Annotated in this window: 50 protein-coding genes and 4 pseudogenes (1 of these 54 only partly in view); 24 read left to right on the top strand and 30 right to left on the bottom strand. The window is 69.6% G+C overall.

All coding sequences use genetic code 11. The features are described 5' to 3' along the window. Positions 1–52: 52 nt before the first annotated feature. From ABT041_RS31775 to ABT041_RS31755, 5 genes are all read right to left on the bottom strand, one after another. Positions 53–199 (bottom strand): hypothetical protein, encoded by a 147-nt coding sequence (locus tag ABT041_RS31775; RefSeq protein ID WP_351190977.1) that lies wholly within the window; start codon positions 197–199, stop codon positions 53–55. A gap of 409 nt (positions 200–608) precedes the next feature. Beyond that, entirely contained in the window at positions 609–863 is a 255-nt protein-coding gene (locus tag ABT041_RS31770) for a hypothetical protein (protein WP_351190975.1), read from the bottom strand. Positions 864–1,001: 138 nt separating this feature from the next. Then, entirely contained in the window at positions 1,002–1,478 is a 477-nt protein-coding gene (locus tag ABT041_RS31765) for a hypothetical protein (protein WP_351190973.1), read from the bottom strand. A 122-nt stretch (positions 1,479–1,600) separates the two neighbouring features. Further along, entirely contained in the window at positions 1,601–2,083 is a 483-nt protein-coding gene (locus ABT041_RS31760; protein WP_351190971.1) for a hypothetical protein, read from the bottom strand. A gap of 139 nt (positions 2,084–2,222) precedes the next feature. After that, complete coding sequence (locus ABT041_RS31755; RefSeq protein ID WP_351190969.1) at positions 2,223–4,790, bottom strand: efflux RND transporter periplasmic adaptor subunit; 2,568 nt, start codon at positions 4,788–4,790, stop codon at positions 2,223–2,225. Between the two features lie 1,391 nt (positions 4,791–6,181). Here ABT041_RS31755 and ABT041_RS31750 point away from each other — a divergent pair. Further along, entirely contained in the window at positions 6,182–6,730 is a 549-nt protein-coding gene (locus ABT041_RS31750; RefSeq protein WP_351190967.1) for a hypothetical protein, read from the top strand. Between the two features lie 152 nt (positions 6,731–6,882). Here ABT041_RS31750 and ABT041_RS31745 read toward each other — a convergent pair whose 3' ends face one another. Both ABT041_RS31745 and ABT041_RS31740 read right to left on the bottom strand, forming a co-directional pair. Further along, positions 6,883–7,188: a putative quinol monooxygenase gene (locus tag ABT041_RS31745; RefSeq protein WP_351190965.1), complete on the bottom strand. Its 306-nt coding sequence runs from the start codon at positions 7,186–7,188 to the stop codon at positions 6,883–6,885. 23 nt (positions 7,189–7,211) lie between these two features. Then, positions 7,212–7,598 carry a VOC family protein gene (locus ABT041_RS31740; RefSeq protein WP_351190964.1) on the bottom strand — a complete coding sequence of 129 codons (387 nt, stop codon included), beginning with the start codon at positions 7,596–7,598 and terminating at the stop codon, positions 7,212–7,214. A 63-nt stretch (positions 7,599–7,661) separates the two neighbouring features. Between ABT041_RS31740 and ABT041_RS31735 the strand changes: the two genes are divergently transcribed. Then, complete coding sequence (locus ABT041_RS31735) at positions 7,662–8,627, top strand: helix-turn-helix transcriptional regulator (RefSeq protein WP_351190963.1); 966 nt, start codon at positions 7,662–7,664, stop codon at positions 8,625–8,627. 100 nt (positions 8,628–8,727) lie between these two features. Here the strand turns inward: ABT041_RS31735 and ABT041_RS31730 are convergent. The 5 genes and pseudogenes from ABT041_RS31730 to ABT041_RS31710 form a co-directional block, all read right to left on the bottom strand. After that, a pseudogene (locus ABT041_RS31730) lies at positions 8,728–9,279 on the bottom strand (GNAT family N-acetyltransferase); the annotation flags it as partial. 171 nt (positions 9,280–9,450) lie between these two features. Then, positions 9,451–9,984 (bottom strand): annotated as a pseudogene (locus ABT041_RS31725) (flavoprotein); the annotation flags it as partial. 291 nt (positions 9,985–10,275) lie between these two features. Beyond that, positions 10,276–10,782, bottom strand: coding sequence for a hypothetical protein (locus tag ABT041_RS31720; RefSeq protein ID WP_351190962.1), 507 nt, complete (start codon positions 10,780–10,782; stop codon positions 10,276–10,278). Between the two features lie 119 nt (positions 10,783–10,901). Beyond that, positions 10,902–11,271, bottom strand: a pseudogene (locus ABT041_RS31715) (mycothiol transferase). A 61-nt stretch (positions 11,272–11,332) separates the two neighbouring features. Beyond that, positions 11,333–11,920 (bottom strand): ArsR/SmtB family transcription factor, encoded by a 588-nt coding sequence (locus ABT041_RS31710; protein WP_351190961.1) that lies wholly within the window; start codon positions 11,918–11,920, stop codon positions 11,333–11,335. Between the two features lie 57 nt (positions 11,921–11,977). On the opposite strand from ABT041_RS31710, the gene ABT041_RS31705 reads away from it, so the two are divergent. From ABT041_RS31705 to ABT041_RS31695, 3 genes are all read left to right on the top strand, one after another. Further along, entirely contained in the window at positions 11,978–12,883 is a 906-nt protein-coding gene (locus ABT041_RS31705) for a S41 family peptidase (RefSeq protein WP_351190960.1), read from the top strand. A 240-nt stretch (positions 12,884–13,123) separates the two neighbouring features. Beyond that, positions 13,124–13,717 (top strand): TetR/AcrR family transcriptional regulator, encoded by a 594-nt coding sequence (locus tag ABT041_RS31700; protein WP_351190958.1) that lies wholly within the window; start codon positions 13,124–13,126, stop codon positions 13,715–13,717. After that, on the top strand, positions 13,714–15,483 hold the full coding sequence (locus tag ABT041_RS31695) for an alpha/beta fold hydrolase (protein ID WP_351190956.1): 1,770 nt from the start codon (positions 13,714–13,716) through the stop codon (positions 15,481–15,483). Before ABT041_RS31700 ends, ABT041_RS31695 begins: the two co-directional genes overlap by 4 nt. Positions 15,484–15,649: 166 nt before the next feature. Here ABT041_RS31695 and ABT041_RS31690 read toward each other — a convergent pair whose 3' ends face one another. Then, complete coding sequence (locus ABT041_RS31690) at positions 15,650–16,084, bottom strand: MarR family winged helix-turn-helix transcriptional regulator (RefSeq protein ID WP_351190954.1); 435 nt, start codon at positions 16,082–16,084, stop codon at positions 15,650–15,652. 117 nt (positions 16,085–16,201) lie between these two features. On the opposite strand from ABT041_RS31690, the gene ABT041_RS31685 reads away from it, so the two are divergent. Further along, positions 16,202–17,329 carry an NADH:flavin oxidoreductase gene (locus ABT041_RS31685; RefSeq protein ID WP_351190952.1) on the top strand — a complete coding sequence of 376 codons (1,128 nt, stop codon included), beginning with the start codon at positions 16,202–16,204 and terminating at the stop codon, positions 17,327–17,329. A gap of 247 nt (positions 17,330–17,576) precedes the next feature. Here the strand turns inward: ABT041_RS31685 and ABT041_RS31680 are convergent, their stop codons facing one another. After that, complete coding sequence (locus ABT041_RS31680) at positions 17,577–18,356, bottom strand: oxygenase MpaB family protein (protein ID WP_351190950.1); 780 nt, start codon at positions 18,354–18,356, stop codon at positions 17,577–17,579. A gap of 466 nt (positions 18,357–18,822) precedes the next feature. Between ABT041_RS31680 and ABT041_RS31675 the strand changes: the two genes are divergently transcribed. Next, the gene (locus tag ABT041_RS31675; RefSeq protein WP_351190948.1) at positions 18,823–19,218 is read left to right on the top strand and encodes a hypothetical protein; all 396 of its coding nucleotides are present in this window, start codon (positions 18,823–18,825) and stop codon (positions 19,216–19,218) included. A 176-nt stretch (positions 19,219–19,394) separates the two neighbouring features. Further along, a complete protein-coding gene (locus tag ABT041_RS31670) occupies positions 19,395–20,873 on the top strand; it encodes a glutamate-cysteine ligase family protein (RefSeq protein ID WP_351190946.1) in 1,479 nt (492 codons plus the stop codon). Between the two features lie 63 nt (positions 20,874–20,936). Here the strand turns inward: ABT041_RS31670 and ABT041_RS31665 are convergent, their stop codons facing one another. The 3 genes from ABT041_RS31665 to ABT041_RS31655 all read right to left on the bottom strand — a co-directional run bounded on the left by ABT041_RS31665 (position 20,937) and on the right by ABT041_RS31655 (position 23,612). Next, a complete protein-coding gene (locus tag ABT041_RS31665; protein ID WP_351190944.1) occupies positions 20,937–21,356 on the bottom strand; it encodes a hypothetical protein in 420 nt (139 codons plus the stop codon). An 88-nt stretch (positions 21,357–21,444) separates the two neighbouring features. Beyond that, entirely contained in the window at positions 21,445–22,662 is a 1,218-nt protein-coding gene (locus tag ABT041_RS31660; protein ID WP_351190942.1) for an alpha/beta hydrolase family protein, read from the bottom strand. 161 nt (positions 22,663–22,823) lie between these two features. Next, on the bottom strand, positions 22,824–23,612 hold the full coding sequence (locus ABT041_RS31655) for an alpha/beta fold hydrolase (protein WP_351190940.1): 789 nt from the start codon (positions 23,610–23,612) through the stop codon (positions 22,824–22,826). Positions 23,613–23,951: 339 nt separating this feature from the next. On the opposite strand from ABT041_RS31655, the gene dnaK reads away from it, so the two are divergent. The 5 genes from dnaK (at position 23,952) to ABT041_RS31630 (ending at position 32,138) form a co-directional block, all read left to right on the top strand. Next, complete coding sequence (gene dnaK / locus ABT041_RS31650; protein ID WP_351190938.1) at positions 23,952–25,811, top strand: molecular chaperone DnaK; 1,860 nt, start codon at positions 23,952–23,954, stop codon at positions 25,809–25,811. A 169-nt stretch (positions 25,812–25,980) separates the two neighbouring features. Next, positions 25,981–26,937 (top strand): NmrA/HSCARG family protein, encoded by a 957-nt coding sequence (locus ABT041_RS31645; protein ID WP_351190936.1) that lies wholly within the window; start codon positions 25,981–25,983, stop codon positions 26,935–26,937. Positions 26,938–27,731: 794 nt separating this feature from the next. Beyond that, a complete protein-coding gene (locus tag ABT041_RS31640) occupies positions 27,732–28,745 on the top strand; it encodes a zinc-dependent alcohol dehydrogenase family protein (RefSeq protein ID WP_351190985.1) in 1,014 nt (337 codons plus the stop codon). Positions 28,746–29,088: 343 nt separating this feature from the next. Further along, positions 29,089–30,981 (top strand): ATP-binding cassette domain-containing protein, encoded by a 1,893-nt coding sequence (locus ABT041_RS31635; protein WP_351190934.1) that lies wholly within the window; start codon positions 29,089–29,091, stop codon positions 30,979–30,981. Between the two features lie 110 nt (positions 30,982–31,091). Continuing rightward, positions 31,092–32,138, top strand: coding sequence for a phosphotransferase (locus tag ABT041_RS31630; protein WP_351190932.1), 1,047 nt, complete (start codon positions 31,092–31,094; stop codon positions 32,136–32,138). A gap of 627 nt (positions 32,139–32,765) precedes the next feature. Here the strand turns inward: ABT041_RS31630 and ABT041_RS31625 are convergent. Continuing rightward, positions 32,766–33,491, bottom strand: a complete 726-nt coding sequence (locus ABT041_RS31625) for an SDR family oxidoreductase (protein WP_351190930.1) — start codon at positions 33,489–33,491, stop codon at positions 32,766–32,768. A gap of 105 nt (positions 33,492–33,596) precedes the next feature. Here ABT041_RS31625 and ABT041_RS31620 point away from each other — a divergent pair, with 105 nt between their 5' ends. Both ABT041_RS31620 and ABT041_RS31615 read left to right on the top strand, forming a co-directional pair. Further along, positions 33,597–34,436, top strand: a complete 840-nt coding sequence (locus tag ABT041_RS31620; RefSeq protein WP_351190928.1) for a LysR family transcriptional regulator — start codon at positions 33,597–33,599, stop codon at positions 34,434–34,436. A gap of 118 nt (positions 34,437–34,554) precedes the next feature. Next, on the top strand, positions 34,555–35,340 hold the full coding sequence (locus tag ABT041_RS31615; protein ID WP_351190926.1) for a GNAT family N-acetyltransferase: 786 nt from the start codon (positions 34,555–34,557) through the stop codon (positions 35,338–35,340). Between the two features lie 222 nt (positions 35,341–35,562). Here the strand turns inward: ABT041_RS31615 and ABT041_RS31610 are convergent, their stop codons facing one another. Further along, a complete protein-coding gene (locus tag ABT041_RS31610; RefSeq protein ID WP_351190924.1) occupies positions 35,563–36,894 on the bottom strand; it encodes an RCC1-like domain-containing protein in 1,332 nt (443 codons plus the stop codon). Between the two features lie 302 nt (positions 36,895–37,196). Continuing rightward, on the bottom strand, positions 37,197–38,204 hold the full coding sequence (locus tag ABT041_RS31605) for a GlxA family transcriptional regulator (protein ID WP_351190922.1): 1,008 nt from the start codon (positions 38,202–38,204) through the stop codon (positions 37,197–37,199). Between the two features lie 96 nt (positions 38,205–38,300). Here ABT041_RS31605 and ABT041_RS31600 point away from each other — a divergent pair, with 96 nt between their 5' ends. Then, positions 38,301–39,125, top strand: a complete 825-nt coding sequence (locus ABT041_RS31600; RefSeq protein WP_351190920.1) for a dienelactone hydrolase family protein — start codon at positions 38,301–38,303, stop codon at positions 39,123–39,125. A gap of 57 nt (positions 39,126–39,182) precedes the next feature. On the opposite strand, the gene ABT041_RS31595 is transcribed toward ABT041_RS31600, so the two are convergent. The 3 genes from ABT041_RS31595 to ABT041_RS31585 form a co-directional block, all read right to left on the bottom strand. Then, the gene (locus ABT041_RS31595; RefSeq protein WP_351190918.1) at positions 39,183–41,117 is read right to left on the bottom strand and encodes a helix-turn-helix domain-containing protein; all 1,935 of its coding nucleotides are present in this window, start codon (positions 41,115–41,117) and stop codon (positions 39,183–39,185) included. A gap of 235 nt (positions 41,118–41,352) precedes the next feature. Continuing rightward, positions 41,353–42,717 (bottom strand): MFS transporter, encoded by a 1,365-nt coding sequence (locus ABT041_RS31590; RefSeq protein WP_351190916.1) that lies wholly within the window; start codon positions 42,715–42,717, stop codon positions 41,353–41,355. Between the two features lie 133 nt (positions 42,718–42,850). Beyond that, on the bottom strand, positions 42,851–43,645 hold the full coding sequence (locus ABT041_RS31585) for a 3-hydroxybutyrate dehydrogenase (RefSeq protein WP_351190914.1): 795 nt from the start codon (positions 43,643–43,645) through the stop codon (positions 42,851–42,853). A 427-nt stretch (positions 43,646–44,072) separates the two neighbouring features. Between ABT041_RS31585 and ABT041_RS31580 the strand changes: the two genes are divergently transcribed. The 5 genes from ABT041_RS31580 (at position 44,073) to ABT041_RS31560 (ending at position 48,476) form a co-directional block, all read left to right on the top strand. Continuing rightward, entirely contained in the window at positions 44,073–45,572 is a 1,500-nt protein-coding gene (locus ABT041_RS31580) for an extracellular catalytic domain type 1 short-chain-length polyhydroxyalkanoate depolymerase (RefSeq protein WP_351190912.1), read from the top strand. 170 nt (positions 45,573–45,742) lie between these two features. Continuing rightward, entirely contained in the window at positions 45,743–46,519 is a 777-nt protein-coding gene (locus ABT041_RS31575; protein ID WP_351190910.1) for a CoA transferase subunit A, read from the top strand. Next, a complete protein-coding gene (locus ABT041_RS31570; RefSeq protein ID WP_351190908.1) occupies positions 46,519–47,172 on the top strand; it encodes a 3-oxoacid CoA-transferase subunit B in 654 nt (217 codons plus the stop codon). The genes ABT041_RS31575 and ABT041_RS31570 overlap by 1 nt, the downstream gene beginning before the upstream one ends. A 369-nt stretch (positions 47,173–47,541) precedes the next feature. Then, complete coding sequence (locus ABT041_RS31565) at positions 47,542–48,135, top strand: hypothetical protein (protein ID WP_351190906.1); 594 nt, start codon at positions 47,542–47,544, stop codon at positions 48,133–48,135. 74 nt (positions 48,136–48,209) lie between these two features. Continuing rightward, positions 48,210–48,476, top strand: a complete 267-nt coding sequence (locus ABT041_RS31560; RefSeq protein WP_351190904.1) for a YxzC family protein — start codon at positions 48,210–48,212, stop codon at positions 48,474–48,476. Positions 48,477–48,618: 142 nt separating this feature from the next. On the opposite strand, the gene ABT041_RS31555 is transcribed toward ABT041_RS31560, so the two are convergent. From ABT041_RS31555 to ABT041_RS31545, 3 genes are all read right to left on the bottom strand, one after another. After that, positions 48,619–48,915 carry a DUF6225 family protein gene (locus tag ABT041_RS31555; RefSeq protein WP_351190902.1) on the bottom strand — a complete coding sequence of 99 codons (297 nt, stop codon included), beginning with the start codon at positions 48,913–48,915 and terminating at the stop codon, positions 48,619–48,621. A gap of 246 nt (positions 48,916–49,161) precedes the next feature. Then, the gene (locus ABT041_RS31550; RefSeq protein WP_351190900.1) at positions 49,162–49,479 is read right to left on the bottom strand and encodes a hypothetical protein; all 318 of its coding nucleotides are present in this window, start codon (positions 49,477–49,479) and stop codon (positions 49,162–49,164) included. A gap of 175 nt (positions 49,480–49,654) precedes the next feature. Continuing rightward, entirely contained in the window at positions 49,655–49,978 is a 324-nt protein-coding gene (locus ABT041_RS31545; RefSeq protein WP_351190898.1) for a hypothetical protein, read from the bottom strand. A gap of 463 nt (positions 49,979–50,441) precedes the next feature. Here ABT041_RS31545 and ABT041_RS31540 point away from each other — a divergent pair. The 3 genes from ABT041_RS31540 (at position 50,442) to ABT041_RS31530 (ending at position 52,601) form a co-directional block, all read left to right on the top strand. Then, positions 50,442–51,259 (top strand): IS5 family transposase gene (locus ABT041_RS31540; RefSeq protein ID WP_502976628.1). Its coding sequence is split into 2 segments (ribosomal slippage): positions 50,442–50,799 and positions 50,799–51,259, totalling 819 coding nucleotides; the frame shifts between segments, so codons are not numbered across the junction. A 39-nt stretch (positions 51,260–51,298) separates the two neighbouring features. Next, entirely contained in the window at positions 51,299–51,730 is a 432-nt protein-coding gene (locus tag ABT041_RS31535; protein ID WP_351190894.1) for a DUF4240 domain-containing protein, read from the top strand. 208 nt (positions 51,731–51,938) lie between these two features. Next, positions 51,939–52,601 (top strand): hypothetical protein, encoded by a 663-nt coding sequence (locus ABT041_RS31530; protein WP_351190983.1) that lies wholly within the window; start codon positions 51,939–51,941, stop codon positions 52,599–52,601. Between the two features lie 50 nt (positions 52,602–52,651). Here ABT041_RS31530 and ABT041_RS31525 read toward each other — a convergent pair. From ABT041_RS31525 to ABT041_RS31510, 4 genes and pseudogenes are all read right to left on the bottom strand, one after another. Further along, positions 52,652–53,360, bottom strand: a pseudogene (locus ABT041_RS31525) (transposase). A gap of 70 nt (positions 53,361–53,430) precedes the next feature. Next, a complete protein-coding gene (locus tag ABT041_RS31520) occupies positions 53,431–53,898 on the bottom strand; it encodes an HIT family protein (RefSeq protein WP_351190892.1) in 468 nt (155 codons plus the stop codon). Positions 53,899–54,215: 317 nt separating this feature from the next. Further along, complete coding sequence (locus ABT041_RS31515; RefSeq protein WP_351190890.1) at positions 54,216–54,449, bottom strand: hypothetical protein; 234 nt, start codon at positions 54,447–54,449, stop codon at positions 54,216–54,218. A gap of 264 nt (positions 54,450–54,713) precedes the next feature. Further along, positions 54,714–55,494 carry the 3' portion of an ABC-2 membrane transporter-related protein gene (locus tag ABT041_RS31510; protein ID WP_351190888.1) on the bottom strand. Its footprint extends 110 nt past the window's final position, so only the last 781 of its 891 coding nucleotides appear in the window; the start codon falls outside the window, past its right edge; it ends in the stop codon at positions 54,714–54,716.

Genomic DNA, 55,494 nt, shown 5'->3' with positions numbered 1-55,494 from the left:
GGACACGGTTCTCTTGGTCGAAAACCCATCTACCAGGGGCTTCGCCACGCTGTCAGCCCAACTGCCGGACCAGATAATCAGGTTGGAAAGGGCTCAGTGCCTCCACCGAGGCGGAGAAGTCCATCACACCGCCGCCGTCCGCCCCGCAGGTGGAGTAGGCGAGCGCGTATATCGAGGCGGTGGAGACACAGCTCCGCATGGGTTGCGTGCCCGCCTCCAGCCGTTCCAGGACCGGCCCCTTATGTCAGAGGTGGCTCGTACGCTCACACAGTGAACCCTGACACGACGATGCGAGTCATTGCGATCCACGCGGAGTCGAGCCGTTGGGGCGGCCCTGAAGCTGACAGGGAACCGTATGAGCCTTGGGGGACCGTTCGGAGAGAGCCTGAGCGACCTGCTGCTGATTCGAAGTGGGGCATGTGCCGGGCCGGGTACGGCTCTCCCGGGCACACGCCCGGGAGAGCCACGTTGGCCCCGTCGATCAGGTAGAAGCAGGTAGGACCGCGTGGTCGATGTGGTGTGCACGACGTCGACGCCGCACCTGCCGCGCCACGCGGCGCTCACCTGGCTGTCTACTCCTCAATGCGGACTGTGCGGAGGACGCTTGCTCAGGGGGTGATGGCGACGCCGAGGGTGGTCGCGCGCCGTACTCCGGCCTCACTCATCAGTTCCGACAAAGCACTGTTGAAATTGTTCATTGCATCGGCTTCGGATCCGTCGGCTGCCAGCCCGGCGACGATCTCGTTCGGATAGAGCTGACGGGCCACCACCTTGCAGTTGTTCAGGCTGCGATGTGTCAGGCGATCGAGAACGTCGGCGGCACCGGACTCGACCTCAAACAAGACGTAGGCACGTACAAGCACCGGGAACCACCTCATGCGGTTTGAGCAGTGACCTCTCGGTTCCTACAGGTCGTTCGTCGCACCGGGTGCGGCATCGTCGACCACGGTCCCTTCCGGAGTCCGGCTCAGGACCGAGGCCGGCCGCCGCGGGGATGGATGTCAGTCCACCCTGTATGTGACATAGAACGCGGACCCCTGCGCCTCGTTCTTGGCGAGCTTTGTGACACTCCCTTGCCCCTGATCCGATTCATCGATCTGGATCGATCCCAGGTGCTCGTGACCAGAGAGATCTTCATCCCACAGAGAGACGTTCTGGGGGAACTCGACATCGATCTGCCAGTTCACGGGCTGGGAAGCTCCGGTCTGCACCTGAACCGTCTCCCTGTCCGGCGGCCAGAAGGAGTAGTCCAAGCCGCTGTAGGGAGTTTTCGTGAAGTAGAGGTCGTCCGGGTACTCGCCCGCGGTGTCGATCGCTGCAGCGACAGCGGGGAGTGATTTGATCGACTCATCGAGCTGGAAAACGTCCGGGACGATCGAGGCGGCCAGATTTGCCAGCGCCGTCAGAACGTCAAGGTCTGTTCCACTTGATGGCCGCACACAGAATACGTTCTCGATCGTTGCCTTGGCCATGACCATGCACCTCCGCTCCTCATTGACATGGCCGAAATAGGGTTTCGTCTCTTGATAGCCGACATGGATTGACCGGCGCATGAGACTGGGTGATTTGCCGTGCGTCATGCTTCTCGCCGGCTCGATCACTATTCTTCGGGAGGGAACTCTCCGCTGCCGTTGGCGCGTATCGTACCTCGGTATATTACCGTCGCACCTCCGCCGACGGGGTTGTAATCGACAGTTATCGTGAAGGGTATTTCGTAGGCTTCAAGGTTGAAGTCGTAGAGTTCCGGGTGGTGGAATTGGATCTTGATGTCCAAGTCCACGGTCGGGTCGAGACTCAGCTTCTTCGGTATGATTTCGACCCCGAATATGTACTGTTCCGCTGCCGAGTATTTCCAGCTCATGATGAACTGGATCTCTGCCGCGACCGCCCCGAGGAACGTTTCCCGGTAGAAGACCTGCCTGAGCTCTGCCCTCTTCCAAGGTCCGTAGGTGTCGACGACCGTATCCTCGGATCCTCTGGGAATCGCATAGGCCATACCGAGGCTGTTTGACGAGACACTCAGTGCTGTACTTCCCTTGAATATCTCATGGGTTGCTTCGAGAATGTCGGCCAAGTCGCCCATAATTGACTCCTGTCGCCTGGCTCAACCGGTTCGTCCGGCGCCTGGCTTATTTTCAGACCGCTCCGCCACCACTTGCCGGAACAGGCACCCCCTCAATTGAACTTTTGCCTACATCGGTGCTTGACCGGCGGGGCGTCGGTCAGCCGTGGAGGAACTGATATCCAATCCACACTTGGATTTGTGTCAGCCCGTTCAGATTCAGTCCTGTGTCGAACTGGTGCTGCGGGATTGTCACCTGCCAGTTTCCGCCTACGCCTCGCCCCCAGAATGCCAGGGATTTGGGTGCGTCGAGGGGTGGGTCATCACCGAATCCTTCATCAGGCAGCAGCGGCGTCGTCTTGGCTCCACGAGTGCTGACCTTGGGCAACAGCCATTGGGTCGTCACACTGTTGTCGGCGCGGCGCTGTTGATGCTTCCCGTCGTGACGAACCTGGCATGAGATCTCACCTTCGGGGTGAGTCGCTCCGATGAGGGCCAGCCGGATACTCTTGATCTTTGCGTCGAAGCGGTCGGCTGGCACGTCGGCAACTGGATCGACCGTAAAGGTGAACCGGTGCAGTGATTTCAGGTCCGCCACCTGCGGATCGGAGGGCTTGAACGATCGTCTGATCCAGTCCTGATCGAGCGGCTGGTCGAAGTACTCGATGTAGTCGGCCTGCATGTCGACCAGGTCCAGTATGTGCCCCCATGACGAGGTGAGCTCAGTTGAGAGCTTGATTTCGTCGATCTCCTGCTCGTAGTAATCCGTCCAGATGTCGGGGTGCAGCCGGCCGGCATCAAGGGGGAAGTGAGCGTCCTCGCTCTTCAGCGTGTAGATTTCGACCGATCGCTTTGCCCGAAACGCGAGGCCCAGCAGTGCATCGGCCTTCGATTGAGCGGTGGAGACCGCCAACAGTCCGGCTTGCTTGATCGCCTCTGCATCGAGTTTTTGTCTGTGCTGCAGTGCGTCTGCTTGTGCGGCAACGGCTTCCGCGCGGGCCAATCGAGCGGTTCCTGCGTCGACGCGTTGGCGGGCGAGCACTGCACGGTTGCGAGCGAGGAGCAGTTCGTGAGTCAGTTCGGTGCCACGCTTGATCAGAGCCACATGCGGTGAGTTCTGGGCTGTTGTGACCTGAGCGAGTCGCTGTGCGACCGTGGTGAAATTGACGACGGTGCGGGCGTTGCTGATGGCTGTGGAGGCGTCCTGGCCAACAGTGTTGTAGACCTCCCTGATCTTCGCCAGATCGGCGTCCTCGCCGCGTAGGAGAGCTTGGGCGATCGGTTCTGCGTTGTCGAAGACGGTGTCGGCAAGCGTCATGAGGCTCGGTGCCATAGCGACCAGGCTTGCTCCGCCGGTAGGTATAGCGGCCGCCACGCCCAGGACTGCGCCGCCCACCTCGGCGACCGTCGCAACGATGTCGCCGAAGGAAATGCTGGGTGGGTCGTGGTGTTGCTGGGCCTCGACGATCGCCCGGTTGATGGCGGTGGTCGCTTGGTCCAGCTGGGCTTGTGCGTAGGCGACATCGCTGTCGGCCTGTGTCTGCTCTGTCTTGGCGATGCCCAGGGAGCGGTCGGCGTCCTCACGCGCGGCGACCGCCTGCTGTGCCAGCTGGCCGGCGATATCGGCCAGATTGGCGATCGTCTTCGTCCACAGGATCTTTTCGACGCCGAGTGAGAGAAAATCGAGAACTGGCGTCAGGAAACGCGTGAATGCCTCGATGTATTTGTCGAAGTTGGGCACCACGTCCATGTCGGGCGGCAGCCCCAGCGCGTTGGCGCCTCCCCCCACCCATGCGGCGCCGGGTGTGGGAGCATAGCCGACGAGCTGGCGGTGTAGGCGGATCGCGTCGGCGTTGTTGGGTTGGAGTTCCAGCGCTCGCTCGAACTCGATCGCCGCAAGTGCTCCGTACTTGACAAGGTTCGGTACACCCGGGTTGTACAGATGGTAATAGTACTCGCCTGTGACGATGCGGTAGGGGGCCCAGTAGTTCGTGTAGACGGGGCCGGTGCTGTTGAGCAGGGGTTGAAGACCGGCGACGTAGGCGCTTTCGTCGAGGTTGGTGAAGTTGATCTGGCCATCGGCGCCCTCGGGGCCATACTCTCCGGGTTCCCCTTCCATTGATCCTTCGCTGTATGGGCCTTGCGCGGCTGGCCCGCCAGGGCCACCTGGTCCGCCCCAACCGCCGGCGGCCGAGAGATCCGGTGGCGTCTCGTCTTCAATGCTGGTGAAGGTGATTGACCCGCCCTTGCCGCCTGGACCACCTGGGCCACCCGGCGTGCCATTGGTGGGATCGGCGCCGGGGATGTCCACCTCGTCGTGCCATACCTCGTGGGTGGTCCCGTCCGGGTCCGTGACGGTCTCGTAGTAGCCGTCACTGTGGTAGTTGGCTGTTCCAGGTGAGCCGGCTGTCCCGGCTGTCCCGGCGGTCCCGCCTCCGCCAGAAGCGTTTACCCGGGCGTTGATCGACCGCCGGCACATCACCGTGACGGTGCCGCCGAGGCCGCCTCTGTCCGTAGCGCTGGCGTCGATCACTCCATTCGTTCCGTCGTAGACGTCGGCGACGATAAAGACTCGGTTTCCGGTTACCCGCAGATTACACCCGGGCGCATGCTGCACTACGCGGCCGATTAGGAAGACTGGTCCGATGCTGGGTCGCGTACAGAATTCGTTCAGATGCTCCGTGATGGTTACAGTGTCGCGTATATAGGGATAGTAGTCGGGCAGCATACGGAACACTCCTCACCAGTAGGTTCGTTGGAGATGGATTCGGAGTTAGCCCTCTGGGTGGGTGAGGCGGTCCAAGCTTGCGAGGCTGGAGCGGCAACGGCTTGCGAGATGGCAAGACATGCGAGGGCCGCGGGGAGCATTTTTTCCCCCGCCTAAGACGCTGGTTGCCATGCTTGAGGCAGCAACGGATCACGCTCTGCTCGTGAGCCAAGCGTGCGTTGCATGATGTCGCCCGGCTTGACGAGCGCAAGCGCCCCAACTCAGCCCGAAAGGGCTGAAGTTCGATGGGCGGCCGTTGCCGTCGAAAACAACCACCCGGCTCACAATTTTACTGTCGCCCATCAACCACATCTGGGTCCCGTTCGAAGCACCGGCGTCCCAGAGGATTTCCGACTTACCGTTCCCTCAGATTTTACGGACGCCAATGATCTGCCACGGGAGACCGCCGAAAAAACAGTCACCCGCTCTCAACAACCGCGACGCTACTGGCCCGGTAGCTGTGGGCATCCTCCAGATTCTGGTGTCATGCAGCGCGCTGATAAGAAGTCAGTAGGCTTCCTGTGGGTGCTGCAATACAGTTCCCCGGCCAGTCCATGCGCGTCTCTACTTGCCGCTTACCCTGTTGCACTTCCAGTGTGTGCCTCCGCGACCGAGCCTTCCACTTGGGCCTCTGCTGAGCACCCTCTGTAGCTGTTGAAGGGGGATCCAAGTGATGCTGAGGCGCCCGCTGCCACCTGATGTGGGCTGTAACACCGGCCCAGGCAGGGGCCGTTCTCTTCCCCGAGGAGACCTGCACCTACTCGATGGCAACGCCTTCACGAAAGGGCACCTCACGCTGTGAAGCCGTCAAGCGAAGGCCTGCCGCTCACGAGAAGCGACCGCCCGCGGCCATGACTCAGGACTGGGAACGGCTGCAGCAGCACCCCCGGCTGGCGATCCTCCGCTGGGGTCCTCAACAACGACTCCCTGCCCCTGTGGGAACGGGTCGCCGCCGCCTCTCCGGCACCACCGGGCGTCGGTCTCCCGGAACTGCGGACGGGGAACTGGCTGGCGTGTACGGCATCAGAGCCGGGATCACCGTCGAGCTGTCGAGGATCTGCGGACCTTTGCCGCCGGGCAGGGACACAGCGAGCGGAATGCCCTGCCCGTCGACGAGGGCGTGGTGGCTGCGCGGCCGTCCTGGGTCGACCGGGTCGGATTCTCTTTTGGAGCCCGCCGAGCGGCCCTGACACGACTGGAGTCGGTCACCGCCCGCCACCCCAAGGGCCGTCCTTCCACTGGATCCCCACCGACCGCATCTCGTGAGCGGCTCGGGCGGCACCTAGCAGTCCGCTGGTCCGTGATGGGCATGATGGCCGAAGCCAAGTCCGAGGTGTCTCCGGAGGATGACCGTGGCGTTCGAGACCGTCGTCGGCAAACGGGGCGCGTGGTCCTATTCGCCGGCTGTAGGCGTCGGACCGCTCAGGTTCGGAATGACCGTCAGCGACGTCGTCGAGGCGGCTGCGAGCCTCGGCCGGACGAAGGTCAGCGGCTGTGCACGGGAGCACGCGATCTTCTCACCGACCTGGAAGGTCGAAGTCCACGGTAGCCCGCCTGCCGTCACCGCCTATGTGAGCCAGGCCGTCGGGCTGTTCTGCGTCGCTGTCGACGCCGTGCGTGGTCCCCAGGTCGCGTATGACGGACTCCTGTTGGTCGGGAGAGACCTGTCAGCGCTGGAGAGCGACGCCATCGCGTACGCCGAGGCCGCGGGCGGGCACCTTCGCTACACGCCCGAGGGTTACGCGGGACCAGATGATCCCGGCGTCATCATGCGCTGCCAACAAGTCGGGCAGTTTGTCCGCTCGCGTCCGTTGTTCATGGTGACGCGCGACGGCGCGCATACCGAATGGGACTCGATGCCCTCCGAGGAGCACCGCCTCAACGGCCAGGCCACGGCCTGACGTGCTGTTACCCAAGTCAAGGGGCGGAGAAGGCACACCCGAAACACGCGAGCTGACCAGTCGAGCGTCTCGTTTCCGAGCCCGCGTACATGCACGCCGCGGCCGCAGGAAATGACATCCGAGGGGGACGTTCCGGCGGCCGCGGGCGTGCGTCAGGGGCGGCCGTCGGCCGTCGGGAGGCCCACTCCGCCCAGGACCGTGAGGTCCGTCCGGTGGGGTGGGGACGACAGCAGCGCGAGGACGTCCGCCGGATCGGGACCGCCTGCGCGCGACGAAGCGGCGAGGGCGGCCTGTGCACTGGCCTCGTCCTGCCAGACCTCGGTGACGTGCACCGTGTCCGGGTCTCCTGCGTCCTGGCTGATCAGGTAGATCTCGCAGCCGGGGAAGCCGCGCAGCCCCTCCGCGACCCTCAGCAGGACGGCAGCGAGTTCACCGCCTCCGCCCGGGTGCGCGGTCACGGTCATCAGTCTGCCGATCACGGTCAGACCAGGGTGGTGATGCAGAAGGGGTGGCCTGCGGGGTCCAGCAGGACCCACCAGCGGTCGGGCTGTGGCTGGGTCGGGGGCTCGACAGCACCCAGGGCCAGCAGGTGGGCACGCGCGGCCTCCAGGTCGTCGACGCCCAGTTCGATGTGTGCCTGCTTTTCCTGGGACGGATCCGGCCAGGTGGGGCGCCTGTAGTCGGTCAGCCGGTTGAACCCCAGTCCGGCCGAGCCCTCCTGGCCGAGCAGGACGAAGTCGTCGCTGGAGTAGGCCACGGGCAGGCCGAGGGCCTCTCCGTAGAAGCGGGCCATTTCGGCGGGGTCCGGGCAGTCGAACGTGACGGCCGAGTAGCGGATCGCGGGTGCGGACGTGTTTCCGGTGCTCATGGGGAGGACGCTATGCCGGGACCAGGACAGATTCGGTCCTGGTCATGCGGGACACTTCACGATGTGATCAGTACATCCGCCCGTCTGCTCCGACTGGTCTCCCTGCTGTCCGCTCGGCCGTCGTGGACGTGCGGCGAGCTGGCCGACCACATGGCGGTCACCGAACGCACGGTGCGGCGGGACGTCGCGAGGCTCCGGGAGCTCGGTTACGGAGTCGAGTCCGATCCCGGGCCATGGGGCGGTTACCGCCTCCGCGCCGGAGCCCGGGTGCCGCCCCTGATCCTCGATGACGAGGAGGCACTCGCCGTGGCCGTCGGACTGCGCGAGGCGGCGCTCAGCGGCGTTCTCGGCGGCGACCAGGCCGCGCTGTCCGCGCTGCTGAAACTGCGCCAGGTCCTGCCCGGCAGAATCGCGGACCGGTTGGGCGAGATGGACGCCGCCTTCGTTCACACCGCGAGGCTCGACGCGCCGCAGATCGCGCCCGGCATGCTGCTGGAACTGGCCAGCGCGTGTCGCCGGGCGGAGCGTTGCCGCCTGACCTACCGAGACCGGGAGGGGAAGGCCACGGTCCGGGATGTCGACCCGTACCGTCTGGTGCACACGGGACGCCGCTGGTACTTCGTCGCCCGAGACGTCACACGGGACGAGTGGCGCACCTTCCGGGCCGACAGGGTTGGCCGGATACAGCCGGCAGGGCGTCCGGTGGAGCTCATCGATCCACCCGACCCGGCTCTGCTCGTCTCCCGCTCCATCGCGACCGGCGCCTACCCGCTCTACGTGACGATCCGCCTCCCGCTGCCCATCGACCAGGCGCTGCGGCTGATCCCGCCGACGGTCGGCAGCCATCGCCCGGAGGGGAGTGACGCCACCGTCGTCGACATCGGCGGTCCCGACGCGGACGGGCTCGCCAAGTACCTCCTCAGCCTGGCCACACCCCTGCGGGTCCTGTCACCGGACGACGTACGAGAAGCTCTGCTGCGCCGCACCCGGGAGCTGCTCGAGGACAACGTGACCGATCAGCCCCGGTAGAGAGACCCTGCGCGGGGGCACGAACACACTGTCTGGTCGCCGAGGCAGTCACGGACCCGTTGTCCGGCAACGTACGACGAACGGCCTTCTGGTCGTGCCTTCAGCCCCGGGGGCCGCCGGCATCCGTCATCGGACCGACGCCCTGGTCGCCGATCGGCGTCCACTCGTGCTCCAGGATCGAGTACGAGATCGAATCCCGCCACGCACCGCGTACGAAGACGTGGTCGCGGATCCGGCCGTCCTCGGTCATCCCGGCCCGCAGAAGGGCCCGGGCGGACGCCTCGTTGAGGGGTGAGCGCGCCGCCCAGATGCGGTGCAGGCCGAGCGTCCGGAAGCCGAGCGCGCACAGCAGATGGACGGTCTCCGTCCCCAACCCCTTGCCCCACTCGTCCGGGTGCAGGGCGAATCCGATGGTGGCCGCCTGCTGCGGTTCGGTGGCCAGGCGCGCGTAGCCGATCAGACGACGCTCGCCGCGCCGGGTGACGGCGAGGCAGTACTCGGTCCTGGGGATGTCCGTGGCGGAGGCGATGGACCGGTCGACGATCGCTTGGACCTGCTCGGGGGTACGGGGTTCGAAGCTGAGGTGCCGGGTGGCCTCGGCATCGCCGTAAATGGCCAGGAGGGCGTCGGTGTCCCCGGGTTCGACTTCGCGCAGGGCCAGGCGCGGACCGACCAGGTGGTGGAGGGCGGTCGTGTGCGTCGCGGCCTCTGTCCGAGGCTGGATGGGATCCCTCCGGTGCTGCGCCGCTTCCGGCTCGTGCGGCCCCCGGCCTCCGTTGACGTCCCGCTCCCCCGGCGGGAGGGCAGCACCGTACGATCCCGCCGACGCCTTGCCGCCCAGCAGTTCGAGGGCCTCTTCCCATGGGAAGGGCTCCGCTCCCCCACCTGCCTTGGGGCGGCGTGGTTCGTACGAGCCGACCAGGACGCCCATCTCCCTCAGCCGGTCCAGACTCCGGCCGTACGCGGGGTGCGCGGCCATGGCAGTGTTCACGCACGGCAGTACCGCGGTCGGGATGCCCATCCCGTACGCCTCGCAGAGAATGCCCAGGGCGAGGGTGTCGGCGATTCCGGCGGCCCACTTGTTGATGGTGTTGAACGTGGCCGGCGCGACGGCGATGGCGTCGGCGGGCGGCAGTGGGCGCGGGTCACCGGGGCTGCGCCAGGCCGAGCGGATCGGGTAGCCGGTCTGGGCCTCGACCGCGTCGGTGTCGAGGAAGCCGAGTCCCCGTGGTGTCGCGACGACACCCACATCCCAGCCCTGTTGCTGGGCGGCGGTGATCAGCTTGTGGGCGTCAGCCGCGATGCCGGCGGCGCAGACGACGACGTACAGGAAAGGGGTCTTCGTCCGGTCGCTCATTTACTGCCTCCTCGTCCGATGGGCGGGCTCGCCGCTTCTTCGGCGCAGCCCTACGCGAGCTTGCCGCCTGCACCTCCGTGCCGGTAGTCGTGCCTGGCTCCGGGCGGTCGCCTCCACGCGGGCCGTGGCAGGGGTCGGCCGGCGACTGCTCCGGTGTCCCCTGACGCGAGCTGCGACGAGTCGGGGTTCGGCCCCGGGCGCAGCGGGCCGCCTGCAACACGCTCGTCTGAGGCAAGGATCGTGACCCTGACGGCGAGGTGACGTCGATGGGGCGTGTTCGGCAGAGGCGCTTCAGCAGAGCGGGTGGGATTGTTGGCGCTGATCAGGCGGGGAGAAGCTCAGCCCGTTCTCGTCGAGAGCGTTGAAGACGGTCACCCGGCCCGTCTCGAAGACGAAACTGACGTCGACGTTTCCCTGTGCCAGGTCCGCACCCGTCCACTCCAGCAGCTCGACAGCTTGGAGTGGCATCCCTCGCAGATCCTGCAGCTCGGGAAGAGGATCGGCACGCCACTGCAGGTCGAAGCCGGGCCAGCGGACAGGAGCGCCGGGGTCGACCGTGTTCCAAGTCAGGGAGAGATCGTCGAACTTCTGATGATTGATCTCGACCCGCTCGCCCTCGAAGTCGAGCACAACAGGGCAGTCGCTGAACCACTCGTCGTCCTGACGGTCCCAGACCACCCAGACACTCGTCAGAGTCCGGCCGGCGAGACCGCGGAGGTGGTGCGCATGCTTCCGCACGACGTCATCGCGATGGTTCAGCCACGAGGGTTCATAGCCGACGATCCCAAAATCGAACACCGCTTCATCTTGGCACGGCTGACGCACTGGGGGCGCTGACCGTGCCACGCCCGCCTGCAGTACCGCGCCGATCTGCCCGACTGGCACCATCCTGCGGGTTCGCCACGACCCACGTCAGTTCACCTCGGTGGGTCCTCGCCCGTGAGCCCGTCGACGGATTCACGGATGAGATCGGCGTGACCGGCGTGCCGGGCGTACTCCTCGACGAGGTCCAGCAGGATACGGCGGAGGTTGGGACGTTCGCCGCTACGGGTGGTGAAGGCGCCGAGTTGGTCCAGCCCGACTGTCCTCCACGTGCGCCAGGTGCTTGAGGAGGCCGTCCAGGGTGATGGTGGACGTGCCGAGTGTGACGCGAAAGCCGGAAGCGTCCAGGCCGGAGGACTTCCAGACGAGGGTGGCCCGCTGACGTTCGAGGGTGCCGATGATCATCGCGGCCTCGGTGCCGGCGAGGGGAGGTTCCGGCCACGCTTCGGTTCTGCTCTCCGTCATGGCTGCATACCCTGGCGAACGGCCTGACAGCGCAACCGACGGCTGCACCGCATTGAACCCCTCACTCGGACTCACGAGTTCCGCCGGGCATGCCGTAGGCGGAACCGGTGGTATCGGTCGGCAGGGCCTGCTGATAAAGCGCCACCAGCACACCGTGCAGGGGCTGGTCCTCAGCGTCCTCCTCGGCCTCGTCCACCAGTTTGGTGAGGGCCTCGCCGAGTTCTCTCGCCTTCGCCGGGGTGACGCGCAGGTGGCGCAGGGTCAGGTGGGTCTCGGCGGGCGAGCGGTCCAGCTCCTCGGCGAACGCGGCGAGCATCGCGGCGGTGCCTGCCGCCTGGGGTTCGGCGACGACCATGTGGCGGGCCGTGCGCTGGTAGTACTGCTCGGTGCCGCCGCGGACCTGGCGGGTCTCGGCGATGTGGACGAGGCCGGCTTCGCGGAGCACTTTGAGGTGGTGGGCCACGTTGCCCTTCTTCGCGTCGAGCTGGGCCGCGAGCTGGCCGGCGGTGGCGGGCCGGTGGCCCAGGGCGAAGAGCAACCGCTGGCGCAGGGGATGAGAGAGCGCCGCGAACTGCTCGGGCGCAGCGATCTCCAGGACGTCCTCGGGAGGCGTCGGACAGGGAGGCTGAGACGGGGGCTGATCAGGCATCCCAAAAGTGTCTAAACTCTTTGACGCTTTGGCAAGGGCGGTGGTCTACTCCGTGCCATGACTACTCCAACGAAGCTTCTGGCGGCCCCGGTTGTCGACGAGACGGCCCGGCTGCTGACCGAACACTACGTCTTCCCCGAGATAGCCGAGCAGCTCGCCGACCTGCTGCGACGGCGCCTCGACGAGGGCGCCTACGACGTCGACGACGCCGAGGGGCTGGCCCGGTTGGTCACGGCGGACCTGCAGTCCGTCAACGGCGACCGACACCTGAGACTGAAGCACCACGACGCCCCGGTGTCCCCGAAGCGGGGGGCGGCCACCCTGGACGCCATGCGCCGGGACTTCGACGCGTCGCTGGGCGGTGCACCCCGGGTGCAGCTGCTCGACGGAGGCGTCGCCGTGGTGGAGCTGGCGCCGATGCTGTTTCCGCTGGAATGGGCGGCCGAACCGCTGAGCGCCGCGCTCACCCTGGCCTCCAGCGCCCGGGCGCTGATCGTGGACCTGCGCACCAACCGGGGCGGCGACCCGGACACGGTCGCCTTCGTCTGCAGCTACCTCCTCGACGAGCGCACCCACCTCAACAGCATGTACTGGCGCGACGGCGAGCGCAGCGAGCAGTCCTGGAGCCTGCCGTACGTTCCCGGCGCGCGCTTCGGCGGCAGCAAGCCGTTGTACGTGCTGTGCAGCGACAGCACCTTCTCCGCCGCCGAGGAGCTGGCGTACGACCTCCAGCAGCTCGGCCGCGCCATAGTCGTCGGCGAGCCGACTCTGGGCGGCGCGCACCCGTGCAACGGCTGGACCGTGCACCCGCATCTTGAAGCCACCATCCCGGTCGGCCGCGCCATCAACCCCGTCTCCGGCGCCAACTGGGAGGGCACCGGTGTGCAGCCGGACATCCCCTGCGCGGCCGCCGACTCCCTCGACCGCGCCCACGCGCTGGCCCTCGCCCGACTGACGGGCTGACCCTGGCACCCTGTTGGTTCACGAGGGGCGCCAACTGGGCGAATGCGAGCGGAACATGAAAGGGCTGGGGCCGCCCGCGCCACCGGCAGGCGTTGGGCCCCCGGCGCGTGGCGACCCCGGGCGTCCGGTGCGCGCCCGTGAGCAAGTCGTCGCTGCGCCGTCACGGGCCTGACACCGTTCTTGACGCGATCGTCGTCTCACGCCTTCCAAAAAATATGTAGACCGGTCTATTCTTTCCTCATGGTTGGAACCAAGGGAGCCGAGACCAGCTTGCGGCTGGCGGAGTCGATGCTGGAGTTGATCCAGCGGCACGGATACAGCGGTACGGGGCTCAACGCGGTGGTGGAGCATGCGGGGGCGCCGAAGGGGTCGCTCTACTTCCACTACCCCGAGGGCAAGGAGGCACTGGGGCAGAGGGCCATCGAGCTTGCAGCCGCGCAATTCGGCTCCCTCGTGGCCGACTCGGCGACGGGGCCCGCCACGGCGGGTGACGTGCTGCGCCGTGTGATCGACGAACTGGCCGGGATGCTCGATGCCGGCGACTTCCAGCTGGGATGCCCGGTCTCGGTGGTGACCCTGGAGATGGGTGCACAGAGCGAACGGCTGCGCGACGCCTGTGCCGAAGCCTTCGAGTCGTGGGTCGCGCCGGTCGGTGAACTGCTCGTCGCGCACGGCCGGCCTCGTACCGTCGCCCGTACTCTGGCGACTGCCGCGGTCAGCATGGTGGAGGGGGCGGTCATCATGTCGCGTGCCCAGCAGTCCACCGAGCCGTTGCACTGCGCCGCCGCGGCGATCGCCGTACTGCTGGCAGAGGGTACGGAGGCCTCGGCATGAGCCCGGAGGATCGGCACGCCCTGGTGCTGGGCGCGAGCGGTTTCATCGGGCGCCACGTGGTGCTCGCGCTCGGCCGAGCCGGCGTTCGCGTGAGTGCGGCCACCCGGAGCCACGAGTCCTACGAGCAGCTGGCCCGCTGGCTTGCCGGGCGCGGGCTCGGCCACGCCCCGGCCGAGCTGCGGGTCGACTTCGCGACGGCCTCGCTGATCGACGGCGAGTGCGACGACATCACCGAGGTCTACAACTGCGCCGGTGCCTACCGGTTCGGAATGACGGCGGACGAGGCACGTCACGCCAACGTCGACAGCGTGCGCGCGGTCGTCGAGTTCGCCTCGCGGCTGCCGAAGCTGGGCCGCCTGGTCCAGGTCTCCGGGTACCGCGTGGGCGGGCAGGACCCCGCCCCCTGGAGCGATGAGCACCGACGTGAGACCTACCGGGCGCTGGGCGCGTACGAGGCGAGCAGGGTCGAGGCGGACGCCGTTTTCCAGGAGCTGGCAGGACAGTCGGGCGTTCCGTGGTCCATCGTGAACCCGGCCAGCGTCATCGGGGACGGCGCCACCGGGGAATCCGACCAGTACCTCGGGCTCGCCTCCACCATGAAGGACCTCTGGCAGGGCTCGCTCCCCGCGCTCCCGGGCAACAAGAAGACGTTCGTCCCCGTGGTCGCGGCCGACTACCTCGCCCGGTTCATGACCCTGCTGCCGACGGACGCGGCCACCGAACGCACCGCGTACTGGCTGCTGGACGACGACACGCCCGCGCTGCCCGACCTGCTCACGCTCGTGGCCGAGCACTACGGCCTCAGGGCACCCCGGGCACGGATTCCCGTGCCCTTGCTCAAGCGCCTCCCCCGTCGGCTCACCCAGACCGACCCGGAGACCCTGACGTTCCTGTCGACCGACCGCTATCCGACCGCTTCGGCCCGGGCCTTGGCCGCCCGTCACGGGCTGACCATGCCGGACACCGCCACGACGATCCATCGCTGGGCCGACCACATGGCAGCCCGTCGCTTCGGTGATGCCCCAGCACCTGACAGGCGGTTCACCACGACGGGCGGAATCCGGACCTTCGAACTGGGCGAGGAGGGCGCACCTTTGGTCGTGCTGCCCGGTCTGCCGGTCAATGCCGACACCTGGGCGCCGGTCGTCGCGGCGGTCGGGAAGGCCCGCGCCGTCGACCTCCCCGGCCTCGGCATGAGCAAGGGACGACGCGACGACTGGGCGTCCTGGTCGACCGCACTGGTGACCGAGAGCGGAGCCCGTCACCTGGTGGGCCACTCCATCGGCGCCGCAGCCGCGCTCGAGGCCGCGGCCGCCCACCCCGACGCGGTGGATCGGCTCACTCTCGTATCACCGTTCTTCCTGCAGGCTCCCCCGCCCCGCACGGCCAGGTGGACGCCTCTGACCCACCGGCTCCTGAAGCGGATCACTCCCACTGCTCTGGCCAAGCGGCTGACCGACAGCGCGGACCACGCCACCGCGCTCCACACGGCCGTCGCGGATCTACGGCGCGACACCGTGGCGGCCACCACCGCGCGACTCCTGGCCGCCACCGCGAACTCGCAGTGGCGGGCAGAACTTCGGGCCAAGCTGCAGCACCACCCGGGGCACGTCCACATCGTCGTCGGCTCCGACGATCCCCTCACCGCTGACGGGCGGTCCCTGCTGGACGCTCTTCCGCACGCCACGGTGACGGTGATCGACGGCGCGGGACACCACCCGCAGCTCAGCCACCCGCAAGACGTCGCTCGCGCCATCGAGAGCTGACCGCGTCCCCACGGCCCCGGAAAACGGGAAGCGTCACGGCGGTACACGAAGGTCCGCGACGACCCGAGCCGCAAGGCACAGCACGGCATGCCCGTCCTGATCCCGCCCCGCCGCTGGCGGGGCGGGGTGGCAGGTGCGTCCTGTGGTGATCAGGGGTCGAGCGAGGTCACGTGGCCGGTGGTGAAGTGAAGACTCGTTCCAGGAGGGTGTACAGGGTGTCCCGGTCCTGGCTGTCGAGTCTGTCCAGGCCCTCCTGTGTCGTGCGCATCTTCGCGCGGATCGCGTCCGTGACGCGCTCGCCCTCGGGCGTGAGGGTGACGTACTTGACGCGCCGGTCGGCGGCGCCGGGCTCCCGGCGTACCAGGCCGCGCTTCTCCAGCCGGTCGATGATCCCGGTCATGTTGGAGGCGTCGCAGGTCATGGTTTCGGCCAGGGCGCGCATCGCGGCGGGTCCCCGCCGCAGCACGGTCAGTGCCTTGCCCTGGCTCGCCGTGAGGTTCTCACTCGCCGCCGCGACGGTGAAATCGCCGTAGTAGACGCCGAGGGACACGGAGAGGAGCTCCATGAGCTGAGCCGTGTCGGCGCGGGGAGCTTCTGTCATGCGGGCCACTCTACCCAGAGATACTTGACGACCTCAAGCATTGCCCTCTACCGTCGCCCCATTGCATGAAGTTCTCAAGCATCAAGGTTGTCAAGCAGTTGCCCTGAGGAGCACCCTGTGACCGTCACCGAGTCCCCCACCTCCCGCGCGGCCGAGGTCCTGTCCCGGCCCGTCACGCTGAACGGCCTGACCGTCCCGAACCGCATCGTGATGGCGCCGATGACGCGCATGTTCTCCCCCGGTGGAGTCCCCGGCGAGGACGTGCGGTCGTACTACTCCCGCCGCGCCGCCGCCGGCGTGGGCCTGATCGTCACCGAGGGCACCTACGTCGGCCACGAGTCGGCCGGGCAGAGCGACCGTGTGCCGCGCTTCCACGGCGAGGAGCAGCTGGCGGGATGGGCGAAGGTCGCCGAGGCCGTGCACGCGGCGGGCGGCACGATCGTGCCGCAGCTGTGGCACATCGGCATGGTGCGCGAGCAGGGCCAGGCCCCCTACCCCGACGCCCCGGCGATGGGCCCCTCCGGTATCCGCACCGACGGCACCGAGGGCACGGGCAAGGCCATGACCCAGAGCGACCTGGACGACGTCATCGGCGCCTTCGCCGAGGCCGCCGCGGCCGCCGAGCGCATCGGCTTCGACGGCGTCGAGCTGCACGGCGCCCACGGCTACCTCATCGACCAGTTCCTGTGGGCGGGGACGAACCGCCGTACCGACGCCTACGGCGGCGACCCCGTGGCCCGTACGAAGTTCGCGGCCGAGATCGTGGCGGCGGTCCGCGAGCGCGTCTCGTCCGAGTTCCCGGTGATCTTCCGCTACTCGCAGTGGAAGCAGGACGCCTACGACGCGCGGCTCGCCCAGACCCCGCAGGAGCTGGAGGCGATCCTGGCCCCGCTCGCCGCGGCCGGCGTCGACGTCTTCCACGCCTCCACCCGGCGCCACTGGATAGCCGAGTTCGAAGGATCGGACCTCAACCTGGCGGGCTGGACCAAGAAGCTCACCGGTAAGCCCACCATCACCGTCGGCTCGGTCGGCCTCGACGGCGACTTCCTCCACGCCTTCGCCGGCCAGGGCGCCCCCGTCCAGAACATCGACGACCTCCTGGACCGCCTGGAGCGCGACGAGTTCGACATGGTCGCGGTCGGCCGCGCGCTGCTCCAGGACCCGGAGTGGGCGGCGAAGGTCCTGGCGGGGCGGACCGACGAGCTGAAGCCGTACGACGCGGCCGCCGTGAAGACGCTGAGCTAGCCGCACCCATCCTCACCCGGTTCGGTTCGCCTACGGAGCCGGCGAGCCTGATCGGGTGGGGAGGCAGCACTCCGTCCCCGCGGCTTGGTCAGCCGCTGGTCGCCCCTCGATCGGACGCGTCACGGCTGTCGAACGGCTTCGGCGGGACCGGAGGCGTCACCCAGCGGATCGCTGCCGTGACCGCCCGGCCGCCAGGTCTGGCGAAAGGCAGGAGGAGCCGGATTCGACGGGGCACGGGCAGCAGGTCCTAAGCCCACGGCGGCAGGAGATCCACAGCCGCTGTCGCCAGCAGAAGGTAGGGAAGCCGGGCCGGCCACGGCAGCGGCGGTGTCACCAGCAGGTACCGGGCCGTCGCCGACGACTCGTCCGTCGCCCGCAGCTCAGGGCGCCGCCCGCCGAGCTCCGCGACCAGGGCGGCAAGGGTCTCGGGCGGGTCGGGTATGCCCAGTCGAACGGCGACCGAGGCCATGTCCTCGACGTAGGCGTCCTGTTGCCGGGCGGTCAGGGCCTGCAGCCCGTAGCGCTGATGTGCCTTCAGGAAGCAGTAGGCCTCGGCCATGTGGACCCACGACAACAGCGAGGGATCAGAGGCGCGGTAGACCACTCCGCCGGGCGTGCGCCCGGTCACCCGCGCATGCACCCCTCGTACCCGCTCCACCGCCCGCTCGGCGTCCCGCGCAGTACCGAACGTCGTCTCCGCCAGGAAGGTACTGGTCCGCTGCAGGCGGCCCCACGGATCGCCGCGGAAGCCCGAGTGCGCCCAGACAGCCGCCATGGCGACCGGATGCAGCGACTGAAGCAGAAGTGCGGCGAGCCCTCCGATGTACATCGAGGCATCGGAGTGCACGGTCCGCACCGGCCTGTCCGGTGCGAACCAGCGAGGCCCGGGTGTGTGATGGATCCTGTCGCGCTTTTGTTCCGCTTCCGGACCGGCCACGCGCCGCAGGAGCGCATCGCCTGCCTTCGCTCGCAGCCTTCCGACCAGGGGCACCGCGATCGCACTCCTCTCCGTGGGCGTCTCGGACATTGCACCGTAAGGCTGCCTACCCCGAGAACCAGTCCGTACTGCGCAACTGCTGTCGGCGCCGATCCGAGCGACCACGTGCGGGCGGCGCGACTCCGGCCGGTCGGGGCCGGGCGGAGTGTGTGTCGTATGCGCTGCCAGGCGTCGAGGCAGGACAGACGGTACGTACGCCGAGTTCCCGTCACCGCACTGTGCGTCACGGGTCACGCGCACCCGTGCCACGCCCCGCATCCCTGCAGAATGCCGCCTCGGGACCTCCGCGCCGACAGGGGATGGCGAACGTGCCAAACTGAGACAAAGGCGTCGCATACGGCCTTCATTCCAAGGGTCCGGGAACCGTTCGACCACTTGCGAAGTGCACAGCGCATCTCACGGTTTCCCGCGATCGCCTCGCGAGTCGGACCGTCTCCTCATCCGTCGGCTGTCGCCGCGCACTCCCCCACCGGCTCGCTCGAAGGAGGTGTGTTCCATGACCAGGACCATGCGAGTCCGCCGGTTGGTGGCGGGTGCCGCCGCGTCCGGCCTGCTGGCAGGTGGCGCCGCGCTCGGGATGGCCGGCTCGACGGCCGCTGCTCCGGCCCCGACGTCCGTCGCCACGACTGTCGTGAACCACGACGACGGTGACCGGCACGGCCATCACGACCGGTGCGAGTGGAAGAAGGGGCACTGGGAGAAGACCTGGGTCAAGGGCCACTGGGAGAAGAAGCGGGTCAAGCACGACACCTGGCACCCGGACCGGCATGACCACCACGGGAAGTGGCACCACGGCTACTGGGAGCACCACCACTCCTACAAGTGGGTCTACGTTCCCGGGCACTGGGACCACGTCTGGGTGAAGGGCCACTGGGACTGCAACCACCGGTGAAGCACCTGCCGGGCACTGGCAGACCGGCTCGGTCGGACCGGCTGGGCTGGAGACCGGTCCGGTCGAACCGGCTGGGCTGGAGACCGGCCCGGCCGGAGCCCGCTCAATGGTTGGGTCGCCCGTGAAGTGAGACGCTGAAGAGCAGGGTCCGTGCCGACGAGTCTCGGGAGGACCGAATGGGACGTGACGTCCCGGCGCTGGAGTTCACCCGTGACGACCGTCGCCGGTTCCGGAACAAGATGCACACGTGCCTCGACGTGTTCGCCCAGATGCTGAGGGAGTCGCGGTTCGACTTCGAACGGCCGCAAGTGGGGTTGGAGATCGAACTGAACCTCGTGGACGAAACCGCGGAACCCGCCATGCGCGGCTCGGACGTCCTGGAGGCGCTGGCCGACCCGTCCTGGTCGACCGAGCTGGGACGGTTCAATCTGGAGATCAACATCGATCCGCGCCAGCTCACCGCGGGCGGCCCCGGGTCCTGGGAACAGGAGATACGGGACGCGCTCAACCACGCCGAGGAGAAGGCCGCGGCGATCGGGGCGCACCTGGTCATGATCGGAATCCTGCCGACGCTGGAACTCAAGGACGTGGGTCCGGCGTCGCTTTCCGAGAATCCGCGGTACCACCTGCTGAACGAGCAGATCTTCGCCGCACGCGGTGAGGACCTGTTGATCGCGGTGGACGGGGTGGAGCGGCTGCGCACCTACGCGGACACGATCACGCCGGAGGCGGCGTGTACCAGCACCCAGTTCCACCTGCAGGTGTCGCCGGACGAGTTCGCGGACCACTGGAACGCCGCGCAGGCCATCGCCGGGGTACAGGTGGCGCTGGCCGCGAACTCTCCGTTCCTCTTCTCCAAGGAGCTGTGGCGCGAGACGCGCATTCCGCTGTTCGAGCAGGCCACCGACACCCGGCCCGAGGAGATCAAGGTGCAGGGGGTCCGGCCCCGGGTGTGGTTCGGCGAGAGGTGGATCACCAGCGTCTTCGATCTCTTCGAAGAGAACGCGCAGTACTTCCCGGCGTTGCTGCCGCTCTGCGACGACGAGGACCCGCAGAAGACGCTCGATGACGGAGGGATCCCCGAGCTTGCCGAGCTGACCCTGCACAACGGAACGGTCTACCGGTGGAACCGTCCCGTCTATGCCGTCGTCGACGGCGTGCCGCACCTGCGGGTGGAGAACCGTGTGCTGCCCGCGGGACCCACGGTGGCCGACGTGCTGTCGAACGGCGCCTTCTACTACGGCCTGGTGCGCGCTCTGGTCGACGAGGACCGACCGGTCTGGTCGCGGATGTCGTTCTCGGCGGCCGAGGACAATCTGGAGGCCGCAGCCCGGCATGGAATCGACGCGCAGCTGTACTGGCCCGGCATGGGCGAGGTCCCCGTGACCGAACTGGTGCTGCGCCGCCTGCTGCCGCTCGCGGACCGCGGGCTGGAGCGGTGGGGCATGGACAGCGCCTGGCGGGAGCCGCTGCTGGGGATCATCGAGCAGCGGTGCGTCAGCGGCCGGAACGGCGCGGTGTGGCAGTCGGAGATGTTCCACCGCATCCAGGACATCGACCACGTGGACCGGCATCAGGCGCTGCGGCGGATGACGCAGCAGTATCTCGACTACATGCACATGAACGTTCCGGCGCACACCTGGCCGGTCGAATGAGCAAGGGGCCCGGACGCGGCTGAGCCGGACACGGGCCCCTAGCCGGACGACGGTGCCGGCCCTCTACGCGCAGATGTGCTTGAAGGCACTCGCACCCGGCCGGGCATGGAACTTCACCATGTGACCGGCGTCGTCGGTGAAGACGGCCTCCGTGTCCGACTTCAAGGTCATCCTGCCGTGCTGGATCGGGTTGTCCCACCCGTCGGGCGGATTTCCCGAGCCGTCGGTCAGCGGGGTCTCCGCTTCGAAGTACGTCGAGCCGACACGTGCCTCGTCGATCCCGCAATGCGTAGAGAGGTCGAAGGGAATCGTCCGGACGGACGGCGCATCCCGGACGGATGGTGTCTTGCGGACGGACGGGGTCTCCCGAACGGACGGCGTCTCCCGCGCGGTCTCTGCGCCCTCGTCGGCCTCGGCGCAGCCCGTAAGGACCGCAAGAACCAGCCCGAGGGCGAACATGATGTGCCCCACTCTCCCAGCCATGGCCTTTCGACGTCCCGGCCCGCTCGCCGGTTCCGCTCCCGACGGCAGTGAGCCGGACGAGGGACCGCCCTAACGCGGTCCCGGGTGTTCACGGGAGGAACGTCACTGCCGGGAAGGCCGGGGACGGCCCGTCGAGCAGGTGGCCCCGACGGTGGCGCAGGTGCTCGTCGAAGAACGCGAGCGGGTACGCCTGCTGGATCTTCACCGCCTGCTCGGGATCGAGAGTGCCGATCACGTCCTGGAGCTGCTGCGCGCTCCAGCCGAGAAGCTTCGCCACCTGCGGGAACAGCGCCTCACCGTCACCGTACGAGCCGTGGACGGCGCCCTGGGCCTGAATGTCCCGCCGCCAGCCCCGCAGGTGCGGCCAGAACGCGGCGGCCTCGGGATCCGTGGCTCGGGTGAACTCGGCGGACATCATCATGAACGGCCGGTACAGGTCGCCGGCCAGTGCCGGCTTCATCTGCATCGGGCCGTCGAGGCTCAGCCCGGCCCGGATGCGCTCGTCGGCGAGCGTCGCGCAGGCGGTGGCCGTCCCGCCCTTCGACCAGCCGAACGCCCCCGTACGCCGCGGGTCGAGGGAGCCGAGCAGTCCGGTCGGCAGCTCCTTGCCGTCGACGTCGGGATTCCGCCCGGCGGCGAGTCGCTCGACGCAGTCGAGGACGAAGCGGAGGTCGGCGGCGAAGTCCCCGGGCAGCGTCGGCGCCTGCCTGTCGTAGAGCGGGACGGCGATGCGCCCGTCGGGGAACTCGGTGTACGTGTCGTACTGGTGAGCCACCGTCACCACCGCGTACCCGTGGCTGGCGAGCTCTTGGACCACGACGGTGTGGTCGCCCTGGTGGCCGTGCGCGCCGTGGGAGTAGACGACGACGGGCAGCTGTCGGCCCGTTCGGCGTACGGGAGCGCCCACATGGCCGACCGTGTGCGGCGCCAGGGGGGCCAGGTCACCGAGGCCGACGTCTGTGAGGAACGCCTGCAGTGCCCCGGCCGGCATCCAGGGCGCCACCGGGTACCGCTGGACGTCCCGGGCGGGGTACCAGACGGTGGCCATCAGCTCGCGGAAGTGGCCCGGGCCCGCGATGCCGTCCGGACGCGACCGGTCGACGAGGTGCAGCTGAACCGTGCCCACGGGGTACGGACCGGCCGGCGCGGGCAGCACGAGCCGCGTCGCGGCAGGAGCGGCGGCGGCCGGGCCGGCCCACGCGGGGCCGGCGGCGGTGAGCGGCACGGCGGCCCCGGCGGCCAGCGCGGCTCCCAGCATGCTGCGGCGGGTCATGCCCTTCCGGCTGGTGAGCGGCGTGTCGTTCATGGACCCCATGGACCCCTCCCGAGGTGACTGGTCGTCAACTGTGCCGCGCGGGGCAGTCCGTGGGCACAGCGGCAACGCTGTCACGTATGCCTCCACCGTCACATCGGCCCACGGGTGTACACCCTGGGGCCGACGAGACCGACGGTGGTGTCGTCCGGAGCTCAGGAGTGGGCGCCGCAGAAGTCGCGGACGGCTTGGTTGAACTCCTCGGGCCGTTCCAGGTTGCTGACGTGGCCCGCTCCAGGGACCACGACCAGCTCGGCGTCCGGGATCGCTTCCTGGAACTGGCGCGCGACGCTCAGAGGCGAGCGCGCGTCCCGCTCCCCCCAGAGCAGGAGGGTGGGGACCGAGACGGCGGGCAGGAGATCCCGCTGGTCCGTCTCGGCCACGAGGCTCAGCTGCGTCCGCAGGCTCTCCGGGCGTACGTCGGCCGCCACGGCCTCCAGCAGCGGTACGTACGCGGCGGGCGGCTCACCGGCGAAGAGCCCGGGCAGGGTCGGATCGAATGCGGCGCGCGGCGCGGCCAGCATCCGGCGCGCACCCTCGACCCGCGCCCGTACCTCCTGCGGCGGCAGGGAGCCCTTCCAGCCGGCGTAGGTGTCGACGAGAACCAGCGACCTCACGAGGTCTTTGTGACGGCGGTAGACCTCCAGGGCGAGCGTGCCGCCCCAGGACAGGCCGGCCAAGTGCACCGGCCCCAGCTCCAGCGACTCCAGGACCGCGGCCGCACAGCGGGCGTAGTCCGCGAGAACGAAAGACTCCGGCACATCGGATGAGCGGCCCGTTCCCGGCTCGTCCCAGGCCACGACCGTGAAAGCATCCGCCAGCGCGTCGAGTTGCGGCCGCCAGACGCGAGCGTCCTGCGCAGCACCATGCAGAAAGACGATCGGCGGCCCCACGCCCACACGATCGTAAGCAACTCTCACCCCGTTGACCTGCACCGTTGCCATGCCTTCAGGGTAGGTCCGCCCTCCCCGCAGTGTCACGGCACCCGGCACCGGCCAGGTCACCGCGACGGCTGACACCCCACGCTTCATCCGGTGGTCCGGCCTCTCGCCTGTCGGCGAGGTGGAGGTGGTGCGGGCGGGCGACGCCGGACGTCGCGCAGACCGGCCACCGCTCCGGTTGGCGACCGCTCCCTCGTACAGACGGGCAGGCCGTCTCGGGTCTGCCGAAGAAACCGTTGACGGGACACCTCCCGATGGCATGCGCCGGGCATGCCGGGGAAGTCGCCACGGCGTGGAGCGCTCGGTGCCGGGCGTGCCTCGGTGATGGTTGGGAGGCCGGCGATGGCTCGGTCGGTGGGTATTGATCTGGGTACGACGAACTCGGTGGTCTCCGTGCTCGAAGGCGGTGAGCCCACCGTCGTCGCGAACGCGGAGGGCGCGCGGACCACCCCGTCCGTGGTCGCCTTCGCCAAGGGCGGTGACGTGCTGGTCGGTGAGCTGGCCAAGCGACAGGCTGTGACGAACGTGGACCGCACCGTGCGGTCGGTCAAGCGGCACATCGGTGAGGCGGACTGGCGGTTCCCCGCGAGCGGCGAGGTCGACGGCAAGCGGTACACGGCGCAGGAGATCTCCGCACGCGTGCTGCAGAAGCTGAAGCGGGACGCCGGGGCCTACCTGGGTGAGGACGTCACGGACGCGGTCGTCACCGTGCCCGCGTACTTCAACGACTCCCAGCGGACCGCCACGAAGGAGGCCGGTGAGATCGCGGGGCTCAACGTCCTGCGGATCGTGAACGAGCCGACCGCGGCCGCCCTCGCGTACGGGCTCGACAAGGAGAACGACCAGACCGTCCTCGTCTTCGACCTCGGTGGCGGCACCTTCGACGTGTCCCTCCTGGAGATCGGGGAGGGCGTCGTCGAGGTCAAGTCCACGAACGGCGACACGCATCTCGGTGGTGACGACTGGGACCAGCGGATCGTCGACCACCTGGTCAAGCAGTTCAAGAACGGGTACGGAGTCGATCTGTCGAAGGACAAGATGGCGGTGCAGCGTCTGCGCGAGGCCGCCGAGAAGGCCAAGATCGAGCTGTCGTCCGCGACCGAGACGTCGATCAACCTTCCGTACATCACGGCGTCCGCCGAGGGCCCCCTGCACCTGGAGGAGGCGCTGACCCGGGCGCAGTTCGAGAAGATGACGGAGGACCTCCTGGAGCGCTGCAGGAGGCCGTTCCACCAGGCCGTCGACGACGCACGGATCCGGGTCGCCGACATCGATCACGTCATCCTGGTCGGCGGTTCGACCCGGATGCCGGCGGTGACCGGTCTGGTGCGGTCGCTCACGGGCAAGGACCCGCACAAGGGGGTGAACCCGGACGAGGTCGTCGCCGTCGGAGCGGCCCTCCAGGCCGGTGTGCTGAAGGGTGAGGTCAAGGACATCCTGCTGCTCGACGTGACCCCGCTGTCCCTCGGCATCGAGACCAAGGGGGGCATCATGACCAAGCTCATCGAGCGCAACACGACGATCCCGACGCGGCGCGCGGAGGTCTTCACCACCGCGGAGGACAACCAGCCCTCGGTCACGGTGCAGGTCTTCCAGGGCGAGCGGGAGATCGCGGCGTACAACAAGAAACTCGGCATGTTCGAGCTGACCGGTCTGCCGCCGGCCCCGCGCGGCGTCCCGCAGATCGAGGTCGCCTTCGACATCGACGCCAACGGCATCATGCACGTGACCGCGAAGGACCTCGGCACGGGCAAGGAACAGAAGATGACCGTCACCGGCGGCTCCTCGCTGCCGAAGGACGACATCGAGCGGATGATGCGCGATGCCGAAGCCCACGCCGAGGAGGACCGGCGCCGCCGCGAGGCCGCAGAGACCCGCAACCGCGGCGAGCAGCTCGTCTACCAGACCGAGAAGCTGATCAAGGACAACGCGGACAAGATCCCCGGGGACGTGAAGTCCGAGGTCGAGGCCGCCGTCGTCGAGCTGAAGGAGAAGCTCAAGGGCGAGGACACCGCCGGGATCCGCACCGCCGTCGACCGGTTGACCACGGTCGCGCAGCGGATCGGCACCGCGATGTACGCCCAGCACCAGGAGCCGCAAGGCGGCGCCGGGCCCACGACCGACGGCGGAGCGGGCGGTGAGGAGGACATCGTCGACGCGGAGATCGTCGACGAGGACAAGAGGAAGGGCGAGGGCAGGTAGGACGGAGGGCAGGTGGACGACGGCGGTCAGGACGGACGGCAGGTGGACGACGGGCGGTAGGACAGACGGCAAGTGGGACGGACGGCCGGCCCGACGCACGCCAGGTAGGACGGACGGCCGGCGGGACGACAGCGGCTGAACCACGGGTTCGAGTGCGAGGCGACGAGCCATGGCCGACAAGAAGATCATCACGGTGATCGGAGCGACCGGTAGGCAGGGTGGCGGCCTCGTGCGTGCCGTCCTGGCCGACCGCGAGAGTGAGTACACGGTACGCGCCGTCACCCGCCGTCCAGAAGGGGAACCCGCCCGGGAGCTGAAGCGGCTCGGCGTCGACGACATCGTCCGGGCCGACATGGACGATCCGCCCAGCCTCGCGCCCGCCTTCGAGCACGCGTACGGCGCGTTCCTCGTCACCGACTTCTGGGAGCACATGGACGCGGAGCGCGAGAAGACCCAGGCGCAGGCGCTCGCCCGGGCGGCCTCGCACGCGGGCGTCCAGCACGCGATCTGGTCCACCCTCGAAGACACCCGGGAGTGCGTCCCGCTCGACGACGACCGCATGCCGACGCTCCAGGGGCACTACAAGGTGTCGCACTTCGATGCCAAGGCGGAGGCGGACCACTACTTCACCGAGGAAGCGGTGCCGACCACGTTCCTGCGCACCTCGTTCTACTGGGAGAACCTGTTGGGCGTCTTCGCCCCTCAGCGCTGCCCGGACGGCGCCTTCCAGCTCTCCTATCCCATGGGCGAGAGCCGGCTCGCCGGCATCGCGGTCGGCGACATCGGCAAGACCGCCCTGGCCGTCCTCCGGCGCGGACCCGACCTCATCGCCGCCACGGTCAGCATCGCCGGTGAGCACCTCACGGTCGCCGAGATGGCCGCGGCACTCTCCACGTCCCTCCGCAGGACCGTGCGGTACCGGCCGCTCAGCCCGGACGAGTGGCGCGCACAAGGCCTTCCGGGCGCCGACGAGTCGGGGAACATGTTCCAGTACTACGCGGAGTGCGAGCACCGTTTCACCGCGGCCCGGGACGTCCTCGCCGCCCGTGACCTCAACCCGGCCCTCCAGGACTTCGCCACCTGGCTCGCCGGCCACCACGGCAGACTGCTCAACGCCTGGGTTTGACACCCGACCGTGCTCCGGCGGGAGACCGACCTTGCTCGACTCGCCCAGCGGTCAGGTGAGCGGCTCGGGCGCCGGGAGCGGCCCCGGCAGGGGCCCGGGATGCGGACCCGGCTCCGGGCGGGGGCCTCCCGGCTGCGGATCCGGTTCCGGCCGGGGTGGTGCCGGCGGCACCGGGTCGGGACCGCCCGGCGCGGGCACCGGGCCGGGAACCGGCCCCGGCTGTGGTCCGGGACCAGGACCGGGCGCCGGGGTGGGGTTCGGCGGCACCGGGTCGTCGGGCGGCGTACCCGTCGTCGCCTTCCGTGGCTCCGCCGGCGGCTTGGGCCGGGGGGCCGGTGCGGGCGCCGGGCCCGGTCCCGGTCGGCTGGGAGGGAACGGGTTCGTAGGGGGCGTCGGGTGCGGCTCGGACGGGTCCGGATGAGTCGGCGGGCCGGTCCGTACGTCACGTGCCATGATCACACCAGCTCACTGGGTCCTGAGGAGGGCGACTGCCTCCCCCTCCCCCACTCGACTGCCCGAGAAGATCCACCTCACACCCGGCATGCGTGCATGTGGTCCGGGAAGACGCTCGGAAGAGGGACGGGCGGGCCGAAGGGGGTACAGCCGGAGGCGGCACGACCATGACCCGGCTACCCGGTGGGTACGAGGCTGCTCCGCACCGCCCAGGTGGCCGTCGCCGGCCCTGCGGACCTGCGGCCGCCCGCGGGGCGCCCGGCGGCTGACGTGGCACGGCCGAGTGCATGGTCGAACGGTCGAACCGAGGAGGACCCATGGACACCTCGTTTACCGAGACGATGGCCGCCTGGGTCGTCTCCGCCGCCCGGCCGGGCAGCCTGGAGCGCGCGGAACTGCCCGTACCGTCCCCGGCAGCGGGCGAGCTGCTGGTCCGCGTACGGGCCTGCGGTGTGTGCCGCACCGACCTGCACGTCCGCGACCACGACCTGCTGCCCCACCGCGAGCGGGTCGTACCCGGCCACGAGGCCGTCGGCGAGGTCGTCGCCACGGGCAGCGGGGTCGCGAGGCAGCCCGGGGACGGCGCCCTGATCGGCATCCCGTGGCTCCGCGGCACGTGTGGGGCCTGCCCGTACTGCACGCGCGGCCGGGAGAACCTGTGCCTCTCGTCGCTGTACACCGGCTGGGACGCGGACGGCGGCTACGCCGCGTACGCGACCGTCCCCGCGGACCACGCCTACGAGATGCCCGCCGGCTACGCCGCCGAGGAGCTGGCGCCCCTGCTCTGCGCCGGCATCATCGGCTACCGGGCCCTGCGCCGGGCGGACCTCCCCGCCGGCGGCCGGCTCGGTGTCTACGGCTTCGGCGCCTCCGCGCACCTCACCGCGCAGCTCGCCCTCGCCGAGGGCGCCACCGTCCACGTCCTCACCCGCTCGCCCGCCGCCCAGGCCCTGGCCCTGGAACTCGGCGCCGCCTCGGCACGGGACGCCCGGACGGGCCCGCCCGAACCACTGGACTCCGCCATCCTCTTCGCCCCCGTGGGCGCCCTCGTCCCGGTGGCCCTGGAAGCACTGGGCAGCGGCGGAACGCTCGCCATCGCGGGCATCCACCTGTCCGACATCCCGCCGCTGGACTACCAGAAGCATCTGTTCCGGGAACGGACCGTCCGCAGTGTCACCGCCAACACCCGCGAGGACGGCCGCGACTTCCTGGCCGCGGCCGCCGCACACCGGCTGCGACCGAGGGTCACCCGCTACGACTTCGCCCACGCCGACACCGCCCTGAACGACCTCGCCGCCGGCCGCGTCAACGGCGCAGCCGTCCTGCAGATGCCCGGCGGCCGCCAGGAGGGATAGCCGCCGGAGCCCCGCTGGCCGACTGACCGACGGGGCCGACGGGCCGACTGCCGACTGACGACTGACGACTGACCAGGTTGCCCCGGCTGAGCCGACCCAGCAGCCGGCTGAGGGACGCGAGATGACACCGCGATTCGACAGAGTCCACTCCCCTGCACCACCGGCGTTTCGGCCAACCCCCCTTCCCTGAGGTCCTGTTGTCGGGAGCGGGTCGATGCATCCTCCACGCTCCGCCACGCCTCGAATCCCGGGGTCCCGAGGGAGACCGAAACACAGACGTTCGATATTCCGACGGTGTCGTTGAACCTCACGACCACGTCGGACGACCGTCAGGGGACCCACGTTGACCTCGGCCACCTCCAGCGAACAGCAGGCCACCGCTACGCCACCTCCTCCCCCGCCGGCGGAGATCACGTACAGCGGGCAGTACTCCGTCAATCCCCTCGCCGAAGCCTCCTTCCGGCGGATGTGCGGACAGCTTCCGATCGTCCTGGGCCGGATCGTCCGCCTGTCGTGGCGGACCGACCGGCGGGCGGTCCAACTGCTCCTCGTCTGCCAGGCGGTCACGGGCATCTCGGCCGCCGTGCTGCTGACCGCCACCGCTCGCGCCATGCGGCCCGTCCTCGGCGACGGCCCCGCCGGTGACCGGCTGCACGGAGCGATCCCGGCGCTGCTGTCGGTCGCAGTCGCCGCCGCACTGGGCCGCGGCGCGGCGGCGGTGGCCACGTACGCGGAGCGGCGGATCACCCCACGTCTGACGACCGAGACGGACAGCTCTGTGGTCGAGGCGGTGTGCCGGGTCGAGGCGTCCGCGTACGCGGAGGAGGGGTTCTCGGACCGGCACGAGGCGGCCGAGATGGGGGTGATCCGCACCCATGTGATGGTCAGCGACGCCCAGAGGTTCCTGTCCGCGGTGATCCGCATGGTCACCGCCGGCGGGGTGCTGTCGGTGCTGAACCCGCTGATGCTTCCGCTGCTCCTGCTCGCCGTGCTCCCGGCCGGTGTCGGCGCCGTCCTGACCGCCCGGGTCGACTACGAGATTCACTACGCCAACGTGGCGGACCGCAACGTCAGGGGGATGATGCGCTGGTGGGCGACCACATCGAAGTACGGCGACGAGGTCCGCGCCAACTCGATGACCGACTACCTCGTCTTCTGGTACCGGGCCCTCTCGGACCGGTGCGACCGCCGCACTCTGGCCGCCGCCCCAAGGACCCTGCGGATCGCTCTGCTGTCCGCGCTGGCCGGCGGCGTCTTCCTCGTCGCGACCTGGGGTGCCCTGGCCTGGCTTGCCGTGTCCGGACGCATCGCGCTCGCCGTCGCCGCGACGGCCGTGATCGCCGTCCAGACCACGCTCGCCGCGCTGTCCCAGGTCGTCATCCACGGGGCCGCGCTCTTCCACACCAGCCTGTACTTGGGTGACATGCAGTCCTTCCTCGACGACGCCTCCGCCCGAATGCCCCGGCGCGGGCCCCACAAGCACTCCGCGCCGACGGAGGAGATCCGGCTCGACGAGGTCGTCTACCAGTACCCGGGCAAGGACAAGCCCGCCGTCGACGGGGTGTCCCTCACCCTGAAGCGGGGCCAGATCCTCGCGATCGTCGGCGCGAACGGCTCGGGGAAGTCCACGCTCACCCGCCTGCTGACAGGGATCTACCTGCCGGACAAGGGCAACGTCACGTGGAACGGCACCGACCTCGCCGAGGTGGACCCCGCCACCGTATGGGCGGACACCGGTCTGGTGCCGCAGATCTTCGCGCAGTGGCCGCTGCGCGTCCGCGAGAACATCACGCTCGGCCAGCCCCGTACCCACGACGACGTCCCGGTGTGGGAAGCCGTCGAGGCCGTCGGCCTTCGCGAGACCGTCGAGGACCTCCCCGCCGGCCTGGACACCCTGCTGTCCCGCGACATCTTCGGCGGTACGGAACTCTCCGGCGGGCAGTGGCAGCGCATCGCGTGTTCGCGCGCCCTGTACAGGCGCCCGGGGCTGCTGATCCTCGACGAGCCCACCTCCCAGATGGATCCGCGGGGCGAGCACCAGATCTTCGAGCGGATCAAGGCCATCGCCGCCGACCGCATCACGATCGTGGTCACCCACCGGTTGGAGAACACCCGGATCGCGGACCACATCGTGGTGATGGAGCACGGCCGGATCACCGAGCAGGGCCGGTACGACGACCTCGTCCACGGCGGGGGAACCTTTGCGGAGTTGCTGGAGCTCTCCCAGGACCGCTAAGCGACTTCGCCGTACGGACACTTCCAAGGAGGAACGGTGCTCCCATCCCTCGACGCTCCCCATGACCGCGTCCCCCGCTGCCTGTCCGCCACGCGTCTGAGAGGAGCGTCGTGAACACCGAACTTTCCCGGGACCGGATCTCCTTCGTGACACGGATGCTCGCCTCCGAGTTCGGCATCACCCCGGCGTCGGTGACGCCTGGTCCGTCCGGAACCGCGACTCGCAACTACGTGGCCACCGCGAAGTCCGGCGCCGCCTGGTTCGTCAAGACCTACCCGGCCGGCACGGGCCGAACGAGAGCCGAGAGCGCAGCCGCGCTGAGCGAGTACGCCCGGCTGTGCCGCGTGCCCGTCGCCCGCGCCCGCTACACCGTCGGCCGTCAGCAACTGGTCGCCTCCGACGGGGAAGTCAGCATGTCGGTCACCCGATACCTGGGGCACACGGTCACCGCCGACGGCCGGCTCACCGGGCGTCGATGGGAGGCGGTCGGCGAGGCCATCGGCCGGCTGCACCACGGCCTGGCCCGGCACCGGTTCGGGCCGCCGCGGCTCGACGCCCGCGACAGGGCAGTCGACCCCGGCCGCAGCCGGTCCCGGCTCGAAGGACTCGTCCACCACTACGAGACGGACCCCCCTCGTACGGACTTCGAGCGGTGGGCACTGGAGACGGCACGCGAGCGACTGGCCGGGCTCCCGGCGGTGGAGCGACTACTGGAGTCCGCTCCGGAGCGGACGATCTCGCAGCTGGTCCACGGCGACCTGTCGGGCCCGAATGTGCTCCTGCGCGGGGACGAAGTCGCGGCGGTGATCGACTTCGCCGCGCCGGGGCGGCGCAGCCCCATGTGGGAGCTCGGCCGGCTGGCACTCGACCCGCGCACCGTCCTCGCCCGACCGGACTGGCCCGAGGGGCTTGGCCGCCTCGCCGCCGTCTACCACCGACACCATCCGGCGGTGCCGGTGGAGGAACTGGTGAGCGTGGTCCGGCTGACGGCCGCGTACCTGGGGTGCACCGTGTATCCGCTGAATACGCTCGTGGCCGGCCTCGGCCCCGTGACCGACTCGCTGGAGGCGTACGCCCGGGACCGAGTGGAGGCAGCTGTTGTTCTGCGCGAGCGGCTGGACGAGGCGGAGGAGGTACTGAGGAACCACCTCCGGTAGCAGTCTCAGCCGAACCGGGCCGGGACGCCTACGCCTACGCCTACGCACGACACGATCGTCGAAAAAACGGCCTTGTCTCGACCCGTCCCCACGCCCCCACGCCCCCACCACCACTGTGAGGTTCCGACGTGCCCTGTACTTTCGTTCCGTCCTCTTGCCGGGAGCCGGATGACGACACCCTCGGCGCCCCCTGGCACCGGGCTCCACATCGTCGGGGTCCACCTCGTCCTCGCACAGGACGGCAAGGTCCTGCTGGGCCGGCGCCATCCCGACGCGGGGTACGTGCCGGCCGCGGCGGCTCCGCCCGCCGACGTGATGGCCCGGCTCGACGCAGGAATGACCGCGCCGCCGTACCGGCTCGTGGCTCATCACGCGTCCACGGAATACGGGATCATCGCCCGCCAGGCCGAGCACTGTCCCGTGCCGGGAAAGCCCAGGCCGGTCGGCGGGTCGGGCGGGGCCGCGGCCGCCGAAGCGATGGCCGGCCGAAGAGGTGCCCGCGGACTGCGCTCCCGCCCGAACGGGCCGGCCACCGCCACCGCACCCGCCCCCATCAACTCCCGGACCTCGGCGGGCCGAGGCACCAGCAATGAACATCAGCCGGATCACCAGGGGTCGGTGAGCCTGCTACCAGGACACTGTTCCACCGTCGTCGAAGAATCCGCCGGTCGGTCCGTCGTCGGGCAGGGTCGCGAGGCGAATCGCGATCGCCGCGCCCTGGTGGGGGGTGCGGACGCCCTGGAAACCGTTCAGGTCGGTTGCGGTGAAGCCGGGACAGCCGGAGTTGATCAGGATGCCGGTGTCGCTCAGTTCCTTGGCATATTGGACGGTGACGGCGTTGAGGAAGGTCTTGGACGCCAAGTACGCAACGGGAACCGGCCCCATGTCGATGCCGGGCGTGGTCTGCAGGACGAGCGAGCCGACGCTGCTGGACATGTTCACGATCCGCGGCGATGCCGAGCCGCGCAGCATGGGCAGCATCGCGTTGGTGACGCGGATGACGCCGATCACGTTGGTCTCCACGACCTCCCGTACGGTCGCGGGATCGACCGTGGTGGACGTCTGCGGCATGCCGCCGGTGATCGCGGCGTTGTTGACCAGGACGTCGAGTCCTCCGGCGCGGTCGGCAATGAGCTCGGCCGCGGCGGACACACTCGCGTCGTCCGTCACGTCGAGCGGAACGCCGAACGCGTCGGTCCCCGCTGCGCGCAGCTTCTCCACCGCGGTGTCGCGGCGCTGTCGATCCCGCGCGCCCACGCCGACGCGCCAGCCGAGGGCGCCCAGGCCCGCCGCGATCTCGTATCCGATTCCCTTGTTCGCACCGGTCACCAGCGCGATCGTCTGTTCACTCATGTCGTCCAGCGTGTTCCGGGCCGGGGCCGGCCGTCCAAGACCGACTCGGTGGGCGGCGATACCGAACGGGTATCGTCCCTGGTGAGCGTCGGATACGATGGCGCTGTGGAGACGCGGGAGCTACGGTACTTCGTCGCCGTCGCGGAGGAGTTGCACTTCGGGCGGGCGGCGCAGCGGCTCGCCATGGCCCAGCCCCCGCTGTCGCGGGCGATCCAGCAGCTCGAGCGGCGGCTCGGAGTGGTTCTGCTGCACCGCACTCCTCGCGCGGTCACCTTGACCGAGGCCGGCGCGGTGCTTCTGCGGGAGGCCCGGGTCGCGCTCGACGCGGTCGAAGCCGCCGAGCGCCGCACCCGCCGCGCGGCTGCCGCAGAGCCCGGTGTGGTGCTGGCCACGAAAGCCGGAGCGTCCCGCGAGCTGTTGTCGAAGCTCCTGGATGCCTACGCCGCCGAGCCCGGCGCGGTCGCCGTCGAGGTGATGCTGTGCGGGCCCGGAGAGCAGGAAGGGCTGCTGCGCGACGGGCGTGCCGACGTTGCTCTGCTCCAGCGGCCCTTCGACACGACGGCCGGACTCGACACCGAGGACCTGCACACCGAGCAGCAGGTCGTGGTCCTGCCAGCGGGACACCCCTTGTCCACCCGACCCCGTGTGTCGATGGCCGAGGTCACCGCCCTGACGGACCTGCCCCTGCCCCGCTGGCCTCGCCGGGACGGCGGCTATCCGGACGGACCTGGCCCGCAGGTGCGCGACCACACCCAGCTGTTCCAGCTGATCGCGCTGGGACGGGCCTGCGCGCTCGTGCCCGAGTCCCTCCGAGCCCAGCTGCGCGGGGATCACGCGACGGTGCCGGTGCCGGACGCGCCGGCCGTCACGACCGTCATCGCCTGGCCACCGCACAGCAGATCCACAGCCGTCGCCGATCTCGTCCGCACCGCGACACGCCTCTAGCCGCTGCTCGGTCTCGCCCAGTGGCCGGACCCGCCAAGTACCCCGACCCGAAGTGGCCCATTCAGATCTTATGGAATTGGCCTGTGTGCGGGGGCAATTGCGCACTACCGTAGGCGCAATGACAACAAGATCTACTTCGGCCGAACAGCCCACGACCGTGGCGCTTGCCGATGCGCCGAGGCGCCAGGCCCGTAACTCCGCCGCCCTGTGGACAGCGACCGGTCGATCCCGCGGGCATGAGGTCATCCGGCGCCGCGGATTCGTCGCGGTCGACGGCGACGAGCGCGCCGGCAGCCGGGTCCTGATCCAGGAACCCGACCTCGACCCGGCCGAACTGGCCGAGTTGAACGAGCTGGTTCGCGGGGCCGCGGGCCCGGTGAACGTCGAGGATCCGTTCAGCTCGACCGACCTGAGCCACCTGGCCATGCGCAGCTGGCAGATGCCGGTCATGCTGCGCCGGCCCGGGCCCGTCGGCGAACCGGCGCTCGACGTGATCCGGATCCAGCGGCCGGAGGACCTCCAGGCGGCCGAGCGGATCGTGATCGAGGGCTTCGAGCTGACCGGGTTCGAGCCCTTCCGTCCTGGCGAGCTGTTCCCGACGACGCTGATCGAGCAGCCGGGCGTGGACGTGTTCCTCGCCCTGGCCGACGGCGTTGCCGCGGGAGCGGCCGTCAGCGTCGTGGACGACGGCATCGGCAGCCACTACTGGGTCGGTACGTCGCCGGCCTTCCGGTCGCGTGGAGTGGGGCGGGCCGTGATGCTCGGCTCCCTCGCCCACCTGAAGGACCTGCCGGTCACACTCACCGCTTCGAAGCTGGGCAGGCCGCTGTACGAGTCCCTGGGGTACACCGTCGCGGCGCCCTCGACCTGGTGGGCCTCTGTTCCTGCGACACCGTCGCGGTAAGGCCGCCGGCCGCCGTGCCGACGGAGTCCGCGTCGGCTCCGGGCCGCGGAACCTTCGCGAGCGCGCCGCGACGAGCGCCCGGCCGTTCACAGGCACGACGAATCCGCACCGGCACAGCCTGATGCCCCCGGGTGGGCGGGCCCGTACCCGCACAGCGGAACGGCCGGACTCCAGGCGATCGGTGTCCGGCCGTTCCACCGCTCCTGCCTCCTCGCTCCGTGCTCAGTGGTAGGTGGCCAGGCTGTGCGAGATGCCCGCCTCCACGGTGAGCACCTCGGCCAGCGGCTCCGCGCAGGGGTTGGGCCGGCGGCCCGAGCAGACCTGGGTCGGGACGTTGCGGTCGATCGTCGTGCCGTCGCCGACCTGACCGTTGGCGTTGGAGCCCCAGCCGATGGCCGTCAGGTCCGATGCCACGGCGAGGGTGTGCTCGCTTCCGGCGGCGATGTCGAAGACACCGGTGAGGAGGCTGCTGCACGGTGCGGTCTGGCCGAGGGCGCAGGCCCGTACCGGGATCGGGTTCTGCTGGTGGTTGAAGGTGCCGTCGCCGAGCTGGCCCTTGCGGTTGTCGCCCCAGCCGACGACCCCTTGCTGGTTCTGGAGCGCGAGGAGCGCGACGCTGTGGTCGCCGCCGGCGGCGATCTGGTTCACGCCCGTGAGGAAGGTGCCGCAGGGAGCGGTCTGGCCCGGCGCGCACACCTGGACGGGCGTGTTGGTGCCGGTCGCCGTGCCGTCGCCGAGCTGGCCGAAGAAGTTGTGGCCCCAACCGCGAACCGTTCCGTCGGTCAGCAGCGCGAGGCTGTGGCTGCCGCCGCCCGCCACGCTCCCGGCCGTGCCGGTGAGGGCGACCTGTACGGGGATCGACTTCTGGAAGTCGTCGCTGCCGTCGCCGAGCTGGCCGGAGGAGTTCAGGCCCCAGCTGCTGACGGTCCCGTCGGAGTGCACGGCCAGGCTGTGCCAGGAGCCGCCGTCGAGGTTGGTGATGCCGGTGAGGAAGCTCGTGCAGGGCGCGGTCTGGGCCCGGGCGCAGACTTGGACGGGTGTGTTCCGGTTGGTCGCGGTGCCGTCGCCGAGCTGGCCGTACTCGTTGTCGCCCCAGGCGACGACGCTGCCGTCGGCCCGCAGCGCCAGGTTGTGGAACGCGCCGGAGGCGACGGCGACGACGTCGGTGAGGTAGGTGCCGCAGGGGGCGGTCTGGCCCGGTGCACACACCTGGACAGGTCGGGTGCTGCCGGTGTTCGTTCCGTCCCCGAGCTGACCGTTGTTGTTGAGCCCCCACGTCCATACGGTGCCGTCCGCGCGCAGCGCCACGCTGTGGTTGACCCCGCCGTCGATGCCGATCACCCGCCGGATGCGCGTGGTGCGGACCGGGAAGGGGCTGTCGGTGGTGTTGCCGTTGCCCAACTGCCCGGTGTTGTTGGCGCCCCAGCCGACGACGGGGCCGGGCAGGATGGCGGCTTGGGAGTCCACCGTCAGGCCCGTGGCCATCAGGAGCGCGGCGCCGCAGACGGTCGCGGCGCGTCTGAGCGCGGAGGTGCTGGGGCGTGGGAATCGCATGGACCGTCCTCGGGTGTGGGTGTCACGGCCCCCCGGCCCACGAGCATGCCCCGCTGTTCCGGAGTCTCACCCCCGACACGCGACCACCTGCGCCCGACGTCACCTGGCCGGTCGCGCCCCATCCGCCCTTCCAGGTCGAGGGCAGCTCGACGGTGGTCGTGCAGATGCCGACGCCGGAGGACTTGATCAGGTCGACGGGGGCCGTGATGTCGTGCCACGACGGCAGGGTTCCGTCTTCCCTCGCGGTCAGCGCGCGCGGGGCTGGTCGGTCTTGACCGTCGTGTACGTCGCCCGGGGCGGGACTACCCCGCTCCGGGCGGCGCGTCAGCGCGATCGGATCGGTTCTTCAGCGCCGACCGGTACGCGCTCGGCTGCTGTCCCGTGTGTCGGACGAAGATGCCGGTGAACGTTCCCGCGTCGCGGTAGCCGACCTCGGCGGCGATGCGCGCGACGGTTCTGTCCGTCGTCTCCAGCAGGTGCCTGGCCCGCCGCACCCGCGCACTGTGCAGGTACGCGAGGGGCGTGCGGCCCGTCTCGTCGCCGAAGCGGCGCAGCATGGTCCTCGTGCTGACGCCGAACTCCCGGGCCAGGGCCGGAAGGTCGTAGCGCGCGGCGAGGTTCTGGTCGAGCCATCGCATGACGGTCGGCGAGAATCCGCGTCCCGTCGTCGGCATGACCTCCAGGTCGACGTACGGCGCCTGGGTGGACCGCGTGTCGTCGAGGAGCGCGACGCGAGCGGTGCGCCGGGCCACCGCAGGACCGTCGTGTTCCCGGACGAACCTCAGCGCGAAGTCGTACATGGCGCTGAACGCCGCCGTGGTCGTCACTCCGCGGTCGGTCACGACGAGTTCGTCCCGGCGTACCCGCGCGGCGGGGTAGCGGCGGGCCAACCGGTCGGCGTGGATCCAGGACGTCGTCGCGTCGCGCCCGTCCAGCAGCCCGGCCTCCCCCAGCAGGAAGGCGCCGACGCAGATCGACACCACCGCGGTGCCCGACGCCGCCTGGGCGCGGATCGTGGCGATCTCCGGTGTGCGGCAGGCGAGTTCCGCGTCGAGGTCGCATGCGGACGGCGCGTCGAAGCCCGGGACGATCAGGACGTCCGCCGGGCGGACCGCCGAGACGTCGATACGTGCACCGCCGGACGCGACCACGCGCCGGCGCGGTGAGACCACGGACACCTCGTACGAGGGCTCCGCGGCCCCGGCTGCCGCGGCGACGTGCGCGGCCATGGTCAGGATGTCGGGGACGCCGAAGACCTCCGAGGCGAAGCAGCCGGGATGGGCCAGCACACTCACCCGCAGGGGGCTCATACGACACCTCCGAGGGGCGACGGGTGGCGACATCGCCGTGCGAACTGGCGATATCGCCGGTTCTCCGGGCACGTAGCCTCCCGCCATCCTCCTCTCATGGCAACCACACGCAGTCGGTACGACGACCCCTTGGACGACTTCGAGCACCGGGAGGTCGAGGTGGAGGGCGTCGGCAAGCGCGTGTACGTGGCCGGGTCGGGTCCCGCGGTGGTCCTCATGCCGGAGATGCCCGGCATCAGCCCGGACGTGGCCCGGTTCGCACGGTGGATCCAGCAGGCCGGCTTCTCCGTGTACGTACCCTCTCTGTTCGGCGTCGACGGGGCCTACCCGCTCGCCGACGCCGCGGAGACCGTCGTCCGGCGCGCCTGCGTCAGCGCCGAGTTCCGGGCGTTCGCCGGAGGCGGTACGAGCCCCGTGGTCGCCTGGCTGCGTGGTCTGGCGCGGATGGCGCACGCCGAGCGCGGCGGGCCCGGCGTCGGTGCCGTCGGGCTGTGCTTCACCGGCAACTTCGCCCTCGCCATGGCTCTCGAACCCGCCGTCGTCGCGCCGGTGGTCAACCATCCGTCCCTGCCGCTCGACGACCCGGCGGGGCTGGAGCTGGGCGAGGAGGACGCCGCCGCGGTGGCCGAGCGGGTCGGGCGCGACCGGCTGAAGGTGCTCGCCTACCGCTTCGAGAACGACAGATGGTGCACGGGGCAGCGGTTCGCGGCCTACCGGGCGCTGCTCGGCGACGCCTTCGACGGCCGTGTCCTTCCCGCCGAGGCGGCGAACACCGATCCGCCGCCGTTCTTCCGAGACATCGTCGGCTGCCCGCACAGCGTCGTCACGGCGCACCTCGTCGACGAGGCCGGTCACCCCACCGTGCGGGCCCGTGACGAGATCATCGCCTTCCTGGCGGAGCGGCTCCTGACGCGGACGTGACGCGGGCGGTGTCACACCGTGGCGCCGGGCCCCTTCGAGGAGAGCGGGTCTGGCGGTTCAGCGCCCGCCCGTTCCGCGCGACAGCTGGTGGAGGCGGAGGGCCAGGTGGATCTCCAGGGCGCTGGCCGGGGCGTTCCAGTCGGGGCCGAGGAGTTGGGCGACGCGGTCGAGGCGTTGGACGACCGTGTTGACGTGCACGTGGAGGGCGTCCTTGGCGCGGGAGAGGCTCGCGCCGTGGTCGTAGTAGGCGTGCAGGGTGCGCAGGAGTTCGGTGCCGCGTTCGGCGTCGTAGGCCACGACCGGGCCGAGGACGCGCTCGACGTACGCGCCGACGTCGGCGCGGTCTCCGAGGAGGACGCCGATGAAGCCCAGGTCGGCGATGTCGGCGCCTTCTCCGGTGCGGTCCAGGGCGTGCAGCGCCGTGACGCAGCGCAGGGCTTCGGCATGGAGGGCGGCGAGCTGTTCGGGGCCGTGGCCCGGCCCTGCCGCGCCCACGGTGACGGGCGCGCCGAGGGCCCGGGTGAGGTCGGCGGCGAGGTCGCGGGCGAGCGCTCCGGGCCGGTCGCAGGGTGCGAGCAGCACGCTGTGCCCGTGCCGGGTGCCCGCAAGGCCGCCGAGCCCGCGCACGACACGGGCGGCTTCCGCGGCGAGCCGGGGGCGATGGGAGGGCTCGGTGTCGAGGACGGCGATGGCGTGGGGGCGGGCGAGGTCGAGTCCGAGGCGCCGGGCGCGCAGGGTGAGGCTGCCGCCGTCCCAGTGCGCCGAGGTGGAGGGGTCCGCGAGGAGGTCGTCGAGGAGTTCGCCCCGTACCCGGTCCTCGGTCTCGGCGACCGACCGGCGGATCAGCAGGAGCATCGCGGTGACGAGGGCAGCGCGTTCGAACAGACGGCGGTCGGCTTCGGGGAGGTCCGCGCGTCCGGTCAGGACGATGCTGCCCAGTGGTTCGGCGCCGGCGAGGACGGCGCAGGTCCAGACGCCGTGGGCGCGGACCGCGCGGCCCTCGCTGCACGACGCGTCGAGAGCGACGGTCGCGGGCGACACCGGTTCGGTGCCGACCCGGGCCAGCTCGCTGCCGTCGGTGTCGTGGACGGCCACTCCCCCGCCGAGCAGCGCCGCGATCTCGGCCGCCACCTCGTCGGTGCCCGCGCCGCGCAGGACCAGTCTGGACAGTCGGTCGTGGGCGTCGGACGCCTGGTGGAGCGCTTCGCTGTGGGCGCGGGCCGTGGCGTTGGCGGCTTCGAGCCGGGCGAGGGCCGTCCGGGTCTCTTCCATCCTGCGGGCGCTGTCGATGGCGACGGCGGCGTGGTCGGCGAGCGAGCCGAGGAGCGCGATGGCGTCGGGGGTGAACTCGCGCGGGGTGCGGTCCGCGGCGAAGAGGACGCCGATGATCTCCTCGCCGAGCCGCAGCGGGACCCCGAGGATCCCTCGGAGTCCTTCCTCGGCCACGCCGTCGTCGATGGTTCCGGTGTGCCGGTAGCGGCGGTCGGTGCGGTAGTCGGTACTGGCGTAGGGGCGTGCGGTCTGCGCGACGAGGCCGCCCAGTCCTTCGCCCAGGCCCAGGCGGAGTTGCTGGAAGGCCGCCGAGACGGAGCCCTCGGTGACGCGCATGAACGTGTCGTGCGCGACCGGGTCGTTGAGCGTCAGATAGGCGACGTCCGAGCCGAGCAGCGTGCGGGCCCGCCGGACGATGGCGCGGAGCACGGCGTCCAGGTCCCGCAGACCGGCCAGGTCGCCCGCGGTGTCGAACAGCGCCACGAGTTCCGTCTCCCGGCGCCTGTACTGGTCGAGCACGCGCCGCACCGACAGGGCGACCTCGGTGGTCTCCTCGATCCATTCGACCTCCGCCGGGGCGGCCCCGCCGGCCCGCGAGCGCGCGGGAAGCGCCGCGAGCTCCTGAGCCGGAGCGTCCGCGGCGAGGAGGTCGAGCATGCGGCGTACGGCCGTCTCGGCGGGTGACGGCGTTCGGGCGTCGGCTGGACGGCCGGCGGTCATGGGGCCTCCTCGCGGCCATGGGGGGGGCGGGTGGTGCTGCTGGGCGAGCCCCACGGACGGCGGTCATGGGCCTGCTCGCCGCCTCGGGGCGAGTCGTGCTGCCTGGCGGGCCCCACGGACGGCGGTCATGGGGCCCACTCACGGCCTCGGCGCGGGTGGTGCCGCGGTCGTGGGCCCGGTCCGTCGTCATCACACCTCATGACGGCGGACCGGGCGGCTCACGCGTACGGCGTTGCTAGACCCGGTCGCCCGCCGGGACCGCGGGAGCGGTGGCGGTCTCCTCGTCCCGTCCGCGGGCCAGGTCGCGGCCGCGGGTCTCCCGGGTGACGGCCACGGTGATGGTGGTGACCACGGCCGCGGCACACAGGTACAGGGAGATCGGCGTGGAGGAGTCGTAGTCCTTGAGGAGCTCCACGGCGATGATCGGGGCGAGTGCACCGGCGAGGATCGAGGCGAGCTGGGATCCCATGGAGGCGCCGGAGTAGCGGACCTTGGTGTCGAACATCTCGGAGATGAACGCCGCCTGCGGCCCGTACATCGCACCGTGGAGCAGCAGACCGGCGGTCACGGCCAGGGCGATCACGGGGAACGACCTGGAGTCCAGCAGACCGAAGAAGACGAACGCCCACACGGCCATGCCCGCGGAACCGATGAGGGTCACCGGGCGCCGGCCGATGCGGTCGGACAGCGCGCCCCACAGCGGGATGGTGACGAAGTGGACGGCCGAGCCGATGAGGACGGCGTTCAGCGCGGTGCTCTTCGGCAGTTCCAGGTGGGTGGTCACGTACACGAGGAGGAACGAGGTCAGGATGTAGTACGAGATGTTCTCGCCGAACCGGGTGCCGATCGCGGAGAGGACCTCGCGCCAGCTGCGCTTGAACACCTCGACGACCGGGGCCTCCTCCTTGGCGCCGGCCTCGGCGGCGGCCTCGGCCTTGGCCTGCGCCTCCAGGAAGACCGAGGACTCGGAGACCGAGACGCGGATCCACAGGCCGATCATGACGAGCAGGCCGGAGAGCAGGAAGGGGATGCGCCAGCCCCAGGACTGGAAGGCGGCGTCCGACTGGACGGCGGCGAGCAGCGAGAGGACGCCGGTGGCGAGCAGGTTGCCGCCGGGGGCGCCGGCCTGCGGCCAGGAGGCCCAGAAGCCGCGGTTCTTGTCGCCGCCGTGCTCGGAGACGATCAGGACGGCCCCGCCCCACTCGCCGCCGAGCGCGAAGCCCTGGACCAGACGCAGCACCGTCAGCAGGACCGGCGCCCAGACGCCGATCGTGTCGTACGTGGGCAGCAGGCCCATCGCGAAGGTGGCGCCGCCCATCAGCAGGAGGCTGAGCACGAGGAGCTTCTTGCGGCCGATCTTGTCGCCGAAGTGGCCGAAGACGATGCCGCCGAGGGGGCGGGCGGCGAAGCCGATGGCGTACGTGATGAAGGCGATCAGGGTGCCCACCAGCGGGTCGGCGCTGGGGAAGAACAGGGTGTTGAAGACGAGGGCGGCGGCCGACCCGTACAGGAAGAAGTCGTACCACTCGATGGTCGTGCCGATCAGACTCGCGGCGACGATGCGGCCGATGCCGCCTCTCGGCGTGGTGGTGTCAGACATGGGTTCACCGGGTTTTCGCAGGGGGGACGGGACGGGGTGGTGCGGGTGGCGCGTGCAGGGGCCGCTCTCGGCGGCTGTTCAGCCGGCGGTCCAGCCGCCGGTGGCAGGTGAAGGGCTGCGCCGGGGCGGCTGGTCAGCCGGCGGTCCAGCCGCCGTCGAGCGGGAGGGAGGTTCCGGTGAGGTAGCCGGAGTGCGGACCACAGAGCCAGAGGACGGCGGCGGCCACCTCCTCCGCCTCGAGGAGCCGTTTGACGGGCGAGCGGGCCAGCATGACGTTGCTGAGGACGTCGCCCTCGCTGATGCCGTGGGCGGCGGCCTGGTCGCGGACCTGGCCCTCGACCAGGGGGGTACGGACATAGCCGGGGTTGACGCAGTTGCTGGTGACTCCGTGCGGGGCGCCCTCGATCGCGGCGACCTTGCTCAGCCCCTCGAGGGCGTGCTTGGCGGCGACGTAGGCGGCCTTGTAGGCGCTGGCGCGCAGGCCGTGGACGCTGGAGATGTTGACGATCCGGCCCCAGCCCTGCCCGTACATGTGCGGGAGCGTCCTCCGCATGAGCAGGAACGGGGCGGTGACCATCACCTTCTGGATGAGTTCGAAGCGCTCCGGCGGGAACTCCGTCAGCGGGGCCACATGCTGGAGTCCGGCGTTGTTGACGAGGACGTCGACCTCGGCGGGCAGGAGGTCGACGGCTCCCGGGTCGGCGAGGTCGGCCACCTGTGCCTGCCCCCCGACGATCTCGGCGACCGCCTTGGCCGCGTCGGCGTCCCGGTCGACGACGTGGACGGTGGCCCCCGCCTGTGCCAGGGCGAGCACACAGGCCCGGCCGATGCCGCTGCCGCCGCCCGTCACCATCGCCGTACGACCGCTCAGGTCGATGTCGGCGACGGGTGGCGGCAGGAGGGCCGGGCTAGGAAATGTGTTCGTCATGGCCGGAAACAGTAGGGAGAGCCCTCCGCCCGGCCCATGTATGTGCCCGCCACAGTGCTGAGCACTTCAATGGCGCCAAACACCATAGGCATCACCTGCGGAAGAGATAGCGGCTTACGAATCCGGCCAGTGAGGGCGACCTGCACCGCTCGAAGCGGGGTCCAGCTGCTCACGACAGATGCCGCCGAGCCGGGTCCCCATCCCACCGAGCGACCGGACGAAGTCCCGGCCTGCCAACTCCTGCGTACTACTCGGCCGTTCGCGGGTCGGGCCATGGATCGTCGTCACATTGCCTCCGTATGAAGGCTGGGGGCCCCGCCCATGTCGGCACCGATGAGCGAGCCCGCATGATTCACGCCACACCGAGGGCACGAGCCGCCGTGGCCACGGTGCCCCCTCCTTGTTTCCCCCACGGAAGGCTTCAGTCATGGGACCGTCGCATCCCCCGTTCCGCACCACGAAGGGCCTCCGCTTGGTCGGCGGCGTCCGCCGCTGGCTCACCGCCGCCGCCGGCGCCCTCGCCCTGACCGGAGGTCTGGTGGCCGTCGGCCCGCAGGCATCCGCCGCCGGCCTGACGCAGGTCACGAGCTTCGGTTCCAACCCCGGCAACCTGTCCATGCACACGTACGTACCGGACGGCCTGCCCGCCGGCGCACCGCTCGTCGTGGCGCTGCACGGCTGCACGCAGAGCGCGAGCGACTACTACGAGAAGTCCGGCTGGCCGAAGTTCGCAGACTCCTACGACTTCGCACTGGTCTTTCCGCAGACCACCAGCGCGAACAACTCCAACTCCTGCTTCAACTGGTTCGAGAAGGGCGACAGCACCCGCGGCCAGGGGGAGGCGCTGTCGATCAAGCAGATGGTCGACAAGGCCGTCTCCCTGTACGGCAGCGACACCCGGCGGGTGTACATCACGGGCCTGTCCGCCGGCGCCGGCATGACCGCGAACATGCTCGCCGCCTACCCCGACGTCTTCGCCGGCGGCTCCATCGACTCCGGACTGCCCGCGTACTGCGCGACCGCGCTGTCCGCGGCGTACACCTGCATGTACAGCCCGCCGAACAAGACGCCCGCCCAGTGGGGTGACCTCGTGCGCTCGGCCGCGCCCGCGGGCACGACGTCGTGGCCCCGGGTGGCGATCTGGCAGGGCACCGCCGACACCACCGTCAAGCCGGCCAACGCCGACGAGCTGCGCGACCAGTGGACGGACGTGTGGGGCATCGGCCAGACGCCCTCCCGCACCAGGAGCCTCAGCGGGGGCACCACGCTGAGCGAGTACGACGACACCTCCGGCAGGCCCGCCGTCCAGGTCTACTCCATCTCCGGCATGGCCCACGGCCTCGCGGTCGACCCGGGCAGCGGCCCGGAGCAGTGCGGCACCGCCGGCACGTACTACCTCGACACGATCTGCTCCAGCTACCACACCGCTCGCTTCTGGGGCCTCGACGGCGCGGGTGACGGCGGTGGCCAGACCCCGGGCGGCCTGCCGGCGCCGACGGGGCTGGCACTCACCGGCACCACCGACACGACCGCGACCCTGACCTGGGGCGCAGTGTCCGGAGCTGCCTCCTACAACGTGTACCGCGACGGTACGAAGGTGGGCACCACGACGTCGGCCGGCTACACCGACACGGGCCTGGCCACCGGCTCGACATACGCCTACACGGTGGCCGCGGTGGACGCGGCGGGAGCGGTCGGGACCGTCTCCTCCTCCGTGACGGCGACCACGACCGGGTACACGCCGACGTGCTACACGGCCAGCAACTACGACCACGTGGCCAGCGGACGCGCGTATCAGAGTGGCGGTTACGCCTACGCGACCGGCTCGGGTCAGGCCATGGGGCTGTGGAACACCTTCACCACGCACACCCTGAAGCAGACCGCACCCGGCTACTACGTCGTGGCGGATTCCGGCTGCTCGGCCTGACGCTCGCGCCCCTGGTGGAGGTGTTCATCACCACCTCCACCAGGGTTGATGTGTGGATGACAGCCATGGTCGCCCCCTTGCGGCCTGCCTAGGCTCACTGCCCATCGGTTGTATCGGCCACCGGTTCCGACCAGTGAGGTCGCACCGGTCGCCCGAGGGAAAGGGTCCGTATGGGTCTGGACAAGACAGTCGCGAGCGCCGCCGAGGCGGTGGCCGACATCCCCCACGGCGCCTCGCTCGCAGTCGGCGGCTTCGGGCTGTGCGGCATACCCGGCACGCTCATCAACGCACTGTGGCAGAACGAGATCAACGATCTCAGGATCGTCTCGAACAACTGCGGCGTCGACGACTGGGGCCTCGGACTCCTCCTAGCCGCCGGACAGATCTCCCGCATGACGAGCTCGTACGTGGGCGAGAACAAGGAGTTCGCCCGCCAGTACCTGAGCGGAGAGCTCGAGGTCGAGCTGGTCCCCCAGGGCACCCTGGCGGAACGGCTGCGGGCCGGCGGCGCCGGGATCCCCGCCTTCTACACCCCCGCCGGAACCGGCACCCAGGTCGGCGAGGGCGGACTGCCCTGGCGATACGCGGCGGACGGGACGGTCGCGGTGGCCTCACCGGCCAAGGAGACGCGGGAGTTCGACGGCCGGCCGCACCTCCTGGAGCACGGCATCACCACGGACTTCGCGCTGGTCCGCGCGACCATCGGAGACCGGCACGGCAACCTCGTCTTCCGCTCCTCCGCCCGCAACTTCAACCCGCTGGCCGCCATGGCCGGGCGGATCACGATCGCCGAGGTGGACCACCTCGTCGAGCCGGGCGAGCTCGACCCCGACGAAGTCCACCTCCCCGGCATCTTCGTCCAGCGCGTCGTCCGGGTCACCCCCGGCGACCCCGCCGCCGAACGGCGCATCGAACGCCGCACCGTCCGACAGGAAAGGGACGCCTGATGGCCCTCACCCGCGAGCAGATGGCGGCCCGCGCCGCCCTGGAGCTGACCGACGGTTCGTACGTCAACCTCGGCATCGGACTCCCCACGCTCATCCCCAACCACCTGCCGCCCGGCGTCGAGGTCGTCCTGCAGTCCGAGAACGGCATCCTCGGCGTCGGCCCGTACCCGACCGAGGACGAACTCGACGCCGACCTCATCAACGCCGGCAAGGAGACCGTCACCACCCTCCCCGGCGCCTCGTTCTTCGACTCGGCCCTCTCCTTCGGCATGATCCGCGGCGGCCACATCGACGCCGCGATCCTCGGCGCCATGCAGGTCTCCTCCTCGGGCGACCTCGCCAACTGGATGATCCCCGGGAAGATGGTCAAGGGAATGGGCGGCGCCATGGACCTCGTCCACGGCGCCGGCCGGGTCATCGTCCTGATGGAACACACCGCCAAGGACGGCACACCCAAGCTCGTCGACACCTGCACCCTGCCGCTGACCGGCCGATCCGTCGTCCAGCGCGTCATCACGGACCTTGCCGTCATCGACGTCACCCCCGACGGCTTCGCCCTCGTCGAACTGGCCCCCGGCGTCACCGTCGAGGAGGTAGCCGCGGCCACCGCGGCACCGCTGCTCGTACCGCAGGCGATCACCGCGGCGGCTTGAGGTCTTCCGCCGGCCCGGTGTTCCCGGACAGCCACCGGACCGGCGGACTCACCGCACCTCGGCCCCGCCGACCCCGCCAGCAGGCACCACCCGCTCCGTCCCGACCGCGCCCTGTCCGAGGTTGCCCTGCCTCGCGCTCGGGACGGATCCCTGTCCGGGCCTCAGAAGGCGATCCCCGCGTCGCGCGCCGGGGAACCCACGCGGGATCCGCTGTACCATCCCGGGCGAGGCCGACCGGGCTGGCGGTCCGCTACGAGGCGACCGTCCTGATCGCGGCCATCAACGCTGGCTGTGGCCCACGCCCACTGGCCATGGCCTCTTCCCCGTCTTCCCCCCTAGGCTGCGTGATCCACATCGTTCGGGGGGATCATGAACTTCACGCGATACCGCAGACCGTCGACCTTCCTGCTGTTGGCGGTGGCAGTCGTCCTCGCCACCGGTGCCGTAGCCGGACTCCCGTCGGGCGGCGAGGGAACGCTCCTCCTGCTGGTCGGGCTCCACGAGTACGTCCTTCTGCTGGGATGGCTCGCCCTCGCCGCGCTGACCGGGGCGGTCCTCTTGGGGTTGCCGAAGTCCTCGCTGCGCCTGCCCCTGATCACCGGGCTGCTTGTCATCGGCGTCCCCACGCTCATCATCGGGGGCTGGGCGTCTGCGGTGTTCGGTGACTCGGAGGAAGTGTTGAAGACCGAGACGGCGCCCGGCCGCCGGGACCGCCATCTGGTCGTCGTGGCGCGGACCGGCTTCCTTGACCCCGTCTGGTGCGTCTACGTCCACCGGGGGGACCCGCCGCTGGAACGCCGCTGGAGCGTCGGCTGCTTCAACGGCGACTCCGAAGGCAACGCGCTCAGCGAGGCCGTGTGGACGGCCCCCGACCGAATTCGTATGACCACAGAGGGAGGAGCGGTCCACGAAGTGACCATCACCCCGGGTGGCCGTCCCGATCGGGTTGTCTCCGTCGGCTAGTGACCCGAGGCGGACGCGGCCGACGGGCCACTGCCGCATCGACCAACGCTTTCCCCCAGCTGTACGGTCGGGATGTGGATGCGAGCCGCCAGCCGACGCTTGATGAGATCGAAGACCGCTTCGTGGCACTTGTCGAGGGTCGCCTGACCCGGGACGAGGCCGACCGGTGGGCCGCACAGTGGGTGGCGGACGACGCGCTCAGCTGGGACGACACCTCCTGGTGGGCACTGGGTCTCCTCCATGGAATCGACCTTCCCGCAGACGAGAGCGGTGCCTACCTGCACGACGACGAGGAGCTCGGTGCATGGCTCATCGAGCTGAGAAGGCGCCGGACGAGGTAACGCGGCCAGAGCTGCCTTTCCCACGACCCGCATGATCCGCCGCCCCATCATCTGGCATCACGAGCAAGCCGGCGATGAACGCCTTCCCGCCGTGGTCGGCAGGACCGATGTCGCCTGAAGCGCCGTCCCGGGCACGGTCAGGTCATTCTTCTGCGCCCGCTTCGACCGGGCGGACGTACCAGTCCGAGCAGAAATCCGCCTTCAGGACCGCTTCGTCCCGGTGGAGGTGGTCGGCGTCATGCAGGACGACTCCGCTCACCACGAAGTGGCTCGCGCCCGAGTCGACCGAGTCCCTCATCTCGACCGACCTGGGACGCAGCGGCACGTCGATACGTATCGGAGCCCCGGCAGGCAGTCCGCTGAGGGCTTCGAGTAGCTCCCCCACCGTCATTTCCACGGTCTCGTGCCGGTAGCGCTCCACCTTCATGTGATCGTCCATGCGTCTCAGAATAGGAGCCGCGACCCCTTGACCGGCCGGTAGCGATCACCGGCCCCAAGAACTCCTGATGGAATGAGAGCTGTTGCAAATGACCGGTACGGCATAGCAGAGGTGGGGTCCTCATCGAGAGCAGTTTCGGGAGCGAGCGTCTCTCGGCGCGAAACCGAGGCGGAGGAAGGCTCGGTGGCCCGGTCCCCCGCCACCCTGATCGCCAAGGGTTGCCCCACACTCTCGTGAGGCTGAGGTTCACGCTGTGTCCGCGTCGGCACCGATGGCGCCGGCCGAGCGAAGCGAACGCCCGAGGTCTCCGGTGAGGATGAGCGGATGTCGCCGCCACCACCACAGGTCGGGGCCGGGGAGCCTGTGGAACTGGTCGAGTGCCATGCCGTCGTCGTCGATGGTCGCGGCCTTGTACCGCTCGTCCAGAGCTTTGATCTGCGGGGTCCAGAGCTGGACGATGTGGTCATCCAGCAGGAGCCACGCCTCGTGCAGCCAGTTTCGGCAGTAGAGGTCGTTGGTGTACTCGTGGACGAAGTCGCCGTAGCCACGCTCGATGGCACTCACCAGGGCCGCCCACGCGTTCACCCTTTCAGCGACCGTGAACGCTGTGCGCCAGCCACGCTGGTGCAAGAACTCTCCAACTTCGGTTTCCGTAGCCACGGTGTGAGGTTTTCATGCCGAATCCGTCCGGGCGACAGAGTTATGTCCCGCCAGAGGCAGACGGGACCGCAACCGGGCCCTACACCCAGTTCGCCCACCCAAAGGTGAAGAGATAGGCCCGTCGCCCCGCGTCCAGACCTCGAATGCCCCGAATGAACATGACCACCAGAGCAACGAAGAACAGAGCAGCAAAGGTGCCGACTACGAGGGCACCGGCGGCGGGCTCAACGAGCAAGCCCACGATCACACTCGCGACGATGACCACCCCCAGACCGAAGTGCGCAGCAGGCAGATCTGCCCTGACCACCTCACGCAGCGTCTTGCGCACCGACTGCATGTCGGAGTCATAGCGATCCCGCGCCGCTTCCGGATCAGCGGCGGGACCCTCAGGCCACCGCTCCATCGTCGCCCCCTCGGTCTGAACGGAGACTAGCGCGGATGGGATCAGACTCGTTCCGTCTCAACCAACCGAGTCCCAGCCGCACCCGAACGACTGACTTCGCTCAGACACGACAGACGTCAACACCACGGACCGAGGACGAGCGACCTGCGCTTACGAGGCAGAGGCCCGGGCAAGGCAGGTGCCGCTCGCGGGCGGCCGAAGGGGCTGGTCAGGGGTCACGAGGTGCGCGGTGTCATCACGCGTAAGCCGGCCGCGGCATTGAGGACCTGGTGGCCGGCATCGTCCAGTATCTGGGGCGCGGGCCCGTCGGCCAGGAGCCTGTCAGAGCCGTCCCGTCCTTGCGTCGGGCAACGGACGTCGAACCTGGATGTCAGTGCCGTCGATTGTGCTGACCTTCCCGCCGGCGCCGAGGTGCCCGACTAAGACGTCGTTTCTTATGGCGTGATCGTTCGTTGATCCGTGCATGACGGATCTGGTTGAGCGGTTGGTGCCGGACGAGTTGTGGGTGCTGTTCAGGCGGGTGGTGCCACCGACAGAGGTGATACGCCCGCAGGGCGGCGGCCGGCGCCGGGCAGGTGACCGCGAAGCCCTGGCGGCGATCATCTTCGTGGCGACATCGGGCTGCACCTGGCGGCAGCTGCCGCCGGTGTTCGGCCCAGCCTGGCCCACGGTCTACCGCCGGTTCGCCCAGTGGAGCCGGGACCGGGTCTGGGCCCGGCTCTACCGCGTGACCCTCGACGAACTTGGAGCACGAGGCGAGCTGGACTGGTCGCGGTGCGCGATCGACTCGGTCAGCCTGCGGGCGGCAAAAGGGGGCCACTGACGGGACCGAATCCGACCGACCGCGGCAAACTGGGATCGAAGATCCACCTGATCTGCGACCGCAACGGGCTGCCGCTGTCCCTGGGCATTTCCGGCGCGAACATGCATGACAGTCTGGGCCTGGAGCCGCTCGTGCGCGGTATCCCGCCCATCCGATCCCGTCGCGGGCCCCGACGGCGGAAGCCGGCGAAACTGCATGCGGACAAGGGCTACGACTACGACCACCTGCGCCGATGGCTCCGCGAGCGTGGGATCCGCCCTCGCATCGCGCGCAAAGGCATTGAGTCCTCACAGCGGCTGGGCCGGCACCGGTGGGTGGTAGAGCGAACCGTGTCCTGGCTGGCCGGCTGTCGGAGGCTCCACCGTCGCTACGAGCGCAAGGCCGAGCACTTCCTTGCCTTCGTCGGCATAGCAGCAGCCCTCATCGGCTACCGCCGACTAGCCAGGGCGAGCACCTGACACCCCGATGTGTCACACTCCTTCGCCATGCTCTCCGACATGAACGAGAACGCCTTCTGGCAGCTTATCGAAGCGTGCAGTCCCTCTGTCCCCGACCCTGAGGGTGATGAGCTTGCCGCTGCCCTGACTGCCCGCCTGACGAACGGCCCTGTATCTGACGTGGTCGGCTTCGCCGAGCAGCTCTCCTGGGCCCTGTACAGGCTGGACCGCAAGGAGAACGGCGATGGCCTGTCGAGCGATCAGTTCCTCTACACCCGGGCTGCGGTCGTCGCGGCCGGCCGTGAGGAGTTCGAGCGCGTACTTCGAGACCCAGAGCGGTTCATGCGGTACGCCAGCGACCTCGTCTGGGCCGAAGCCCTGCTCTACGTACCCGACAACGCGTACAAGCACCTCACCGGTGACGAATGGGACCGCAGCACCCGCTACAGCTACGAGTCCTACTCCAACACAGCCGGGTGGACCGCCGCATAGTCGTCCGCAGTCGCTTCTGCCTGCACCATAAGAAACGACGTCTAAGACGTCGCTTCTTATGGCGGTCCTTGGGATCACGGGTGGCTGAGCGTGAAAGTTGGCTCTCAAGGACGCTTGTTGGTGAGGGCGCAAGTCCTGGGCCGCAACGGAGCGGGCGGGCTTCCGCCCGAGGTGCTACCGGTCCTCGCCAGTAGACTCCGGCGCCATGATGGCCGCCACTCCCGTATCGCCCGTCCCGGTCGCGCCGGCCGGTTTGACCCGCAGGGCCAAGAGATTCGTCGCATGTGAAGGCATCCGTGTTGCCCAGCAGGACATCGAGTGCCACCGCGACGCCTGGATCGAGCACGGCGTCCCGGCCGTGGAGATCGATCGCGCGGTGGCCTTCGAGGACCGTTGGGGCGGTCTCGCGCTGCCGTCGGCACCGTTCTACGAGAGCGGCCCGCGCGTCCTGGGCGCGGACGTTCCCGAGGGCTCGGCTGCCGAGGGCTGGTGGATCCCGGCCGGGGACTGCCGGTATTCCATGGCCTACGGATTCATGATCGGCCCCGGTGGCGAGTTCGGGATTCACGGCTACCAGTGGGCACCGCTGCATGGCGGTACCGAAGGCTGGGTGGAGTCGTTGGCGCTGGCCGGCCACGCGAGACGCTGGGCCAGAACCATCACGAGGATCACCGGCGAGGCCGTCGACTCCCTGGACCTCGAAGGGTACGAGCCGGTGCCCGAGGTGCAGGGCCTGACCGACACCTGGTGGCGGGGCAAGGACTCGCTCATCGCCCTGTACCGGGGCGAGGCCGTCGCCATGGAGGCCCCGGGATGCCTTGAAGCCCATGTCTACGGCGGCCTTGACGAGTGGGGCCTCCACGGCGGCTGACCATCAGCTGACGCTGGCGAACCTCCCCGTTCGGCCGGACACGCCAATTGTCACGACGCTGACCGGTTCTGTGCGTCCGCACAAACGAGGCGGCGAAGGCAGATGAGGGCCGCGGAAATACCCGCGAAGGCGAGGAAGTGCTCGGCCTTGCGTTCATACCGCCGATGCAGGCGACGGCAGCCGGCAAACCAGGACATCGTGCGTTCCACAACCCAGCGATGGCTGCCGAGGCGTTGGGAGGACTCCACGCCACGGCGGGCGAGCCGCGGCACGATGCCGCGCTCGCGCCGCCATCGGCGCAGATGGTCGTAGTCGTAGCCCTCGTCGCCGTGCAGTTTGGCCGGACGACGCCGACGCGGCCCGCGGCGCGAGCGGATCGGTGGGATACCTCGAACCAAGGGTTCCAAGGCTTGGCTGTCATGCAGGTTGGCGCCGAGATCGCGACTGCGATCGGCAGCTGCCCGCGTGCGCCGAGCTCATCCAGGATGACCCGAAAGAGGCGGCCCCCCACACGCTCACGGCTCCACCGCGCGAACGGTTTGTACACCGTTTGCCGGCAAGCCCCGAAGACTGGCGGAAGCTGACGCCAGGTGCAGCCCGACGTCGCCACGAAGACCATCGCAGCCAGCACCTCGAGGTCCCCGGCCCGTCGACGTCCCCCGCCCTGCGGCTGATGCACCACGCCACGGTCGGTGGCACCACCCGCCGGAACAGCTCCCACAGCTCGTCCGGGATTAACCGCTCAACAAGACGATCCACGTTCAGTCAACGATCGCCGAAGACCAAAGGAAACGACGTCTAATCCGGCCAGGATCCGTAGCACCGTCGATCAGAGACGGTCCAGTTCGCCGCCGATCGCCTCCCGCAGCGCGTCATGCTGCGGTCCGAGCTTGAACTGCTCGTCGCTCCAGCGTTCGCGCGGATAGAGCCACACCGGAGCACCCGCCAACTCGGCCGGCTCCCACTCGAATCGCGGCCACACATGCGCGTGCAGGAACGGGTCCGTGTTCCCCAGGATCTCCAAGTTGACCCGCCGAAACCCTCGGTCGAACCGTCGGCAGGCGCGCTCGACCGCTTCACCGAGCCGGTCCATGTCAGCCAAGAACGACAGCCGCTTCGCCTTCGGCAGGTCCGAGAGTCGCTGCACATCCGGTTCGTCCACGAGGAGCACCGAGTATCCCGGCAGGAACTGAACGTCCCCGATCACAGCGAACCCTGACGTCAACCGCCTCAATACGGTCGGGTTCTCACCCCTCAGGGCAGTACCGATCCGGTCCGTCCGCCAGTCACCAGTCATGGCCGAAACCTACTCACGCCAGACGGTTCTGAGCGAACCAGCCGCTCTCGTCGTCACCCGCTTCGGATCCCATAGGGCAACCATTCCAGCGGCGGCCTTGGTCACCGTCCCGGTAATTCATCAATTCGCTTCATCGCGAGAACAGCGCAACCGGCGAGCGAGCATCTGTGCCACCCGTCCCTCACCTTGAACGCCCGCCCCGCTGCAGCACAAGGCCCGCTCTCGCATGCGAGAGCGGGCCCCTTCCGCCGGCCGTGCAGAAGCACGGGATGCGCGGAGTGTTCCGGGCTGTGCCTGTCGGCCGGCCCGGCTTCAGGTCAGTGGGCGCCGAGGTAGTAGAGCTCCGCGCCCTCTTCCCAGCCCTCCTCCGAACACGAGGCGGTGAAGATCGGACCGTACACGGCCGAGACACCGGTCGCCGAGCAGTGCGAGCTGAAGGCGGCACTGCCCTCGGAGAAGCTTCCGATTCCGACGCCGTCGTGGGCGAGCGCGGCACCGGCGCCACCCAGCAGAATGCCCACGGCCAGAACAGACGCGGCGAGAGAACGCATACCTACTCCTCAAGAGCTCCGAAGACGTGGCAGAAATTTGCCCGTCGCGCCATCAAACACCGAACAAGGGCAATGGGACACGACGTCTCACTCCAATGCCGGAATGCAGATCTGGAGGCCAAGAGACCGCAGAAACGATGCTTTTCAGTCGCCCGTTGAGAATTCCTCCTCATACATTTCCCCGCCGGACTCGGGCTGCCGCCCGCTTGTAGGCGAACCCTGCCCCCCCCCTCGCGGCCACTCCCGTAGCGCCACCGGCTTCTGTCAGGTCACTCGGCGGCGGATCCACCACACGCAGAACCCGGTCAGGGCCACCTGCTGCAGCACGGGCGAGCCCGACTCGGTGCGCAGGCAGTCGGCGAAGGACGACGGCACGGGGACCGGGCGGCCGGCCGCGTTCAGCGTCTGCTGGGACGTGACCCAGGCCCCGGGCACTTCTTCGAGGTGGGCGACGATCTCCTTGGCGCCGTCCTGGATGCTGATGGGAGCGCCGTCGGGCTCGACCGGCAGGACGGTCCGGTCCGCGGTGGCCAGATGGGACCGGATCCACATCGGTACGACGAACTGGACGGCGGCGTACAGGGCGAACGTCGTCGCCATCGCGGGCAGGGTGCGGCGGATGACCAGGCCGAGCGCGACGCCCAGGACGAAGGCGAACGCCGCATGGGCCATCGGGACCACACCCCGTGCGGCGAAGGCCACGGGGTCGAGTCGCGGGAAGTAGGTGTCCGTCGCTCCGCCGCCGTTGACGGCCCGGTCGATGGGGCTGCTCCACCAGCTCACCGCGAGGCTGGCCAGCCCGGCGGCGGTCATGGATGCCGCCGCACCGATACCCAGTTTGGTCGCCAGCCAGCGGGTGCGAGTGACCCCCTGGCTCCACGCCAAGTAGTGCGTACCGGCCTCCAGTTCGCGGGAGATCAGCGGCGCACCCCAGAACATCCCGATGACCGCCGGTACCGCGAGTACGACCAACAGTCCCGTGTAGTAGAGGCTCTGGTCCGAACTGGAGATCTGGTCCACCAGGCCGCTGCCGGCCGTCAGGTAG

The organism is Streptomyces sp. NPDC002825, assembly GCF_040295385.1.
GTDB lineage: Bacteria > Actinomycetota > Actinomycetes > Streptomycetales > Streptomycetaceae > Streptomyces.
Note: the sequence above shows the minus strand (reverse complement) of the source record. Positions and strands in the feature narration are given on the sequence as shown.

What these genes read in the sequence shown, in the direction of transcription:
- ABT041_RS31775 (WP_351190977.1), bottom strand. Translation starts at nt 199, where the DNA reads ATGCGGAGCTGTGTCTCCACCGCCTCGATATACGCGCTCGCCTACTCC.
- ABT041_RS31765 (WP_351190973.1), bottom strand. Translation starts at nt 1,478, where the DNA reads ATGGTCATGGCCAAGGCAACGATCGAGAACGTATTCTGTGTGCGGCCA.
- ABT041_RS31760 (WP_351190971.1), bottom strand. Translation starts at nt 2,083, where the DNA reads ATGGGCGACTTGGCCGACATTCTCGAAGCAACCCATGAGATATTCAAG.
- ABT041_RS31755 (WP_351190969.1), bottom strand. Translation starts at nt 4,790, where the DNA reads ATGCTGCCCGACTACTATCCCTATATACGCGACACTGTAACCATCACG.
- ABT041_RS31740 (WP_351190964.1), bottom strand. Translation starts at nt 7,598, where the DNA reads ATGAGCACCGGAAACACGTCCGCACCCGCGATCCGCTACTCGGCCGTC.
- ABT041_RS31710 (WP_351190961.1), bottom strand. Translation starts at nt 11,920, where the DNA reads ATGCCTGATCAGCCCCCGTCTCAGCCTCCCTGTCCGACGCCTCCCGAG.
- ABT041_RS31705 (WP_351190960.1), top strand. Translation starts at nt 11,978, where the DNA reads ATGACTACTCCAACGAAGCTTCTGGCGGCCCCGGTTGTCGACGAGACG.
- ABT041_RS31700 (WP_351190958.1), top strand. Translation starts at nt 13,124, where the DNA reads ATGGTTGGAACCAAGGGAGCCGAGACCAGCTTGCGGCTGGCGGAGTCG.
- ABT041_RS31695 (WP_351190956.1), top strand. Translation starts at nt 13,714, where the DNA reads ATGAGCCCGGAGGATCGGCACGCCCTGGTGCTGGGCGCGAGCGGTTTC.
- ABT041_RS31690 (WP_351190954.1), bottom strand. Translation starts at nt 16,084, where the DNA reads ATGACAGAAGCTCCCCGCGCCGACACGGCTCAGCTCATGGAGCTCCTC.
- ABT041_RS31680 (WP_351190950.1), bottom strand. Translation starts at nt 18,356, where the DNA reads ATGTCCGAGACGCCCACGGAGAGGAGTGCGATCGCGGTGCCCCTGGTC.
- ABT041_RS31675 (WP_351190948.1), top strand. Translation starts at nt 18,823, where the DNA reads ATGACCAGGACCATGCGAGTCCGCCGGTTGGTGGCGGGTGCCGCCGCG.
- ABT041_RS31670 (WP_351190946.1), top strand. Translation starts at nt 19,395, where the DNA reads ATGGGACGTGACGTCCCGGCGCTGGAGTTCACCCGTGACGACCGTCGC.
- ABT041_RS31665 (WP_351190944.1), bottom strand. Translation starts at nt 21,356, where the DNA reads ATGGCTGGGAGAGTGGGGCACATCATGTTCGCCCTCGGGCTGGTTCTT.
- ABT041_RS31660 (WP_351190942.1), bottom strand. Translation starts at nt 22,662, where the DNA reads ATGAACGACACGCCGCTCACCAGCCGGAAGGGCATGACCCGCCGCAGC.
- ABT041_RS31655 (WP_351190940.1), bottom strand. Translation starts at nt 23,612, where the DNA reads ATGGCAACGGTGCAGGTCAACGGGGTGAGAGTTGCTTACGATCGTGTG.
- dnaK (WP_351190938.1), top strand. Translation starts at nt 23,952, where the DNA reads ATGGCTCGGTCGGTGGGTATTGATCTGGGTACGACGAACTCGGTGGTC.
- ABT041_RS31645 (WP_351190936.1), top strand. Translation starts at nt 25,981, where the DNA reads ATGGCCGACAAGAAGATCATCACGGTGATCGGAGCGACCGGTAGGCAG.
- ABT041_RS31640 (WP_351190985.1), top strand. Translation starts at nt 27,732, where the DNA reads ATGGCCGCCTGGGTCGTCTCCGCCGCCCGGCCGGGCAGCCTGGAGCGC.
- ABT041_RS31625 (WP_351190930.1), bottom strand. Translation starts at nt 33,491, where the DNA reads ATGAGTGAACAGACGATCGCGCTGGTGACCGGTGCGAACAAGGGAATC.
- ABT041_RS31615 (WP_351190926.1), top strand. Translation starts at nt 34,555, where the DNA reads ATGACAACAAGATCTACTTCGGCCGAACAGCCCACGACCGTGGCGCTT.
- ABT041_RS31610 (WP_351190924.1), bottom strand. Translation starts at nt 36,894, where the DNA reads ATGCGATTCCCACGCCCCAGCACCTCCGCGCTCAGACGCGCCGCGACC.
- ABT041_RS31605 (WP_351190922.1), bottom strand. Translation starts at nt 38,204, where the DNA reads ATGAGCCCCCTGCGGGTGAGTGTGCTGGCCCATCCCGGCTGCTTCGCC.
- ABT041_RS31600 (WP_351190920.1), top strand. Translation starts at nt 38,301, where the DNA reads ATGGCAACCACACGCAGTCGGTACGACGACCCCTTGGACGACTTCGAG.
- ABT041_RS31595 (WP_351190918.1), bottom strand. Translation starts at nt 41,117, where the DNA reads ATGACCGCCGGCCGTCCAGCCGACGCCCGAACGCCGTCACCCGCCGAG.
- ABT041_RS31590 (WP_351190916.1), bottom strand. Translation starts at nt 42,717, where the DNA reads ATGTCTGACACCACCACGCCGAGAGGCGGCATCGGCCGCATCGTCGCC.
- ABT041_RS31585 (WP_351190914.1), bottom strand. Translation starts at nt 43,645, where the DNA reads ATGACGAACACATTTCCTAGCCCGGCCCTCCTGCCGCCACCCGTCGCC.
- ABT041_RS31580 (WP_351190912.1), top strand. Translation starts at nt 44,073, where the DNA reads ATGGGACCGTCGCATCCCCCGTTCCGCACCACGAAGGGCCTCCGCTTG.
- ABT041_RS31575 (WP_351190910.1), top strand. Translation starts at nt 45,743, where the DNA reads ATGGGTCTGGACAAGACAGTCGCGAGCGCCGCCGAGGCGGTGGCCGAC.
- ABT041_RS31570 (WP_351190908.1), top strand. Translation starts at nt 46,519, where the DNA reads ATGGCCCTCACCCGCGAGCAGATGGCGGCCCGCGCCGCCCTGGAGCTG.
- ABT041_RS31565 (WP_351190906.1), top strand. Translation starts at nt 47,542, where the DNA reads ATGAACTTCACGCGATACCGCAGACCGTCGACCTTCCTGCTGTTGGCG.
- ABT041_RS31555 (WP_351190902.1), bottom strand. Translation starts at nt 48,915, where the DNA reads ATGGACGATCACATGAAGGTGGAGCGCTACCGGCACGAGACCGTGGAA.
- ABT041_RS31545 (WP_351190898.1), bottom strand. Translation starts at nt 49,978, where the DNA reads ATGGAGCGGTGGCCTGAGGGTCCCGCCGCTGATCCGGAAGCGGCGCGG.
- ABT041_RS31535 (WP_351190894.1), top strand. Translation starts at nt 51,299, where the DNA reads ATGAACGAGAACGCCTTCTGGCAGCTTATCGAAGCGTGCAGTCCCTCT.
- ABT041_RS31530 (WP_351190983.1), top strand. Translation starts at nt 51,939, where the DNA reads ATGGCCGCCACTCCCGTATCGCCCGTCCCGGTCGCGCCGGCCGGTTTG.
- ABT041_RS31520 (WP_351190892.1), bottom strand. Translation starts at nt 53,898, where the DNA reads ATGACTGGTGACTGGCGGACGGACCGGATCGGTACTGCCCTGAGGGGT.
- ABT041_RS31515 (WP_351190890.1), bottom strand. Translation starts at nt 54,449, where the DNA reads ATGCGTTCTCTCGCCGCGTCTGTTCTGGCCGTGGGCATTCTGCTGGGT.